This is a genomic window from Dongia deserti, from assembly GCF_003574735.1.
GTDB lineage: Bacteria > Pseudomonadota > Alphaproteobacteria > Dongiales > Dongiaceae > Dongia_A > Dongia_A deserti.
Genome location: NZ_QORW01000032.1, coordinates 1 through 40,984, shown reverse-complemented (window position 1 = coordinate 40,984; position 40,984 = coordinate 1). Strand labels below are relative to the sequence as shown.

At 59.9% G+C, this 40,984-nt stretch carries 39 protein-coding genes and 1 pseudogene; 15 read left to right on the top strand and 25 right to left on the bottom strand.

Annotated elements, in window-relative coordinates; all coding sequences use genetic code 11:
* The 3 genes from DTX69_RS29030 to DTX69_RS31165 form a co-directional block, all read right to left on the bottom strand.
* On the bottom strand, nucleotides 1-5,830 hold a 5,830-nt coding region (locus tag DTX69_RS29030), incomplete at its 3' end, for a calcium-binding protein (RefSeq protein ID WP_284736141.1).
* 5 nt (nucleotides 5,831-5,835) lie between these two features.
* Nucleotides 5,836-6,624 (bottom strand): hypothetical protein, encoded by a 789-nt coding sequence (locus DTX69_RS29025; protein WP_119305088.1) that lies wholly within the window; start codon nucleotides 6,622-6,624, stop codon nucleotides 5,836-5,838.
* A gap of 456 nt (nucleotides 6,625-7,080) precedes the next feature.
* Nucleotides 7,081-7,332, bottom strand: coding sequence for a lytic transglycosylase domain-containing protein (locus DTX69_RS31165; protein WP_119305091.1), 252 nt, complete (start codon nucleotides 7,330-7,332; stop codon nucleotides 7,081-7,083).
* On the opposite strand from DTX69_RS31165, the gene DTX69_RS31160 reads away from it, so the two are divergent.
* Nucleotides 7,239-7,859, top strand: coding sequence for a PAS domain-containing protein (locus DTX69_RS31160; protein ID WP_119305087.1), 621 nt, complete (start codon nucleotides 7,239-7,241; stop codon nucleotides 7,857-7,859). The genes DTX69_RS31165 and DTX69_RS31160 overlap by 94 nt on opposite strands.
* A 394-nt stretch (nucleotides 7,860-8,253) precedes the next feature.
* Here DTX69_RS31160 and DTX69_RS29010 read toward each other — a convergent pair whose 3' ends face one another.
* The 3 genes from DTX69_RS29010 to DTX69_RS29000 all read right to left on the bottom strand — a co-directional run bounded on the left by DTX69_RS29010 (nucleotide 8,254) and on the right by DTX69_RS29000 (nucleotide 10,538).
* Nucleotides 8,254-8,628: a hypothetical protein gene (locus DTX69_RS29010; RefSeq protein ID WP_119305086.1), complete on the bottom strand. Its 375-nt coding sequence runs from the start codon at nucleotides 8,626-8,628 to the stop codon at nucleotides 8,254-8,256.
* A 281-nt stretch (nucleotides 8,629-8,909) separates the two neighbouring features.
* Entirely contained in the window at nucleotides 8,910-9,869 is a 960-nt protein-coding gene (locus tag DTX69_RS29005; RefSeq protein WP_162917669.1) for a hypothetical protein, read from the bottom strand.
* 48 nt (nucleotides 9,870-9,917) lie between these two features.
* The gene (locus tag DTX69_RS29000; RefSeq protein ID WP_284736140.1) at nucleotides 9,918-10,538 is read right to left on the bottom strand and encodes a thermonuclease family protein; all 621 of its coding nucleotides are present in this window, start codon (nucleotides 10,536-10,538) and stop codon (nucleotides 9,918-9,920) included.
* A gap of 318 nt (nucleotides 10,539-10,856) precedes the next feature.
* Here DTX69_RS29000 and DTX69_RS28995 point away from each other — a divergent pair, with 318 nt between their 5' ends.
* The 3 genes from DTX69_RS28995 (at nucleotide 10,857) to DTX69_RS28985 (ending at nucleotide 12,614) form a co-directional block, all read left to right on the top strand.
* On the top strand, nucleotides 10,857-11,213 hold the full coding sequence (locus DTX69_RS28995) for a hypothetical protein (RefSeq protein WP_162917668.1): 357 nt from the start codon (nucleotides 10,857-10,859) through the stop codon (nucleotides 11,211-11,213).
* A gap of 23 nt (nucleotides 11,214-11,236) precedes the next feature.
* A complete protein-coding gene (locus DTX69_RS28990) occupies nucleotides 11,237-11,809 on the top strand; it encodes an SOS response-associated peptidase family protein (protein WP_119305082.1) in 573 nt (190 codons plus the stop codon).
* A 574-nt stretch (nucleotides 11,810-12,383) separates the two neighbouring features.
* On the top strand, nucleotides 12,384-12,614 hold the full coding sequence (locus tag DTX69_RS28985; protein WP_119305090.1) for a helix-turn-helix domain-containing protein: 231 nt from the start codon (nucleotides 12,384-12,386) through the stop codon (nucleotides 12,612-12,614).
* A 438-nt stretch (nucleotides 12,615-13,052) separates the two neighbouring features.
* Here DTX69_RS28985 and DTX69_RS31155 read toward each other — a convergent pair whose 3' ends face one another.
* Nucleotides 13,053-13,346, bottom strand: coding sequence for an MBL fold metallo-hydrolase (locus tag DTX69_RS31155; protein ID WP_407644005.1), 294 nt, complete (start codon nucleotides 13,344-13,346; stop codon nucleotides 13,053-13,055).
* Here DTX69_RS31155 and DTX69_RS28975 point away from each other — a divergent pair.
* A complete protein-coding gene (locus DTX69_RS28975; RefSeq protein ID WP_119305080.1) occupies nucleotides 13,323-13,526 on the top strand; it encodes a M20/M25/M40 family metallo-hydrolase in 204 nt (67 codons plus the stop codon). The genes DTX69_RS31155 and DTX69_RS28975 overlap by 24 nt on opposite strands.
* A 344-nt stretch (nucleotides 13,527-13,870) precedes the next feature.
* Here the strand turns inward: DTX69_RS28975 and tcuA are convergent, their stop codons facing one another.
* From tcuA to DTX69_RS28955, 4 genes are read right to left on the bottom strand one after another with little or no spacing between them, the layout of a single operon-like run.
* Nucleotides 13,871-15,346 carry an FAD-dependent tricarballylate dehydrogenase TcuA gene (tcuA, locus tag DTX69_RS28970; RefSeq protein ID WP_119305079.1) on the bottom strand — a complete coding sequence of 492 codons (1,476 nt, stop codon included), beginning with the start codon at nucleotides 15,344-15,346 and terminating at the stop codon, nucleotides 13,871-13,873.
* A gap of 26 nt (nucleotides 15,347-15,372) precedes the next feature.
* On the bottom strand, nucleotides 15,373-15,987 hold the full coding sequence (locus tag DTX69_RS28965; RefSeq protein ID WP_162917666.1) for a glutathione S-transferase family protein: 615 nt from the start codon (nucleotides 15,985-15,987) through the stop codon (nucleotides 15,373-15,375).
* A gap of 37 nt (nucleotides 15,988-16,024) precedes the next feature.
* Nucleotides 16,025-16,723, bottom strand: a complete 699-nt coding sequence (locus DTX69_RS28960) for a GntR family transcriptional regulator (RefSeq protein ID WP_119305077.1) — start codon at nucleotides 16,721-16,723, stop codon at nucleotides 16,025-16,027.
* A 26-nt stretch (nucleotides 16,724-16,749) separates the two neighbouring features.
* Complete coding sequence (locus DTX69_RS28955; protein ID WP_119305076.1) at nucleotides 16,750-17,676, bottom strand: NAD(P)-dependent oxidoreductase; 927 nt, start codon at nucleotides 17,674-17,676, stop codon at nucleotides 16,750-16,752.
* Nucleotides 17,677-17,851: 175 nt separating this feature from the next.
* On the opposite strand from DTX69_RS28955, the gene DTX69_RS28950 reads away from it, so the two are divergent.
* Complete coding sequence (locus tag DTX69_RS28950) at nucleotides 17,852-19,003, top strand: M24 family metallopeptidase (RefSeq protein WP_119305075.1); 1,152 nt, start codon at nucleotides 17,852-17,854, stop codon at nucleotides 19,001-19,003.
* A gap of 39 nt (nucleotides 19,004-19,042) precedes the next feature.
* On the opposite strand, the gene DTX69_RS28945 is transcribed toward DTX69_RS28950, so the two are convergent.
* The 12 genes from DTX69_RS28945 to DTX69_RS28890 all read right to left on the bottom strand — a co-directional run bounded on the left by DTX69_RS28945 (nucleotide 19,043) and on the right by DTX69_RS28890 (nucleotide 29,324).
* Nucleotides 19,043-19,843, bottom strand: coding sequence for a transporter substrate-binding domain-containing protein (locus DTX69_RS28945; RefSeq protein ID WP_284736139.1), 801 nt, complete (start codon nucleotides 19,841-19,843; stop codon nucleotides 19,043-19,045).
* 23 nt (nucleotides 19,844-19,866) lie between these two features.
* The gene (locus DTX69_RS28940) at nucleotides 19,867-20,511 is read right to left on the bottom strand and encodes an amino acid ABC transporter permease (RefSeq protein ID WP_119305089.1); all 645 of its coding nucleotides are present in this window, start codon (nucleotides 20,509-20,511) and stop codon (nucleotides 19,867-19,869) included.
* A 4-nt stretch (nucleotides 20,512-20,515) separates the two neighbouring features.
* Nucleotides 20,516-21,352, bottom strand: coding sequence for an amino acid ABC transporter ATP-binding protein (locus tag DTX69_RS28935; protein WP_119305073.1), 837 nt, complete (start codon nucleotides 21,350-21,352; stop codon nucleotides 20,516-20,518).
* 2 nt (nucleotides 21,353-21,354) lie between these two features.
* The gene (locus DTX69_RS28930; RefSeq protein ID WP_119305072.1) at nucleotides 21,355-21,963 is read right to left on the bottom strand and encodes a DUF1989 domain-containing protein; all 609 of its coding nucleotides are present in this window, start codon (nucleotides 21,961-21,963) and stop codon (nucleotides 21,355-21,357) included.
* A gap of 10 nt (nucleotides 21,964-21,973) precedes the next feature.
* Complete coding sequence (ehuB, locus tag DTX69_RS28925; protein ID WP_119305071.1) at nucleotides 21,974-22,858, bottom strand: ectoine/hydroxyectoine ABC transporter substrate-binding protein EhuB; 885 nt, start codon at nucleotides 22,856-22,858, stop codon at nucleotides 21,974-21,976.
* A gap of 151 nt (nucleotides 22,859-23,009) precedes the next feature.
* A complete protein-coding gene (locus DTX69_RS28920; protein WP_119305070.1) occupies nucleotides 23,010-24,437 on the bottom strand; it encodes an aldehyde dehydrogenase family protein in 1,428 nt (475 codons plus the stop codon).
* A gap of 23 nt (nucleotides 24,438-24,460) precedes the next feature.
* Nucleotides 24,461-25,072 carry a thiamine pyrophosphate-dependent enzyme gene (locus DTX69_RS28915; protein ID WP_119305069.1) on the bottom strand — a complete coding sequence of 204 codons (612 nt, stop codon included), beginning with the start codon at nucleotides 25,070-25,072 and terminating at the stop codon, nucleotides 24,461-24,463.
* A gap of 1 nt (nucleotide 25,073) precedes the next feature.
* Nucleotides 25,074-25,589 (bottom strand): thiamine pyrophosphate-binding protein, encoded by a 516-nt coding sequence (locus DTX69_RS28910; protein WP_284736138.1) that lies wholly within the window; start codon nucleotides 25,587-25,589, stop codon nucleotides 25,074-25,076.
* Between the two features lie 24 nt (nucleotides 25,590-25,613).
* Entirely contained in the window at nucleotides 25,614-26,321 is a 708-nt protein-coding gene (locus DTX69_RS28905) for a 4-carboxy-4-hydroxy-2-oxoadipate aldolase/oxaloacetate decarboxylase (RefSeq protein WP_119305067.1), read from the bottom strand.
* Nucleotides 26,318-27,034, bottom strand: a complete 717-nt coding sequence (locus tag DTX69_RS28900) for a PIG-L deacetylase family protein (RefSeq protein ID WP_119305066.1) — start codon at nucleotides 27,032-27,034, stop codon at nucleotides 26,318-26,320. Before DTX69_RS28900 ends, DTX69_RS28905 begins: the two co-directional genes overlap by 4 nt.
* Nucleotides 27,035-27,067: 33 nt before the next feature.
* Nucleotides 27,068-28,165 carry a 4-oxalomesaconate tautomerase gene (locus tag DTX69_RS28895; protein ID WP_119305065.1) on the bottom strand — a complete coding sequence of 366 codons (1,098 nt, stop codon included), beginning with the start codon at nucleotides 28,163-28,165 and terminating at the stop codon, nucleotides 27,068-27,070.
* Nucleotides 28,166-28,172: 7 nt separating this feature from the next.
* On the bottom strand, nucleotides 28,173-29,324 hold the full coding sequence (locus tag DTX69_RS28890; protein WP_162917665.1) for a pyridoxal phosphate-dependent aminotransferase: 1,152 nt from the start codon (nucleotides 29,322-29,324) through the stop codon (nucleotides 28,173-28,175).
* Nucleotides 29,325-29,635: 311 nt separating this feature from the next.
* Between DTX69_RS28890 and ehuB (DTX69_RS28885) the strand changes: the two genes are divergently transcribed.
* From ehuB (DTX69_RS28885) to DTX69_RS28860, 6 genes are all read left to right on the top strand, one after another.
* Nucleotides 29,636-30,490, top strand: a complete 855-nt coding sequence (ehuB, locus tag DTX69_RS28885; protein ID WP_162917664.1) for an ectoine/hydroxyectoine ABC transporter substrate-binding protein EhuB — start codon at nucleotides 29,636-29,638, stop codon at nucleotides 30,488-30,490.
* Between the two features lie 141 nt (nucleotides 30,491-30,631).
* Nucleotides 30,632-31,294, top strand: a complete 663-nt coding sequence (gene ehuC, locus DTX69_RS28880) for an ectoine/hydroxyectoine ABC transporter permease subunit EhuC (RefSeq protein ID WP_119305062.1) — start codon at nucleotides 30,632-30,634, stop codon at nucleotides 31,292-31,294.
* Nucleotides 31,294-31,944: an ectoine/hydroxyectoine ABC transporter permease subunit EhuD gene (gene ehuD / locus DTX69_RS28875; protein WP_119305061.1), complete on the top strand. Its 651-nt coding sequence runs from the start codon at nucleotides 31,294-31,296 to the stop codon at nucleotides 31,942-31,944. Before ehuC ends, ehuD begins: the two co-directional genes overlap by 1 nt.
* Nucleotides 31,941-32,711, top strand: coding sequence for an ectoine/hydroxyectoine ABC transporter ATP-binding protein EhuA (ehuA, locus tag DTX69_RS28870; RefSeq protein WP_119305060.1), 771 nt, complete (start codon nucleotides 31,941-31,943; stop codon nucleotides 32,709-32,711). Before ehuD ends, ehuA begins: the two co-directional genes overlap by 4 nt.
* Nucleotides 32,712-32,735: 24 nt before the next feature.
* Nucleotides 32,736-32,951 (top strand): hypothetical protein, encoded by a 216-nt coding sequence (locus tag DTX69_RS28865; protein WP_119305059.1) that lies wholly within the window; start codon nucleotides 32,736-32,738, stop codon nucleotides 32,949-32,951.
* A complete protein-coding gene (locus tag DTX69_RS28860) occupies nucleotides 32,932-34,335 on the top strand; it encodes an amidase (protein ID WP_119305058.1) in 1,404 nt (467 codons plus the stop codon). The genes DTX69_RS28865 and DTX69_RS28860 overlap by 20 nt, the downstream gene beginning before the upstream one ends.
* Before the next feature lie 9 nt (nucleotides 34,336-34,344).
* Here DTX69_RS28860 and DTX69_RS28855 read toward each other — a convergent pair whose 3' ends face one another.
* A complete protein-coding gene (locus tag DTX69_RS28855; protein ID WP_119305057.1) occupies nucleotides 34,345-35,226 on the bottom strand; it encodes a LysR substrate-binding domain-containing protein in 882 nt (293 codons plus the stop codon).
* 127 nt (nucleotides 35,227-35,353) lie between these two features.
* On the opposite strand from DTX69_RS28855, the gene DTX69_RS28850 reads away from it, so the two are divergent.
* From DTX69_RS28850 to DTX69_RS28840, 3 genes are all read left to right on the top strand, one after another.
* A complete protein-coding gene (locus DTX69_RS28850) occupies nucleotides 35,354-37,015 on the top strand; it encodes a hydantoinase B/oxoprolinase family protein (RefSeq protein ID WP_119305056.1) in 1,662 nt (553 codons plus the stop codon).
* Complete coding sequence (locus DTX69_RS28845) at nucleotides 37,015-39,120, top strand: hydantoinase/oxoprolinase family protein (protein ID WP_119305055.1); 2,106 nt, start codon at nucleotides 37,015-37,017, stop codon at nucleotides 39,118-39,120. The genes DTX69_RS28850 and DTX69_RS28845 overlap by 1 nt, the downstream gene beginning before the upstream one ends.
* Before the next feature lie 320 nt (nucleotides 39,121-39,440).
* Nucleotides 39,441-40,313 carry a PhzF family phenazine biosynthesis protein gene (locus DTX69_RS28840; protein ID WP_119305054.1) on the top strand — a complete coding sequence of 291 codons (873 nt, stop codon included), beginning with the start codon at nucleotides 39,441-39,443 and terminating at the stop codon, nucleotides 40,311-40,313.
* Between the two features lie 455 nt (nucleotides 40,314-40,768).
* Here the strand turns inward: DTX69_RS28840 and DTX69_RS30880 are convergent.
* Nucleotides 40,769-40,984 (bottom strand): annotated as a pseudogene (locus DTX69_RS30880) (transposase); the annotation flags it as partial.

The window sequence follows — 40,984 nt, the reverse complement described above, 5'->3', positions numbered from 1 at the left end:
AGGACTGGACCGTGTCGGTGCCCTCCCCTTCGCTTTCGGTCGTCACGTCGCCGACATTGTCGACCACATAGGTGTCGTTGCCGGTCCCGCCGATCAGAGTGTCCGACCCGGTCCCGCCGTTCAGCGTGTCGGTTCCGTCGCCACCCGAAAGCTGGTTGGCACCTGTGTTGCCCGTGAGAACGTTGTCCAGTTCATTACCGGTGCCGTTGATTGCCCCACTACCGGTCAGGGTCAAATTCTCGACATTTGCCGACAACCCATACGTCACAGACGACTGGACGGTGTCGGCCCCCTCGCCTTCGTTCTCCGTCGTTACGTCGCCGGCGTTGTCGACCACATAGGTGTCGTTGCCGGTCCCGCCGATCAGGGTGTCCGCCCCGGCCCCGCCGTTCAGCGTATCGTTTCCGGAACCACCGATGAGTATGTTTGTGACGGAATTGCCCGTGAGTACATTGTTTAGCGAATTACCTGTGCCATTGATGTCCAGCGTACCGGTCAGCGTCAGGTTCTCAATGTTTGCTCCCAACGTCCAGGTGACCGTGGTCGCGATGGTATCGGTGCCCTCGTTGCTATTCTCTGTTACGAGATCATCGATGCTATCGACTATGTAAGTGTCGTTTCCCGTACCGCCGATTAGGGTGTCGGCGCCCGCCCCGCCGTCGAGCGTGTCATTACCCGCTCCGCCACTCAGCTGGTTTGCCCCACTGTTACCGGTAAGCACATTGCTGGCTGTATTTCCGCTGCCATTGATGTCAGCAGATCCCGTTAATACGAGGTTCTCGGTTCCAGCGGTGAGCGTCCAACTTAGACTGGCTTCAACGGTGTCCTCTCTATCAAAAGGGTTATCTTCAATGATGACATCATCCGGATTGTCTACGACATAAAGGTCGTCTCCACGACCGCCGACAAGTGTATCGACCCCCACGCCGCCGTCGAGCGTGTCTTTGCCATTGCCACCGCCAAGATAATCATCTCCCTCGAGGCCCATGCTGATACCGGAATAGCCGTCTTCTCTGGTAATCGTGTTGTTCAGAGCGTTTCCTATGCCAGTACCAAACCGGGTCAGGACTAGATTTTCAAGATTGGCACCGAGCGTCCATGACAACGAATGTACTGCCGACGAAGTTCGGACAGTGTCTATTCCGTCGTTTTCATTCTCAACAACAACGTCATTGACACTGTCGACCACGTATATGTCGTTGCCGGCTCCCCCGATCAGCGTGTCCGCACCAGTCCAACCATCCAGCCAGTCATTGCCCGCACCACCGTCCAGAACATCGTCTGAGCCATACCCCGCAAGCGTGTCGTCTCCCGGACTCCCGATCAGCAGAGAACTCTTTAGCTGCTCAAATGTGATCACCGCCCCGTCCGCGAACCGAAATTCCTCGATCCCGTACATCCCATACCCATTCATAAATTGATTCTGGATTACGAGGGACTCGCTGGTACCGGTGAGCTTGATTACGAGATCGTTGTAGTTAGTGCCGGCGCGGGAAAACGAGACGTTGGAGATTGAAACGTCCGCTGCAAACTGGACAACATCCTGATCGCCAGACGCAGACGCTTGAGGGGCATAGTCCAGAACAATGTCCTGTCCGTACCCATAACCGAAGACATAAGTATCGGAACCACTCTTTCCCTCAAGGTAATCATTTCCAGCACCGCCATCTAGCGTGTCGTCGAGATCGTAAAAGCCTACCAGCGTGTCCGCCCCGGCAGTACTCTTCAAGAAGCTTTGGGTTATATCGGAAATGCTCAGAACAGTTCCGTCTGTGAACTCAAATTCCTCTACAGGACGTCGTGGATACTGCCCGAACTGCCCTGAGATCATCAGCTGATCCGAGGTACCCGCCACCTTTACAATGAGATCCTCAAGCGAAGAGCCGCCAAGGGACCATTCTAGATCGATCGTCGCAATACCAGGTCCAAATTGAACGCGATCAACATCTTCAACACCGGTGTACACCCACCAGGAAAATTCCACGATATTGTCGACGCCGTAACCGCGATCAAAGACGTAAGTATCGGCGCCTGTGCCCCCTTCAAGCTTGTCATTACCCGCTCCGCCATCGAGTGTGTCATCGCGATCGTTCGCACCGACCACGTAATCATCGCCGGTCGATACGGGAAAGAATTGCATTTGGATGTCGCCCCAAGGGACGATCGTTCCATCAGCGAAGACGAAAAGTTCAATGGCAGGTGCCGCGTAGACGAACTGGTCCAGAATCCGAAGCTGTTCGCCTGTCCCGTTGATCGTGACGAGTAGATTGTTCGTACCTGCTTCTCGACTGAAGGTTACATCCTGAAGCGATAGCTCCGATGTAAAACGCACAGTGTTTGTGCCACCCCAACCTTCGTAGTCTGTTTCAAGACCTACCGCCTCTCCTACCTCTCTAATCTCGTCGGAACCACAGCCTGTACCAAAGACGTAGGTATCTCCTTCATAACCGCCTACGAGGATGTCGGCTCCAGCCCCCCCTACAATAAGCGTCTCGCCGTCAAAGGCCCCACGATTGCCGCCGTTATCAAGTAGGTAATCATCTCCGGATCCCCCGATCATTGCACTCAGCAGGTCATCGTGAGTGAATTGTATGCCACTAGAAGACAGGACGGAATTGATGGCTGCTTCAAATGTGGCCGGCGTCATTCCAAATTCCGCCCGAAGGACCTGCAGCACTGAGCACATCGCATTCCAGTACTGGAGCTTGGCGATTTCCCCAGTTGGCGCATGACTAACAAGAGAGTCCAAAACTGACGATAAGCTTATATTATCAGGCAAAGATAAGAATGCGCCGAGCTTAAGCTCAAGCCCTGGAAACAGTTCTTGCCCGACGGGTATTTGTGCCACCAACTGCGTGAGAACAACGGCGCGTTCTCTGAGGTATTCCGCTGAGAGGGGCCAACCATTGACATAGTCCTGTCCCCTGTCATTCTCTAAAGCAGCAGTCCACTGAGCGTTATGAATGCCACCGCCTGCGAGTGGATCAACAGCGGCCGCCCCCCACCACCGCAAAAGTATTGAGTCAACCTGCTGCATGAGGAGCGGAAGCTCGGCAGTAGTAAATGCAGCGAGATCAGAAACGAGCGACTGGAGAACAGGATCTCCTGCCATCGCTACACGAAGATCCCTTACCTCTCCCCTGCCGTTCAGGTCCGGCAAGCTCAACAATACCGGATCGGTGATCGGTGCTGAATCGTCCCACGTTAGCCTGGGATCATAGCGGAACCAGGCTTCTCCCATCTGAGAAGATGATCCATCCGCCATGGTGAAGATGGCTGTCTTAGCGATGTAGGAATCGCCAAAGTACTGATATCCCGATTTTGTTGCAGTTCCGAGGCTCGTGATACCGAGCTCTGCAAGAGTTCGGAGCTCGCCTTGATCGGTGAAGCCGTCGGAATCACCGTCTACCCATAGCCGGAAGGAGGTAAATCCCGCGTCTTGGCTGTCGATAATTCCGTCTTGATTGCTGTCAAACAACTTAAGTTCGGCTAGACCAGCGTTCGCGGTTTCATTTTCCTTTCCAATGAACCAACCAGCACCGACGAGTTCAGTTGCATCATCAATTATGCCATTCGCGTTCTTATCTATGACAAGGAGCGCATCGTCCGGCTTCACCCACCCCGTAAGCTCCTTAAACCCGTCGACGTCCATATCAAAGTAGGCACCTGAATCACGCCCACCTGTAATGACCTTGTTATTGAGGTCCACGAATCGCGTCAGCTGATAGAGCTCGAAACCATCACCATCAAGGTCGAAAACAATCGGATCGAAGTAGTTCGGTACGCCGGGGCCTAGGTTGATACCTGCGTCGCCAGGCGACCAGTTCTTAAGCGTGACTTTACCGCCGTCCGGAAGTTCTATTACCAAGCCGCCGCCTGATTCTCTATAGATCTCTCCGTTGGCGCCCTTGTAATCACCAGTCGGAAATCCGTCTTCATCGAGCAGCTCTTCGCCGCCTGTGTAGAACTTTCCGCCGATTTTGACGCGATCGTATCGGTCGGGATCTGTAATGATAGTGCCGGCATAAGCTATGAAAGTGTCGCCACCAGCCCCACCGGTAAGAGTGTCCTTTCCACCACAGCCGTCCAGGACATCATCGCCGGCGTTACCGACGAGTTCGTTGTCGTTGTGATCGCCTCTAATCTGGTCGTTCTCTTTTGAGCCACTCGCGTTTTCGATGTTTAGAATTTCCTGTACGGTGCCATCGTCATTGGACATCACCGCGGTGCCGGCGCCAAGGTCGACAAGCACTGGACCGTTTACGCCAGACCAGTCGATAGTGTCCCTGCCGCCCCCACCATCGATACGGTGGAAACCTTGTGTCGCTCTAAATTCATCATCACCGGTTGTACCGATAACTCCCTCGATGGAAATTAGCTTGTCCGTGCCGCCTAGGCCGTCTGACGCGGTCCCTGCTATCAAATCGACCTTTACGGGATTCGTGGATGTTGAGTAATCAGCAGTGTCAAATCCATCCGCGAGTCCGGTCTGCAGACCTGCACCCCCGCCGTGAAGTAGGTCGTCGCCCTCGCCGCCTACAAAGATATCGTCCTGAGACCCCCCATAAAGCTGATCATTTCCTTGCCCACCTGACAGTACGTCCTTTCCCTCCTTGCTTTCATCTCTATCTGATGCACTAAAATCCCCGAAGATCACATCATTGCCTGAAGCGCCCGTCAGGGTATCTGCTCCACCTTCGCCGATTATTAGTACTGTGGTGCTCGCCGGGAGCTTTGATATCTTTGAGGCATCATAGGTACCGCTCTGGTTTCGCAAGGGATCGACTACGACTTCTGTACTCTCAGGGTAAGCGCCATCAATTTGATACGCGGCGAAGACTTGCTCAAAAGCGAGCTGAAAAGCTTCACGGCGTGTCGGAATCTCCATGCCATAGATGTTCGTTGCTTGGTTGATCCGTGAGGCATTGGCCTGGTCGAATTCCAGTATAGTTTGGCCATGCTTATTAGCACCCGATTCGAGTGCATGTTTGCCGAACATCGCGAAGACAGCTTTTGCCGCATCGAGATCAGGACCGCTGTCACCGTACAGGCCGAACATAGTGCTCTCGGCCAGTCTGCGATTGACGATTCCGCCTAAGTTGTACGTGTTGAGATTATATCGGATCACATACCAGGTCTCTGCGCGGGCCGCATCCGGGTCGGCCAGCAGCAGAGCCGCCCCCAGTTCTGGGTGATTCGTATTGGATAGTTGACCGTTGTAAGAGAGTGAAACAAATGCCGCGCGTTCACTAGATTGCGGCATATCCGGGAGACCAAGAGATGTTAGGTAGTTCGTTAGACGCGCCTCATAAATCGTGTCGAGCGTGTACTGGAGCATCGCATCTGCCTGCGGCTCCGTTAGATAAACCGCTTGGAGATCTGAAAGGTGGTACGTTGCTCCAGGAAAGGAAAACGTGTCTTGCAGAGGGTCAAGATTGTCGTTCCAGCCGCTTCCACTAAATATGTCGGCTGTTGTAAGCGGCCTTGTCGTTCCATCTTCGAATGTGACTGGCGTATCTTCCTTCCAAAAGTAAATGATATCGAGTGCCTTCTGTACGTCAGCGGGGATCGACCCGCCAAACGCAGCTGAAATCGAATTCTGAATTGTTGTGAACGAAGTGCTTTGTAAGTTGAGGCCATAACCCAGTGTTGGGATGCCTGCACTATCATCATGAATGCGGTGAAAGTCAGCTGCAGGGTGATTTACTCCGTCGATTACCGCTCCTGTTCCGTTGAGCAGGTAGCTATTTTCCGCAACCTTGATCAGCCGTGAACGATCCGCAGTATAACTGCCCCAGAGCCAGTTAGTGCTGTAATTGGAGAGTGCCATTTGACCTACTCCTTGTAGATATCACGGGGGTTGGTAGGGATGTGAACTTGTGGATCAAGAACACAGTCCAGCGAGAAGGACCCGTCTGGACGACCGGAGAAAACAAACAGGAAGTCGTCTGGCGCAAACTCGTACGCGTTGCCCTCGACTACATAGGTCCTGCCCTGCACGCTAAAAATCTCATGCCTCGGATAACCTGAGCCAAGTTTCGTCAACCCAAGACCTTCTAGAATTCGAGAGAAGCGCTCACGATCCTTCGTGCGAGGAACAACCAAACGGTCGTCAAGCTCACCTGCAGCTAGCGCGCGCCATGCCGCCGATTGAGAGGGATCCTTCAGATTGCTGCTAGGGTCGAACGGACCATCCGCTGCAAGGACCGTAGAATCTCTGCCTGCTGACATACTATGCGCCCGAAACACAGGCCTATTAGAGCCATTGTTGAACAAGTCAACTTGAGCAATCTCGGCAAGTCCGGCGAGAAAGCCCGTCGAGCGGCGAAGTGGTGTCCAATGTGCTTGATCTGACGAGTGCGAAAGGATCTCAAAATAATCGAGCGCTTTACCCTTCGGATCGAATGGCTTCTCGAATTCCGTAAGTATTGCCTCACACTGATCGTCTGTCGCACCGTAAGCGAGAGCGAATAGGTTCGCAGGGCGACCATGGGCCACAATTTGCTCAACAGTGACGGCGTCTTGGGCGAGAGATCCTTCGTCGGCTTTTGGCTCTCGAAGTGCCGTAATGGTGGCGAGAATGGCGGCCACCCATAGGAGTCGATAAGAAACAACACCGGACATGACAGCTTCGTAGCCTCCGTCTCCTTGAAGAAGCGATCGTTGTCACAACGTGAAGTTCGCCCCTAACTCATTTGGAGAAACGTGCTACCTTCCCATGTAACAAACTCCCGACGATTGTCTTTGCTAGCCTATCAATCGACGACAACTGTCAGAAGTGGCGCCACTGCTGATGTCGGCGCAAACGCGCAACACCACTCATTCGATGCGCAGTTGAGCGGACGAGTTCGCCACGCCCTTGAGCATCGGCACGAATAGCGGCCAAATTGCGTTTGATCTGCGAAGCTCGCTCTGCCCAACGAGCGAGAAAGAGCCCCCTGTCAATTCCCATCCAACAGTACTTCAATCTATGGTCGTCTGCAACATTGATGCGACCTTAGGCTGTATTTTTCTTTTCAGTGTCACGTACGTTAATCGACGGTCAGTTCGTTCATCTGGCATTCATCTTCGGATGACGGCTTACTTATTAAGGCGCTTCCACATGGCAAAGACTTTGCTTCCATGTAATCGCGCCTGTATTGGCGTTTTGAAATTATAGCGGCCGATCGCCTTCCAAGTCGCGCCATGCTGGTTGATCTCCTGTCGCAAGATCCACACCCCCACTGAAATGTTGGTGCATGGATCGAATAGATGATCGCGGCTGCACGAGGTCAAACACGACGGGCAAGCGGCAAGGCCGGTTCGCACCAAGCCGGTCCGATATAGAGCCATTGGATCTCGTTCCAATCCTGCCGCGCATCATGCTTGCAGATGTGATTCCTGATCCATTGGACTTCCGATATCGTCTCAGTGGGACAGCAATCGCCGACGTGCACGGTACCGAGCTTACTGGCCTGGCGCCGCGCGATTTGAAGCCCAGTGAATATGGCCGCCTCATTGATGGGCATTACCGACAATGTGTGATGGAGCGCCGGCCTCTCATGCATTTGATCATGCTTGACTCGGCCAGGCTCGGCGACGCTGGCGCGGTTGAGATCCGTTCGGCGTCGACAGGCCTCGAAGGCATGGATTGGCTCAGCAAGGCCGGCACGGCTCCGCATAGACCGTTACGGCTCTGCATCGAAGGCGGAGCATGGCCCTGCAACGCAGGCGTGGTCTCGCGTGTCGGAGAGAAGCTGCGCCTGGGCGAGTGGTGGAAAGGACGAGCACGGCAGGCTGGGTTGAGAGCGGATCATCTCAGCACGGCATTTCATGTGAAGTGCTCGGCAAGGCTTGGAGAGGCCGGCATGGCGTGGTGATGACCGGGACCGCCATCGGCGGCAAGGCGTGGTGTAGACCCGCATCGGTGGCGAGGCGCGGACGGGATAGGCACGCAAGGCGAAGTGCGAACCGGCCTGGGATGGTGCAGCAGGCTGGGTCGAGCCCGGACTCGGTCGGAATGGATTGGCGATCGACGGCGAGGTGCGTCCGGGAGAGGCAAGGCCGGCGATGCGAGGCCCGTCATCGACTGTCGATGCGAGGTGAGCGATGTGCGGAGCTGCATCATTAGGCCTGTCAAGGCGTGGCCGGCGAGGCGATCGGTGGCGAAGCACAGCCTGGTGCGGAGCATCGAGGTCGTGCTCGGCAGGCTTCGATTGGATCGGCAGCATTGGGCCTGAGATGGCTAGGGCTGATTGGCGAGGTACGGCAGGCTCAGCAAGGCTTCTTTCGGAATGGCTCGTTTCGGCTCGTTTCGGGCAGGCGTGTTTGTGCAAGGACCGTCCTGGTGTAGCAGGCGCGGCAAGGATACCGGCGCATGCCCATCATATCGTGACCCATCATCGACCTCGCGCCCATCATGCCGTGCTGCATCATCATGTCCTGACCCATCATGCCGGGTTGACCGGGCTGTGCTCCCTGACCTTGTTCCGCCGCGTCTTCGGGCTCGGAAGGCGGCGTCGCCTGTGCGATCATGGCATCGGGATGGTGCGGATCGGCCGCGTTCGTTTGCGGGGCGGCTGCAAAGGTCACGCCGGCGGCGACAATCGCGGCGAACGCGGCCGCGCGTAGTAGTTCAGTGAAAGTCATAGGGTGCTCCTTGCCTTTTTTAGGGCTCTGCAGAGCCCATTCCTTCGCGGCTCTGCGCCTTTAACAAAGAGGCAATAGCAGTCGTGCCTTTCAAACCGGTCCCAATGTCCGCTGGGGCGACATCCGAACGCCGCTCTTCTGAGGCCATGTCCCTTGAGGGGAGGCGGTCTGAAGCGCCGAACCAACCATCCGTTCTGTTGCGGGTCTGACACCGCGCACGGTCGGTGGTATCGGTGTGAGCCCCCGCCACGCGCGGGGTCTCGCTCGTAAGCGCCTGATCCTCAAACGATTCTCAGCGACTGCAGTCGCAGGTCGCATGGAACTCGAGGTGAAGGAACCAGCCCATCTGCAACCGCCGCCTTTCCAACGACCGCGCAGATGGATCTGGCGGCCCAGTGGGCATTACAGGCTTGATCAAAGGATGAGGGCACGTCTCCGTACCTTACCTTCGCGTCGCAGTTAGCATCCCGAACATGCTTTTTGACGATCCCGGTCAGACCGTGCCCGGTGACCAGATCCGAAAGCTTCACGATATCATGAGTATTCGTGAAGGAAATCCGCTTGAGCTTGCAATAAGCCTTTATGATCTTCTCAGTGGCGTGGAGTGAGTGCCAGCGGGATAGTCCGTACTCACGCAGGTAGCTGGGGCTCTGCCCCACAATGCATTCAACACTTGTAAACAAATCGCCGCGCGCTTCGGGGCCAAATCGAGCTTTGAAGAGAACCTCTATTGCCACGAATTGATGTGTCGCCTTGACCACCTCACTCGTAATCTGGAAGAGCTCATGAGGCGATAGAACGGCGCAAAGCCCTCGCTGAAGCCCGTCAACACAATCGAGAACGTTTAATACGTTGTTTGGGAGGGAGTTCGGTTGGCCGTGCTTACTGCGATCGCAAATCGCGTGGACAGTTCCCGACACACGGGGCAGCACTAGCCGATATGCGTCCCCTCGAATGACGATGACTGAATTGCCGGGCCCCCAATCCGCCTTCAGCCTGTCACCGCACCTGGTATCAAACCAGTCGAAAATCCGAATAGCCAGGTCGTCCCCCTCGTAGGAGTCGTCGACCGGCTTTGCCCCGCTCGGGGGCATTCTCAGTCCCAGACCGTATCGGCTCGAGATCAAGAACCAACCCTTGATCGGCCGATGGTGGATTGGAATGTCTTGTCGCTGTAGTTCGGCGTTGACGCCCTCCATCAACTTGAGAAACTCCGCCTCTGACGCGATCTGCAGCCCCACCCGCAACTCCCCTAACGCCCACGCATGCCCCCTCAGACGCGGTGCCGCCTACCGCTTTGACCGGCGCCAGCCCGCCGCTCGCGCTTCAGTCTCGCTGCAAAACCATCGCTCGCCTTTGCTCTCGGAAATCTTGGTTTCGTCGTACCATTGCCCACCGGGCACGTGATAGATGCGCTCGCCCTTGGAATTGATGTTGCCCTTGATCAAGCAGCTCCCGGCATCCTGCGTGTCTGCTGGTGCTAGAACGGGTGTTTGAGGCTGGGCTTGGGCTCGCTGGTGTTCGCGTTCTTGCGTGCGCCAATCCCAAGGCGGCACGAATGTGCCGGCCCATATGCCTCGCCCAGCCGCACGGGCGGCATTCTCTTGCCCGATATAGGCCGTGCTGTATCGCCGATAGGCGAGCGCAAGGCCCTCGCTGACCAGCCAAGCGCCCAGATCCTCGCCGCCGGCTCGGCAGACCGCCAGCAGCCGTTCATAGCCGTCGAGCTCGTCACCCTCGCACCGCACGGTCGCCGAGCCGATCCTGTCGGCCAGCGCCAACGCCGCTCGTTGGCCGCAGCGCCAAGTTTGCCCCGCCGCGTCCAGGCAGGTCTGCTCGCTCTCCGGCGCGTCGATGCCGACGAGGCGCACGCGCTCACCACGAATCTCTAGCGTGTCGCCATCGATCACGGAAGCGCGCCCAACTGAAGCCCCCGCGGGGGTGGCGGCAGCAACCGGGGTTGATGATCTCTCCGAGTTCGCAGCAAACCAGGCTGTCACTGCTATGACGGCGACAACGCACGCCAAGGCCAATTCCATTGGCGTCGGCAGCCACGCGTGTTTGCGAGTAGCACGGTGGCCTGCGCTCAACGACCGCTGGCGCCGCTGCCACTGTGCAAAGTCTTGTAGGTCCCCCAACTGGCCCTCCCGTCGTGATCCTCGCGCCGCGGTTGCGGACCGTCAAGGGCTGTGGCAGCCTGTTCCTGAGGGACGAGTAGCGATAACTAGATGAGCGACTGCCCGCTCGCCAGGATCCAAGGGAGCCTGCCAAAAATGACCCTTTCTCCATGGCAACGCATTAAGCGGCGGTTGAGCCTCATGGGCGGGAGCTACGAGCATCCCGACGGTTTTCTTGAGCTGGATTTCGAAGCGGACGCTGGCATTGAGCGCGGTGATAGCGAGGCGGTCAAAGAACGCAAATTGGCAATACACGCTGCCCGGCAACGAACATGGCAGAAGGTATACGGAGGTATCCTCGTTGGGGTCGCCGCGTGCTACTTAGCCGTGAAGATGGGCGTTCCTACAGTGGACGCCATCGCGATAGGCGGCCTGGTTAGCTGGGGCCTGATGCTGATTGCTCGGTAGTCGCTCTCCGTGCAGCTTTACAGATGCCTTGTACTTCGCCTGCGCTCTGGCGGGCGTTTTTCATCCACGTTTACGTAGGCGACGACGGCCAGGATGATCGCGAAGAGGATGATGGCGCGAAGCCCGCGGCCCTTAGTCGCGTCAGTGGTGGCGCGCTGATTGATTCGGTTGCGCGCGCCTGGCCGGGTCTGTGGCCCATCCGGCACCGCGCTGTACCTTCAGGCCGAGCCGATGCCGATTGGCCGCCGAACTACAACGTCGCGCCGACGCATATCATGCCGGTGGTCCGGCCGGTCGATAGCGGCCGCGAACTGGCGATGATGGAATGGGGCCTGATCCCGTTCTTCAGCAAGGACGGCGCTCGCAGCTTCACCACCTTCAATGCGCGCGCCGAAGAGCTGCGCAATAAGATGGCAATGTTGGCTGCGGGGAGAGGATTTGAACCTCTGAGCCGTCGGGTTAGCAGACCCTCTGTCGTGAATAACCCAGAACGGGTCATTTGGCTGACGCCCGTCCTGCGCACGCGCCCCATTCCAATCAATGGACCGCGAGTGCTCTCGACAAGCACCCAGGACTATCCCGCTCGTGCGGCATAGTCTTCCAAGTTCAAGACCTCTTAGAAAGCGTGTTCGCGTCATCATCGCTGGATTCTGATGGGCGATGCCGCGCGGATCCAAACAGCCATTTTTCGAACGACGCGAATTTGACCAGTATGTTTCTGCTGTATCCGCGCTCAAGGATTTAAAAAACTCAACGCGAATACGATTTCGAGTGATGACCATGTGCCTGCTGGGGACTTGCTACGATCGGGCCACGAAAGTCCATGAAAGAACTCTGAGACTTTTTGAGTGCCTTAGGTGGTGGACGCAGCATAACTTAGAGCTGGGATTAGGGAGCGGTGCTGCACTTTCGATACTGATGAGACTCGCTGTCAGGCAGATCAAGTCGAGGCGCGGTGACCTCGCAGAATGCGGCAGGCCCGACGCAGCGGCATCGTCGACGACCTATCATTTCCGCAGCAGTGTGCAGCACGAAATGCGACCACGTGCACCATAGCTTCCCATTTAGATGCGCTCTCGTTGATCAGTTATCTCTGCAAGGCCATTTCTAGAACAGCTGCTGCGCAACGTTCCGAGCGCTCGATAGGTGACGGCCGAGATGGTGAGTTCGATGGACAAGACCAAGTATCTAACGGCGGAGGAGGTTTCGGAACGTTATCGGGGAGGCATCTCCGTAGGCACGTTGAGAAACTGGCGAGCCATGAGGGTCGGACCAGACTTTGTCAAAATCGGCAAGGCAGTATTGTATCCAATCGAGGCACTCGACGCCTGGGATCGAAAGAATACAGTGACATGCGGTGCGTCAAACCGACTCGCCATGGGCTCCAGTGAAGAAGAATGATGGTCACCGCCTGAGCATCCAAAACCGATCCCATAGCCGTCACCATTGCCCTGCCCAGATGTTCGCTTTTGTGTTTTCATTCAATCTCTAGGCCGCACAAATGGCCTCGCGCACAAGGATCCCGCTTGCTACCCCACGGGTACTCTCGATCACTATGTGTCACGCTTCGCTTTTGAATTCTCCTTGCACGAGCGACCTCAAATTTTATACAGCCCTCAAACCTCCGCCTGAGCAAGAACGGCATGTAAATGCGGCGGTCACAAGTTGCCAACCGGTGGCACTGACCACTCCGTCTGATGTCGTGGAGGAACTGCACTAGGCGCCCTCACCTCGAGGAATGCGGCCATGAGAGGCGGAATCCCCATTACAGGCTTCGACAAGAGTTTTGCGGGATTTAGCGAGAAAAATTGCCGGCCTAACTCGTCGTACGGGCCCGCCCTAGCTGTTCAGCGGGCAGGCGGAGATTCGCTGGCGGGCGATGAACTCGCGCAATATTTCTCTAAATCTACCCCTCCCAAAACTTCCGAAATGACCGGCATGAACGATCTTGACAGGCCAATCGTAAAGGCGCTCCACACTCGCCAGAAATAAATCCATGTCCGAGTGATACAGGCGCAACGTACCGATCCCGTTCGGGCCATCGTGCACAACGTCGCCTGAGAACAACGATCCATGTTTCGCGTCCCAGAATGCTACGGATCCGGGTGAATGGCCGGGTATCCCTATATCCATATCCCTTCCGGCGCCGGGCACGATGCCCGCTACATTGCTGAAATTGCCCCCACTGGAATGATTTTCATTCCGTGTTGGCGGGGCCTCAGCCACAACGAGGCGGAGAACGCGACCTCGCATGACGTCGCCGCTGGAGCTCAGGTTCTCACCAATACTCTCATCGTGTTGGCCAATCGCTGAGCGATATCCGTCGCGCGACATTTGGCCATGGAGATCCGCAACGAGTGACTTCGAATTTCGCACCGCCCTTAGCTTCCGCCTAGGCAACCACGGCATGTAAGTGGAGCAGACATAAGCCGCCAACCGGCGGCGCTGGCCACTGCGTCTGATCTCGTGCAGGAGATGGACGGGGCGCCCTCACCTGCCAGGAATGCCGCCATAGCGGCACGTCTTCAGCTTCGCCCAGTTCCCCATGGGGAGGTTTTATCGCTCCTGTTCCGGAGCGCGGCGAGTAGCCTCGCGCTCAGAACTTGTCAGTCTCATCCAACTGCATGACGCACAGTCGGCGAACTTACTTTCGGTGTCTAATGACGCGTTGCCGTTTCTCCTGCGATCCGGCCAAAGACAGCGCCAGACGTCAGGCCTGTTCCACCCGGATAATTGAAGTAGAACAGCCCCCCAACCATTTCGCCCGCGGCATACAGGCCCGGGATCGGCGCGCGATTGATGTCGAGTACGCGCGCGGACTCGTCGATCGACAGTCCGCCGAATGTAAAGGTGATGCCGCAGGTGACCGAGTACGCCTCGAACGGTGGTTCATCGATCCGGTTGGCCCAGTTCGATTTGGGAACGTCGAGTCCCGGCGCCGATCGGCCGTCCTTGACGTTCGGATTGAAAGGCGTGTCGGTATCCACTGCCTCGTTAAACGCCCGAATTTCCGCTAGCGCCGCGTCGGCATCCACATCTTCGAGCCTCCGTATGAGTTCTTCGATCGTCGCCGCGGTCACTTTCGTGACCTGCCGGATACGATACTCGTCACGCAGCAAATGGGTGACCTTGCGATCGAAGATCTGCCAGGCGAACTGTCCCGGCTGCTCCAGGATGACCCGGCCGTATTTCGCGTATGTGTAATTTCTGAAGTCAGCCCCTTCGTCGACAAACCGCCGGCCCTTCGCATTAAGCATGATACCGAAGGGATAGCTGTGCTTCTGAAATCCGTCGCCTACGTCGAGGTCCCCGAACTCGGGCGCGTTTCGTTCCCAGCCAACTGCGTGGCATCCCGACCAATGGCCGCATGACGCCGCCCCGGCTTCGAGCGCCATGCGTATGCCGTCGCCCTGGTTGAACCGACTGCCGCGCACTTTCGCGAGATCCCATCCGGGACCCAAGTAGCGCGTGCGCCACTCAGGATTGGCTTCGAAACCTCCGGCAGCGAGAATCACCGAGCGCGCGGCGATGCGGGTCACCTGGCCACGGTGACGCGCCACCAGTCCAACCACGGCATCGTTCTTGCGCACCAATCGTTCTGCGCGGCACTCGTAGAGAACGTCAATGCCGGCCTTTCCGCAGGCCTGGGTGAGCGCGGTAACCAGGCCCGGCCCACCGCCCCACGCCTCTACGGTAAGTCCGCCCCAGAACTTGAAACGACCATCGACCTTGAATGCCTGCCGGCCATAGATGGGAGCGAACCGCACGCCTTTGCTCTGCATCCAAAGCAACGTTGGGAGGCTACGATTGACTAACAACTCGGCCAACTCCGGGTTGGTGCGATAGTGAGTGACGCGCCCCATGTCGTCCAGAAAGTCGCCAGCGCTATAGTGGCCGAAATCCGTACGCGCCTTCTCATCCTCTGTGAGATCGGGCATCAGCGTCGCCAGATCATCCACGCCGTCATAAACTACGCGCATGGCACCGGCGGTGAAACGGCTATTGCCGCCACTCTGCTCGATCGGCGCAGCCTCAAGAAGCAGCACCTGCTTGCCGCTTTCCCGGGCGGCAAGCGCTGCACACAACGCAGCGTTTCCCGCTCCGACGACGACGACGTCGTATCTCCCATCCATCTGTCTACCTCACCGGTTGTGCGCGGCTATGCCGCCGGCAGCGCGGTCTGTTGCATCGAATCGCGGCTGCTAAATGCTTCATGGAACCGGCCCAGCTGCGGACGTGACCGACGCCACGTCCAATCCGGGAACCGATAGTCGAGATAACTCAGTACCACCGCGACAGTGATCGAGCCGACTGTCACCTTGGCAAGCTCCGGTTGCCAGCGACCTTCCAGCGTGTCGAGGGCAGTAACCACTCTCAATTTCATCCGCTCAAGCCACGCATGCCAGTGCAGCTCTGGTGGCCGTTGCGCGACTTCATTGCGGTATCCGACCGCCGCATCGGCAATACCGTGACCAACCGCCTGAAGAGTCAGCACGCGCGTGCGGACGAGCCCGCGGCGGGCAAGTAAATCCTCCTTGCCTGCGATGTCGCAAAGATAGTCGATGATCACCCGCGAATCGTGCACGGCATCATCGGCTTGCGTGACGAGTACCGGGATCTGGCCGATTGGCGAGAGCGCGACGAGGTCGGCATTGGCCGTCGCGACTGTGACGCCGGTCGCGACAAGAGAGACATCACCGCCGATTCCAGCTTCATGCGCGGTGACAAAGCACATGCGCACATAGGGGGAAATCATATCGCCATAGATCTTCATGGAACTGCCTGACGCTGCTAGCACATCGACGTGGTGGTCAGACCGCGTGCCGCGCCAGGGCAGCGAGGCTCTTCTCCAGCGTCTCCGTGACATGGGCAAGGTGATCGCGCGTTGCTTTCTCGGCACGATCCGCGTCTCCCGCGCAGATTGCCTCGACGATCTCCGTATGCTCGCTGATCGACTGGTGAATGCGGCCAGGATAGAGAATCGTCCGGAACTGAAATCTGACAATCTGCGAATTGAGGTTCGACAGCACCCGGCTGGCGGTCGCATGCCCAGAAATCCGGCGAACCTCGGCGTGCAGCACGCCATTCTGGCCGGAATAGGTCATGAAGTCTTCCTTGTCGATCGCATCCCGCAGGCTCTGCAGGATTTCACGCAGGCGCTTGCGATCCGCCGGCGTCGCACGCTGGGCTGCCTGACGCGCGATCAACGATTCGAGCGCAGTGCGGACCTGCAAGATTTCCAGAGCTTCCTGCTCGCTGATGACACGCACACGCGCGCCGCGATTCGGTTCCGAAACAACCAAACCCTCCTGTTCCAGCTTGCCAAGCGCGAGTTTCACCTTGGCGCGGTTCACACCGAGCCAGGCCGCCAACTCGGCCTCGACCAGCCGCTGGCTCGGCATGAAATGGCCGGTCTCGATCGCCCTCCGCAGCTCGGCCGTCGGGTCAACCCTCTCCTTGGCAGTCTTCTCCTTTGCCCCGCGCGCCGAGCGCCCCTCGTAGCTTTTCATTCGGTTTCCCGTTTCTTTGATGACGTTCATTGTAGTTTGTCGCGGCCAGGCATGCCGTCGCCATGAGCGGATGCCGCCAGAATGAGATCAAGCGTGCGAAGCCAGTCTTCGTCGCTTCTCTTCTTGAGCTCTGGATGCGCGTCAGAAAGGTCCGCAGCCCAGTCCTGCCGATGCGCGGTTGCATGCGCCATGGATGGCTCTAATCCGGTCTCCTGGATCGTGCGCGCCACTTCGCGCATCTCCGCCGCCCGGCGGCGCCCATGCACGAGCGAACGGCCAATCTGATAGGCGGCAAACCTGTTCCAGTCGGTTCCGGGAAACGTGTCGTGGAGCGAGGATAACACCCGTTCTTCCACGCCGTGCGCACGCGCCGACAGGAATGCCTCCGCGCACAATGCCTCGATGCCCTTGATAATGACGCTCCGGCACATCTTGGTCGCCGATGCGAGTCCGATTCGCTCCGAAACGATCTCAAGGTTCATCGGAAATCGGGCGAGCGAATCGATGACCGCCTTCGACTGTGCGCCAGCGAGGAGAATTGGAACACCAAGTCCGCGAGGCGGCACCGGCGCCATGATCGCGCCATCGACGTAGGCAGCTCCGCCGCGCTCGACCAACGCCGCACTTCTCGATTTGGTGCCAGGTGAAACTGAGTTGAGGTCGACAAGAATCTGCCCTGGCCGTAGGTAGGTGCCGGCCTCGCGCGCCACATCGAGGGAGGCGGCCGCGGTCACCAGTGACAGCACTAGCTTCGCGCCGGTCGAAGCCTCGGCGGCAGAACCCGCCAAGCAGATGCCTGCATCGCCGGTCCAGGCTGTTCGCTTTCTGAATTCGTCACTCTGCCACGCGCTGTCATAGGCGCGGACCGCCGCCTTTTCAGACATCGCTCTCGCGAAGATGGATCCTGCCTCTCCAAGGCCGATCAGGCAGACTGTATTGTCTCGGTTGACCATGATTCTGATAGGGATGGATTGACAAACAGATTGTTATCAATTTGGAGCACAAAGTCAAATCTTCCATTGAACAAGCCGGGTCTTTTTGCCTCTAAGCTTTGAGATTCTTCGCAATAAATTGTTGACAATTTTGCCAACTAAAGTTTGGATAGCGTCTTGAACTGAGGAGGTTCGGATGCCGCTCCACTTTACGGCTACGGAATTCGCCGCCCGCAAGGCGGAGACGCTTCGTCGAATGGCAGCAGATGGTCTGGATGGACTGCTGATGTTCCGTCAGGAGAGCATGTACTACCTGACGGGCTACGACACGTTCGGTTACGTGTTCTTCCAATGCCTGTTCCTCAAGTCAGACGGCCGCATGACGCTCCTGACGCGTGCACCCGATGCTCGTGTCGCCCGCTACACGTCCAATATCGAAGACATTCGCATCTGGGTGGACCGGGTGGATGCCAATCCGACAGGTGAGCTGCGTGAAATCCTGCGCGCACAGGGCTGCTCGGGGAAGCGACTGGGCGTCGAGTGGGACGCCTATGGCCTCACCGCGCATAACGGCCGCTTGTTGACCGCGGCCCTCGAAGGCTTCTGCCACCTAGAGGATGCATCGCTTCTGGTCACCCGGCAGCGGGTCGTCAAGCGACCCGAAGAAATCGTCTATGTCCGCAAGGCGGCCGTGCTGGCTGACCGGGCGCTTGACCAGGCACTAGCGCTGGCGCGGCCCGGTGTCTTCGAAGGCGATATTCTCGCCGCGCTGCAGGGATCGATTTTCCGCGATGACGGGGACTATCCCGGTAACGAGTTCATCATCGTGTCCGGACCCGCGGCGCATCTCGGGCGCTACTTCGCGGGGCGGCGGCATGTCGCGGCCGGAGAGCAGTTGACGCTGGAGTTCGCCGGTGTCTTCCGTCACTACCACTCATGTCTGATGCGGGTGATCACCATCGGCAAGGCGACCGCCCGGCAGAACGAGATCCATCACAGGGCCATGGACGCGCTGGAAGCCAGCTCGAATGCCCTGCGTCCCGGAGAGCCCGTTGGCAATGTCTACAATGCCTATATCGGGACGCTTGAACGGGCGGGTTTCACAAAGAACAACCTCAACGCCTGCGGTTACAGTCTCGGCACGACCTTCTCGCCCAACTGGATGGATTGGCCGATGCTCTATCGCGACAATCCGGTGATCGCCGAGCCAGGCATGGTGTTCTTCATGTTTCTCGCGATCACCGACGACAAAGGCGTCACCGCTGTTCCCGGCGAGACATTCCTTGTGACGGAATCCGGATGCGAGCGACTTGGAAAGTCTGCAATCACCAACGCCACGGAGAGCTGAGCCGGCGGGGAGGACACGTCACCCTCCCCGCTCCCCATCTCACAGATTGCTTCTGATGGGATTCTTCGGCGCGGCATCGAAGCTCAGAAAGTCTGATGTCAACTTCGCATAGGTGCCATCTGCTATCATGTCGGCGATGGCTTGGTTGATCGCCTTGACGAGGCCTGGCTTTCCTTTCTTGATGGTCCACGCCTTCTGCAGCGTGCTCAACGGCGTTTCAACCAGCCGAAGAGGCGCGCTCGACTGCTTTATGTTGTAGGAGGCGGAGATTCCGTCGGTCACGATTGCGTCAATATTGCCATTGACCAGGTCCTGAAATGCATCCGACTCCGACTTGTAGGTCTTGAGTTCACCGGGATTGAGGGGCTTGGCAAGATCGCCCCACGTGGAAGCGGCGAGCACGCCGACCGTTTTTCCCGCGATGTCGCCTGGTGCCTTCACGGGAGAGTCGTTGGGCACCACCAATCGCGCGCCGGATTCGATCCATCCATCGGAGAAAGTCACGCGCTGCTTGCGCTCCTCCGTGATGTCGAGCGGAGATCCGATGACGTCGAACTGGTTCGCTTCCAGCCCGATCAGCAGCGAATCGAACTTGAGAAGGACGGGTTTGTATTCGAGGCCGAGACGTCGTGCGATCTCGCGCATGAGCCGAACGTCGATGCCGTCGAGCTGGCCTTGATCGTTTTGCATGCTGAAAGGCGGATAGGTGCCTTCGGTTGCGGCCGAAAGCTGGCCTGGCACCAGGAGTTCGAGATCGTCGGCGCGGGACTGACCTTGCGCTATGGCCAGAATTAAGCTCGACGCAATGACACAATGCTTCAGCATTCTTTGGAAACGCATGGTCTTCCTCCCTCTCATGAGTGTCAGCTTCTCACTGCGTTTCGTGCCTCCAAGAGTGCGGAAGCGCGGGTCAGCAAGGTGGTCAGCAGCAGATAGATGAGCGCCGCAAGGATGTAGAACTGGAACGGTTGGAACGTCTTGGCGATGACGATCTGAGCGTGAAACGTCAGCTCCACCACCGTGATTACTGACAGGAGCGACGTGTTCTTAAGTGTGGCGACCGCCTCGTTTGTAATGGCGGGCAGGATGATGCGGGCGACCTGCGGAAGGATGATCCGCCGGAAGGACTGCGCGTGGCTGAGGCCGAGAGCGATAGGCGATTCGTATTGCCCTTTTGGTATCGCCATCAGACCCCCGCGGATGATCTCCGCGACATAAGCGCCGCTGTTAAGGCTGAGAGTGATGACACCAGCCACGAAGGGCGACATCGAAATGCCGAACTGCGGAAGCCCGAAATAGACCGCGAAGATCTGGATCATCGCTGGCGTGCCGCGTACGAACCAGATGTAGAGGTCGCAAGGTACCCGCAGGATTGCGATACGAGACCGCTTACCCAACGCGGCCACCAATCCGAACCCCCAGCTGAGCAGAATAACCAGAACGGCGATCTCGATCGTGAGCCAGGTCGCATACAGGAATCCAGGGAGCGAGGCGAATACTGACTGCACCGACCTACGCTCCCGCACTTAGATCTTGAGCGACGCGAGCTTGCCCTGACTGTATCTCGGCAACCGTGACCGCCGGCCCAATAACGGGCAGTGTCCGACTGAGGAACCGTTGTGTGCGCGCCTGCCGCGGGTGGTTGAGGACGACGTGCGAGGGTCCCTCCTCGGCGATCACCCCGCCGTCAAAGAAGATGGTGCGGGTGCTGACCGACCGGGCAAAAGACATCTCGTGCGTCACCGCCAGCATTGTCATGCCTTCCGCGGCGAGACTCGCCATCAGGTTCAGAACTTCCCCGACGAGTTGGGGATCCAGGGAAGATGTCACCTCGTCAAACAGCATCAGCTTCGGCTTCATGGCGAGGGATCGGATGATTGCGACCCGCTGCTGCTGGCCACCAGAGAGGCGCGAGGGAAAGGCGTCCCGCTTTTCCGCGAGACCAATCCGCCGCAGGAGGTCCTCGGCCTCAGCAACGGCCTCGTAGCGCGGAACGTTCTTCACGATCATCGGTGCTTCGATAATGTTCTCGATGACCGTCTTGTGGGGCCAGAGATTAAAGCTCTGGAACACCATGCCGATCTGGGAGCGCAGCCATTGTAATTGCTTCTCGCGTCGCCAGCCCCAGCCCTCCTCGCCGTACTCGACTGGCTTTCCGTCGAAACAGAGTTCTCCGCTTGTCGGCGTTTCCAGCAGGTTGAGGCAGCGCAGGAAAGTGCTCTTGCCCGAACCGCTGGCACCGATGATCGCGACTACTTCACCCGGCGCGATATCGATCGAGATGCCGTGCAGGACCTCGAGAGAGCCGTAAGACTTCCGCAGATTGCGGACCTGTAGGAGCGGCTGCATCGCTATGCGCCCGCGAGAACCCGGTAATGGGCATCGCTTGGCGTCAGTGTGGGTCCGTTGATCGGTGTGATGTCCTGCGGGCAGCTGGAGAACACCATCAACAGGTCCATTTCGGCGGCAAGCTGGACGGAATCCTTTGGCCTGGACACCGGCGCGCTGCGGAGAACCTCGCCGTCGGGACCGACCCGCACGTTCATAAACAGGTTAAGTGGGCTCGGCACGCCGGATGGAACCGCACCATGCTCCTTCAGCGCTTCCAACAGATTGTCCTGGCAATTCCGGTGATAGCTTGTGCAGCCAAGTTCGGTGTAGACCGCCTGGTTGCAGGCGCAGAGCAGGATATCGTGGCGGCCGGGCGAGGTGTCCTTGAGGAACCGCAGGATCGGTCGCCGCTGGCTGCTATACAGCCGGTCACCGGCCTTTACATAGATGCGGCTATTCACCGAGCGCGTGTGCTCCATGGACATGGCTTCGGAGATGTCGTCGGCATTGAAGGCCCAGGTGTCGAGCACCTGGTTGCCGTGGGTGTTGATCACCTCGATCACTTCGCCCCGGCGAAGCGGTACGGCCTTGCCATGGCGTGCGGGAATGAGCCCTGACAGATCAGTCATCGGTCCCACCTCATCCAGCGCAGATCTTGGAGGTGGTCACCCCTTCGGGAATCATGTCGTCCTTCGAGAACCCGTATTTGGACATGATCGCCGTGAACTCGGGCGAAGCCCGAAATACGCTGAGGTGCTGGTTGATTTCCTGGAGCAAGTCCTGGTCCTCCAGCCTGACCGCAAAGCTTGCAAAGCCATAGCGGGGCTTTCCGTTCTCGACCGGCTGCTCGAACGGAGAGGCGCGCTCCAGACCAGAATTAGCGCCCAGTGCTTGGAGCTCGCTTTCCAGGATCGAGGCCGGGTTGGCGAAGCCGTCGACGCGGCCAGCCTGGACCGCCGCATAGCCGCTCCGGTCGTCGGGTACCGGAACGAGCTGCTCCGGTCTGACGCCAAGCGCTTGGGCATTCTCGGTGATGCCGGTTCCGCCAACCGTGTAGGCGAGCTTGATTGACTGGTCTTTGGCCACGTCGGCGTAGCTGTGGATGTTGCGCGGGTTTCCGACTTTGACCGCAACTCCGTCACCAAGAATGTACAGCGGCTCCGCGAAAGCAACCTGGGTGCACCGGTCCGGCTTGATGTAGATGGACGACGTGACGAGATCGAAGCGCTTGGCCTTCAGACCGGGAATGAGGCCGCCGAACGTCGTCAATCCGCCATCAAAATCCTTGACCCCCATCTGGTCGAAGATGTGATGGAGCACTTCGATCACGACGCCCGTCAGCTGGCCGTCGGGCGTGGCATATGCAAACGGTGCCTCGTTTGTGAAGCCGAGGCGGATGACGCCTTGTGCCTTAATCTTCTCCAGAGTGGTTTCGGCGTTCGCTGCGCGATCCATTGCGCCAGTGCAAAGGATCGCGATGCACGCCACCGCGGCACCGCACTGCAGGCGAAACTTGGCAGTCATGGGTCCTCCCGACCGTTGTGTCCGGCCCTTAGTCCGGGTCCGGAGCGTCGTCGCATTCACGGCGCTCTTTGTTATCAATTATGATATCTAGATTGTTAGCAATATTGTTGGCCGAGTCAAGGCTGTTTGAACGTTTGGCGGCAGGGCGAGTTCAGCAGGTGACGGTAATGAGGCGCTCTTCGGTGTATTCGCGGATCGCGTATGCCGGCCCTTCCCGGCCGAAACCGCTGTCCTTCACTCCGCCGAACGGCATGGCATCGGCGCGGGCGCTGGAGGTTTCGTTGATATGGACCGCCCCGAACCGGAGCGTCCGGGCTGCCTTCAGCGCATGTCCGATATCTCTGGTGAAGACGCCGACAGAAAGGCCATAGGGGGTGTCGTTGGCACCGTGGACCGCTTCTTCGAGCACTGTGAACGGAATGACCGACAGGACTGGACCGAATATCTCTTCGTCCATCACCCGCATTCCCGCCACGGTCCCTACCAAGATGGTCGGAGCATGAACCGCGCCAGACCTTTGCCCGCCGCACCGAATCTCAGCCCCGGCTAGCGCGGCTTGCCGTACCACGCTTTCGACCCGGACAGCGGCGTCCTCTGAAATCATCGGACCGACCCGCGTTTTTGCATCGCGCGGGTCGCCAGCCGGCATCGCGGCTGCGATCGCGATGATCCGCTCCAGGACATCCTCATAAATTGGCGCCTGGACGTAGAGGCGCTGCACCGATGTGCAAACTTGGCCGGCCTTCCGAAATGCGGCGTTCGCGATTTTGGGAAGGGCCAGATCGAGATCTGCATCGCCGCAGACGATGGTGCTTGCGATGCTACCGAGCTCGAGCTGAGTGCGCCGCAGACCTGCCGCGTTCTGAATGAGCCGTCCGACCCTGGTGCTTCCGGTGAACGTATAGAAACCAATATCCTGCTCGGCCAGCAGCGCCTGCGCGGCTTCGCCATTCTGGTCGTGCAGCACGCCGATGAGTCCCGGCGGCAATCCCGCATCGATCAGCAGGCGAGCCAGCAGCACCGCGGTTTTCGGCGTGTGGCCGGATGGCTTCACGATGACGGCGTTTCCGGCCGCGAGCGCGGGCGCGATCTTGTGCAGCACGACATTCAGCGGCGAATTGAACGGCGTGATGGCGCACACGATGCCGATCGGCGTCCTCATCGTAAAGGCGATCCGTTTCTCCTGGCCGGGCGAGGCATCGAGGGCAACCATGTCGCCATGCAGCTGGCGCGCCTGCTCGGCGCAAAGACCAAGGGTCAAGATCGCCCGGTCGATCTCGCTTGCCGCATCCGAAAGGGTAAAGCCCGCTTCCGCGACCAGCGTGTCGGAAAACAGCGGACGGCGTGCCTCCAGCAGGCGCGCTGCATCTGACAGAATGGCAAATCGCCGATGCGGCGGCGGCACCGTGCCGGCGAAAGCGCGCCTGGCAGCGGCGACCGCTTGAGTGACATTGTGGGCATTCGCCGTTTCGACCTCGGCGAGCTCGGTGCCCAGATATTTGTCGCGGAGCGTGAAAACGCTGCCGCCCGGCTCGTCCTGGCCATCAATGAGAGATCGGATCCGGGATTCTATTGCCATCGCCCGTCCAACTGCATGAGAGATCAGGAACGGGTGCCAAGTCCCCGCATGAAGGTGTCGCGGATCCAGGCGGGATCGCGGTCAGTAGTTGCCCGTCCTGGCGCTTCGTCGATCTTCGCCGCGATAAGATGCGGCCGGTCTCCGATCAGGGCGTTGTCCAGGAGCTCCTCGAAGTGGGCGGTGTTCTCCGCCCAGCGGCTTTCGTTAAGGCCACAACCACGGGCGATCGTCACCAGATCTGCGCCGTGATGCGTTGCGGCCTTCTGTCCGCCGGTAATTTGATAAGAACCGTTGTCCATCACTAGCAGCGTCAGGTTAGCAGGGCGCCGCTCCGCGATGGTCGCAAGGCAGCCGAGCTGCATCAGCAGCGATCCATCACCCTCGATCGCGACGACGCGACGCCGAGGCTGGGTCAGTGCCAGGCCGAGGGCGATGGGGAAGCAGAGACCCATGCTTCCCAGCATGTAGAAATTCTGTGGACGGCGCCCGGTAGCCCACAGATCGAAATTGTTGTTACCGATGCCGCCGACCACAGCCTCGTCGCTTCGCAGCCTGGCAACCAGCCGTGAAGTCAGATCGAAGCGGCTCATGAGTACTTCCTGCGCGCCACTCGCGGCGGTCTGGCGTGCCGTCATCTCAGGCCTCCTGGCGTTTGGCGTGTGTCAGCAGCGGAGAGAGAATGAAGGCTGCGGGTTCCTGCGTCGCAATTGCCTGATTGACCGTGCGATCGACGATGAAGTCGATCTCATCGCGACGAGAAAGCGTATGGTGCTCGATGCCGAGGGCAGTCAACATTGGCCGCATGCTGCGGCATACCATGGCCTGGCCCACATTGAACTCACCCAGCGTTCCCCGCTCCGAAATCATCATGAGCAAGGGGATTCTGTAGGGCAGCGCCAGCGAGGCGAGCACGTTGGCGAGGGTCGCGAACCCGCTGGTCTGCATGAGCACGATGCCGCGCATCCCACCCATCCATCCGCCGCACACGATGCCGGCGGCCTCTTCCTCGCGGGTGGGGCAGAAGGTCGTGAAATAGCTGTCCGCCTCCAGCGCGCGGATCAGCGGCGCGAGGACCTTGTCCGGCACGTAAGTCACGAGCCGGACCTCGTTGCGTTTCAGGACGGCGGCGACGGTGTCAAACCAGCGGGCCACGCTTGCTCTCCTGATGTTTCCAATCTACTGCGGCATGTCGCCAAGCTCGCCCGCATCGTCGAGGTAGACGAGACCCGCCTTGGCGAGCGCATCCCGCATGCCGTAGATGTCGAGCCCGAGTTCCCCGGCGGCAAGGCGCCGCCGGACCCCCTTCTCCTTGGCGATGCGCGCGTCGCACTTGCCGGCGACATCCGCCGCCATGGCGCGGGAAACAAAGACGACTCCGTCATCGTCGGCAACAACCGCGTCACCCGGACTGACAGCGACCCCGGCAACCACCACGGGCACGTTCACGGCCCCGAGCGTCGCTTTCACGGTGCCCTGTCCGCTGATGCAGCGCGACCAGACGGGAAAGCCAAGTTCCTTCAGCGCGGCCACGTCGCGGCAGCCCGCATCGATAATGAGGCCCCGAACACCACGCGCCCGCAACGACGTCGCAAGCAGCTCACCGAACATGCCGTCGTAATTGTCCGAACTGACAGCGACCACCAGCATGTCGCCGGGCTGACACAACTCGACTGCGACGTGGATCATCCAGTTGTCACCGGGCCGTGCCAGGACCGTCACGGCACTCCCATGCGCGGATGCGCCGGACCAGGCCGGACGAAGATAGGTCTTGGCGAGGCCCGTCCGGCCCTGGGCCTCATGGACGGTCGAGACGCCGGCAGCACCGAGGCGCGCGAGCACTGCGGCATCGGCCCTCTCAATGTTCCTGATTGCGACCGGCCTCATCCCAGCTGCTCCACCAGATCAGGGAAGACGCGCTGATAGGCTTCGCCGTAGGTCACCTTGCGGCCGGTGTTGCGGGCGGCCTGGTTGCCGCGCTGCAGGGCAACGCGCGTATAGTATTCCCAAAGATGCTCCTGCGCCGACATGCACTCGAATGCCGCGCGCTTCTTCTCCCAGACCGACCCGATGTCGAGAAAGACTTCCGGACGCCACTTGCACTGTTCCGGCTGATGAGGCTCGAACAGATAGACAGGCGGCGCCCCCAAGACTTTTTCACCGGGCTTGTGGCCATGCGCCTGCGCAACGATACGCGCCTCCTGCGCGATATGCGATGCGAGCGGATGGTCAAAATTGTAAGGATCTTCCAGCGAGTGCGAGAGCACGAAGGTTGGCTGCAGTTCGCGGAAATGGTCGACTAGCGTGAAAACCACCTCTCGGCCGGCAGTCAGCGGATAGTCGCCGCAATCAAGGAATACGGCTTCGCAACCCAGAATCTCCGCGGCCATCTGCGCTTCCTTGCGACGCGATGACTTGACCCGGTCCTCCGTCATACCCTGCTCACGCCAAAGCTTGGCGGATTCACCACGCTCGCCGTAGGAAAGGCAAACGACACGGACGTGGTACCCCATGGCCGCATGCAGTGCGATCGCACCACCCGCGCGCCAGACGAAGTCCGCTGAATGGGCGCTCACGACAATTCCAGTCTTTGCCGCCATGCGGCCTCTCCTTTCAAGCTTTGATGTTCTGTTTCATCTGTGCCGCTGGGGCCAGGCCGATCCCGGAACGGCGACCGTTCCGGCGAAAAGCCGCCGCGCGGTCCGAAGCAGGGCGGCTTTGAGAACTTCGGGGCCGCTTTCCGTCATGTGGATATCGAGCTCTACAGTGAATTCGCCGCTGGGATGTTCGATCGACAGCCTGCCGTTCGCAGGCACCACTGCCATGCCGTCGGCGATCGAGCCCTTCAGCGCGCAGGCGGTGGCGACGGTGACCGCTCCGAGAACGCCGATGCTGGCGTGACAAACATGCGGGATAAAGGTGCGTGTGGAGATGGCGCCGCCGTGGCGCGCCGGCGCTATCAGCGTCATTTTTGGCACCGGCTTGGAAGAGACGTCTCCCAAATTCATCTTCGGTCCCGCTGCGAGGCGGATGCGCTCCAGCCTGGCAGCGAGGACGAGATCGGCATTCAGTTCGTCCCTCGTCTCATAACCCGAGATGCCCAGCGCATCGGCGCGGAGGACCACCACCGGCATTCCGTTGTCGATGAGCGTGCAAGGAATGCCGTCGACGACATCCACTGATCTGCCGCTCGGCAGGAGCGACCCGCACACGGAGCCGGCGGTATCGCGGAAGGAAATCAGGATTGGAGCGTACGCACCGGGGACGCCGTCAATCCGGGCCGTTCCATTGTAAGTTAGTTCGCCGGCCGGTGTCTCCACAGTGATGTCGGCAATCGTCCCGGTATTGATGGTGAGGACCCGCGCCTTCGTTGTGCCGGACGCCGGAGCGATGAGACCTCGCTCGATCGCGAAGGGGACGACTGCCGCCAGCAAGTTGCCGCAGTTGGGTGTGGTGTCGACCAGCGCCTTGTCGATGCTGACCTGAGCGAACTGGAACTCGAGATCCACGTCATCGCGCTTCGATTGCGTGACGATTCCGACCTTGCTGGTAAGCGGATCGGCGCCGCCGACGCCGTCGATCTGACGGATGTCCGGCGAACCAAGTGCCGCGAGCAGCACCGCGTCCCGGGTTGGAACGTGGGATGGAAGGTCTGACGCGACGAAGAACGGGCCCTTCGAGGTTCCGCCTCGCATCAAAGTGCATGGAATTTCGATCAGGCCTGCAGTCATGAAAGCCTCAGCGCACGCCCATGGTTTCGATTCGACGAAGCGCTTCGTCGATCTCGGCATCCGGAGCCGTCACGGTGAGGCGCAGATGCCCGCTCCCTGCCTTGCCGAAGGCGGATCCCGGCACCGTTGCGATGTCGTGTTCATCGAGCCACCGGGCAGCGAGAGCGCGGTCGTCCGCATCGACATGCGGGAAGAGATAGAAGGATGCTCCTGGCGCCTTGCATTCAATGCCAGGAACGGCGTTCAGACGCGCTGCGGCTTCCTGCTGGCGACGCCGAAACACGGCGCGGTAGCCCGGAATCACGTCGTCGTAGATCTGCAGTGCCTTTAGCCCGGCGGCCTGCACCGCGCCGGGGACACAATAGATTGAATGTTGGATGAAGCGGCTGACCGGCTTGGCCAGTTGAGGTGGGACGGCGAGATATCCGAGACGCCATCCGGTCATCCCGAATGTCTTGGAGAAGCTGTCGACCACAAACGTAATCGGGCGGCCCTTGGCCGTCGCCTGCGGCGTGGGGAAGGCGCCAGCATGGACCAGATCGGAATAGACCTGGTCGAACACGATCCAGAGATTATGACGTTCTGCGAGCGCGACTAATCCATCAATCTCGCTCCGCTGCAGGACGCGGCCGGTCGGATTGACGGGCGAATTCACGATGACGGCAACGGTGCGATCCGTGAGCGCCGTCTCCATGGCCGCCAGGTCGAGTTGGTCCAGCATGGGCAGAAGGACGGGCGTCCCGCCGCAAAGCTGGACGCATGGACCGTAGCTGACCCAGCCCGGTTCCGGAACCAACACCTCGCACTCCGGTCCAACGATACTCATGAGCGCGGTGAGAAGGGCGAACTTGCCTCCCGGCGTCACAATGATGTCCGCGTCCTCGTAACTGGCGCCGGAACGCCTGTTTTCGTGCAAGGCGAGAGCCTGCCGCAGGTGCGCGTCACCGAGCACCGGGCCGTAGCGGGTGTTTCCGGCTTTCAGCGCACCATGGGCAGCCTCGATGATCCGAGGATCCGTTGGAATGCCCGGATCGCCACTGGCCAGGGAGAGAATACGCCGGCCCGCAGCCCGTGCCGCCCGCACCTTCTCTGTCATTTCGACGGTCGCGGACGGGCGCAACGAGGACACGCGATGCGCAATCGAGCGTTCTCGGGCCATTCGATCCTCCGTGCCTGCGCTTCGTATGGGCATGGTTTGAAGTCAGTCATCATTTTTGTCAACAATTTTTTGCATCACGGTCAAATGACGCCGGCAGTGGACAGCAATCCATAAGCAGAGATATCATGTTATATATCAAGTATATAAGCAGAGATCGCGGTTCAGATTTGTGACGTGGCTTGACAAAGGTGACAACATTGTTATCAATATTGCACCACAAGTCGTCGAACGATCCGCGCAGAGAACCAGCGGACGCGACGCCAACAGGAAAGGGGAGGTTGATGTCTAAAACATTCTTCACGAAAGCCGGAATGGTCGCCGCAGCGATGAGCGCAACGCTGGCCCTTGCGTCTGTCTCAGGTTCGGCACTGGCGGATGACACCTTGGCTAAAGCGAAAGAGACCGGCACGCTGCGGGTCGGATTCGCCAACGAAACTCCGTTCGCCTACGCGACGCCAGACGGAGAGCTCACCGGGTTCGATATCGAAGTACTCCGGCACATCCTCGGCGACATGGGTATCAAAGATCTGGACGGAGGCCTGACCACTTTTGGCGGGCTCATTCCAGGCCTGGTCGCCAAGCGCTTCGATCTCGTCACCTCGGCCATCTACATCCGACCGGATCGTTGTAAGCAGGTGGCGTTCGGCGAACCGCTCTATGTGCTAGGCGACGCGATTGCGGTGAAAGCCGGGAATCCGAAGAAGCTACACAGCTACGCCGATATCGCGGCTGATCCGTCGATCAAGCTCGCGAATACCGCCGGCGGCACCGGTCTCCGGGACAACGCCAAGGCGCTCGGCGTCAAGGATGAGCAGATCGTCATTATTCCCGATGACACCAGCGGTTACACCGCCGTCAAGACCGGCCGCGCCGACGCCTATGTCAACGTCGCAATCATTCTCGAGACCCAGCTGCGAAATCTGAACGACCAGAGCCTGGAACGCGCCACACCATTCGAGCAGCCTATGGTCGACGGCAAGCCGCGTTATGGCGTTGCCAGCTTTGCCGTGCGCCGCGAGGACGTCAACCTTCTCGCCGAGTTGAACAAGCGTCTTGTGGCGTTCCGTGACACGCCGGCATATGCCCGACTCATGGACAAATACGCGCTCACCCCGGACGACGCAGTGAAGCCCGGCATGACCACCGAGAAGGCGTGCGCCGAATAGCCCATTGAACCTGCGGGCGCTCGGAAGGCTGAAACATCGCTTCGCCTTTCGAGTGCCGGTTCATTCGTATAGAGGTGACCGCCAATAGCGAGAGTGCCCTATACTGGAGCCGCCCTGTATGGACGGCGGGAGGCCTGCCCAATGTCACTGATTTATGAAGCGCGCTGGGTCCTCCTCGAAGGCGCCTTGAATACGATCATCATCACGCTGGCGGCAAGCCTGCTCGCGGGTGCAATGGCATTTTCAGCGGGGCTGGCGCGCCTCTCCAGCATCGCAGCCGTCCGGTGTATCGCCCTTGTTTACATCGAGGTGTTCAGAGGCGTCGCCTTGCTGGTTCAGTTGTTCTGGATGTTCTTCGTGCTGCCGTTCTTCGATATCCATCTGGAGCCGATCACAACCGCGATCCTCGCCATTGGTCTGTGCAATGGAGCCTACGGCGCCGAAATCGTGCGAAGCGCGATCTCCGCAGTGCCACGTGGCCAACGGGAAGCGGCGTGCGCGCTCAATTACACGCGGCTGCAGACGCTTTGGCGGATCGTCGTGCCGCAGGCCATTCCGATGATGTTGCCGCCCTTCGGCAACCTGATGATTGAGTTGCTCAAGGTGACTGCCCTAGTGTCGCTGATCACCGTTCATGACCTGTCGTTCCAAGCCCTTACCCTACAGCAGACCACCATGCAGACGGCGGCACCCTTTACCGCTGTCCTGGTCGGCTATTTCCTGATCGCCCTCGTCATAACCGGCATCTTCCGTCTTGCTGAGCGGCGTGCAGGAGTCGGGCTCGATCGGGGAGGCTTGCGCTGATGCCGTTCGATTTCGAGTTCGCGAAATCCATCCTGCCGCACCTGCTCGAAGCTTCGGTGATCACGATCGCAGCAACCTTCGTGTCCTTTGCAATCGCGCTGGTGATTGGCCTCTTCCTTGCCCTAGGGTTGCGCTCCAGGTTCGCGCTCGTGCGCCGGGGCATCTGGGGCGCCACGCAGTTCATCCGTTCGACCCCGCTCCTGGTCCAACTCTATTTCCTTTTCTTTGTACTGCCCGAGATCGGCATCACCATGCCGCCGTTCCTGACGGGGGTGATCGGCCTTGGCGCGCACTACAGCTGCTACATCGCCGAAGTCTATCGTGCGGGGCTCGAATCGGTTCCCAAGGGACAGTGGGAAGCCGCCGTCGCCCTGAACTACGGCAGGTCCCGAGCGATGACCGAGATCATCCTTCCGCAGGCGATTCCCCCGATGATTCCCGTGCTCGCCAACTACATGATCACGATGTTCAAGGATACCCCCGTCATGGCTTCCATTACCGTCATCGAACTCATGCAAACGGCGAACATCATCGCATCGGAGCGATTCCTGTATGTCGAGCCGATGACCCTCGTCGGCCTCATCTTCCTCGCGCTGAGCCTCGTTGCGTCCTTCGGTGTGCGTCTGATCGAGGGGAGATTGGTGCGATGAGCCCGATCATAACGCTCCGGGATGTACGGAAGACCTTCGGCCCGCTGGTTGTCCTGGACGGCCTCAACATGGAGGTCCAGCGCGGAGAGAAGGTGGCGCTGATCGGGCCTAGCGGCTCCGGCAAGTCGACCGTGCTCCGGACGATCATGACGCTGGAGACGATCGATGGCGGTGAGATCGAGATCGACGGCGAGTCGCTCTGGCACATGAAGCGGGGGAGCCGAGTCGTACCGGCCAACGAGGCGCACCTCCGACGGATGCGCTCGAAGGTCGGCATGGTTTTTCAGCAGTTCAATCTGTTTCCGCACTGGACCGTGCTCAAGAATGTCATGAATCCCGTGCGGACGGTGCTTGGCCTGCCGGAGCCGGAGGCGCGGGCGCGCGCCGAGGAACTGATCGCACTCGTCGGCCTGCAGGATAAGGTCAATCAGTATCCTGGGCGGCTCTCAGGTGGACAGCAGCAGCGAGTCGCGATCGCGCGTGCGCTGGCGTTCAGGCCAAAAGTAATGCTGTTCGACGAAGTGACGTCGGCGCTCGATCCTGAACTGGTCGGCGAGGTGCTGAATGTTCTGCGCATGCTGGCCCATGAACATGACCTGACCATGATCATGGTAACGCACCAGATGGGATTCGCCCGCGAAATCTCGGACCGTATTCTGTTCTTCGAGCATGGCCGGATTGCGGAGGAAGGGACGCCCGAGAAGGTGTTCAACTGCCCGACCAACGATCGCACGCGCGCGTTCCTGACCGCCGTGCGTCAGGCATGACCGGCCATGGAAAGTGCGCCTGATATGCAAAATGACCTTCACGCCATCGCCAGGCTGCAGGGGCTGACGCAGGATCAGTGGCTTACCGATCGCGTTGCGACACTCGCCCGGGACACGAACGACCTGGTGCGCGCGATCGCGGCGCGGGAACTTGAGCTCGGCCAAGCGCCCGGCGACTTCGCCGGCTTGCTGTTGGAAGCGGCGCAGAGGGCGCAGTCCGATGCAGATTCTGGATCTTGAGCTCGGCGAGCTGGCGGCTCGCATCTCCGCCGGAGACATAAGCGCGCGCGCTGCGACGCTGGCCTCCCTCGAGGCGCTCGACCGGGCCGGCCGTGCGCTCAACTGCACCGTGGAGATTTATGCCGAAGAAGCGATCGCCGCCGCGGAAGCCGCCGACCAGGATCTGGTGCGTGGTCGAAACCACGGCCGCCTCCATGGCGTGCCGATGGCCCACAAGGATCTGTTCGACGTCGCCGGCCGCGTTGTTGCTGCCGGTTCGAAGATTCGAAAGAGCTATCGGGCGGGAAGCACGGCAAGCGCGATCCGCAGCCTTGCGGAAGCTGGCGCGATCAACGTGGGCGCGCTGCACATGTCGGAACTGGCGCTCAGCCCGACCGGATACAATCAGCATCTCGGTCCCTGCCGGAATCCCTGGAACCCGGATTTCGTCACCGGGGGATCATCGAGCGGATCGGCCGCGGCCGTTGCAGCGCGGCTCATTCCAGCCTCCCTTGGTTCCGATACCGGAGGATCGGCCCGGATACCAGCGGCCGCGTGCGGGGTCACGGGCCTGAAGCCGACCTATTCCCTGGTTGCGAAGGACGGCGTGACGCCCCTCGCCCCTTCGCTCGATTGCGTCAGTCCGATCGCCCGCTCGGCAGCAGATTGTGCGCTGCTGCTCGATGTGATTGCCGGCCCGCGTGCCGCCGATCCCGCAACCACGAACGCTCCGCGCGTCAACTATTCGAAGGCGATTGGGATGGCCCGCAAGGCCTACCGGATCGGGGTCTTGCCGTCGCGCCTGCTGCGTGGGGTGGATAGCGAGGTGGTGCAAGCCCTCGACCAGACGCTGGCTGTCTTTCGCCGCCTCGGTATGCGTATTGAAGAAATCGACATCGATGGCTTCGATACTCTCAACGTCCTCAACCGCACGGTACTGGTGATTGAAGCCGCGACATTGCACCGGCGCGACCTCGCGGAGCGGCCGAACGATTTCTCGGGTCATGTACGGAGTCGGCTCCAGACTGGCTTGTTCCTGCCAGCGACCCGATATCTGGAAGCGATCACGTTGCGCGGAAAGCTGGCGCGGCAATTCGTCGAGCGGGCGTTTGCGACAGTCGACCTAGTGTTCATGCCGTGCCTGCCAATCCCGGTTCCCGCGATTGCATCTGATCCGGAAGGTGTCAGCGGGACAGGCAGCGCTGACATCATGGACTTTACCAGAGCTATGAATTACCTGGGCGTTCCAGCCATCAGCATTCCCGCAGGCTTCACGTCGAGCGGCTTGCCGGCGAGTTTCCAGCTGGTCGCGCGTCATTTCGAGGAAGCGCGCCTTCTTGCTGCCGCGCACTGGTATCAACAGGAGACCGACTGGCATCGCCGTCAGCCGCCGGCGAGCACTTAGCGCTTGCCGCTAGAGCAAGTCGAGAAAAGCCTTGACCAGCTTGGTGGGTTTGGGCGCCCGGGTCAACACCGCAACGGCCACGGTGGCCTTGCACCGCGCGAGCGCGCGTACGCGGACATCGGCATGCACCAGACGACCCAGCGCGTTGGGAACGATGGCGATGCCAAGCCCCGCCGCAACGAGTCCGATCATGGTGGTGTTTGCGTTCGCCAGCTGTCCGATACGGGGCTCGAAACCTGCCTTGTTGCAAAGCTCCACGACCAGGCGTGGCAGGGTCGTGCCCATCCTGTCCCCATAGAATACGAATTGCTCTTCCGCCAACGCCTGGATCGGAAGTGGGCCCTTGACGCGATTCAATCGGTGGTCATGCCTTAGCGCGACGACCAAGGGCTCGTTCACCAAAACGCGCGACATCAGGCCGGTAGGAACGACAGGGCTCGCCATGCTCCGGACGAGGGCGATGTCCTCGCGTTCCTCCAGCAGGGCCACCGGCTGCTCGCTGCTTTCGACCTCGTTCAAGACAAGCTGCACGCCCGGATAGGTTTCACGAAACGCGCGGATGGCCCGGGATACTTCCGGCACCAGCGGGGCCGATGGAAAGAAGCCAATTCGCAGCTCGCCAAGCTCGCCCCGGTGGGCTTTCCGCGCGACCTCTCCTGCCCGCTCCGCCTGGCGTATCACTGCCCGTGCCTCCGGAAGGAACAGCCGTCCTGCCTGCGTCAGGGTCACGCGCCTATTGGTCCGCTCGAACAATGTGGTGCCAAGCTCAAGCTCCAGCAACCTGATCTGCTGGCTGAGCGGTGGCTGCGAGATATTCAGGCGCTCAGCCGCGCGTCGGAAATGCAGCTCTTCCGCGACGGCGATGAAATATCTGAGGTGACGAAGGTCCATTCGTCAATCATATCAAATCTGACATAATAAGTATTATACAATATCAATCGGGAGCAGCAATCTCACCGTAGGGGTTGGGATAAGCCATATCGCGCCACAGCCCAACCCGCGATCCGCGGAGCGCTGCATGACCGACCATTCCATCGAAAACTTCGACCCGATCTCCCTGGAGATTTACTGGAGCCGGCTGATTTCCATTGCCGATGAGGCGGCCACCAGCCTGGTGCGGACCGCCTTCTCGACCATTGTCCGGGAATCGAACGACTATGGCACGGTCGTCATGGACCGGAACGGCGACAGCATCAGCGAGAACACCGGCGGCATCGCGTCCTTCTCGTGCATTCTGCCGCGCACGACCAAGGCGTTCCTCGCGAAGTTTCCGGCGGAGACCTGGCGTCCGGGCGATGCCGTGATCACCAACGACCCTTGGCTGGCGACCGGTCATCTGCCGGATTTCACGATCGTGTCTCCCATCTTCCACGACGACCGCCTTGTAGGTTTCGCCGGGTCGATCTCCCACTCCCCCGATGTCGGAGGGTCGCTGTGGTCGGCGGATTGCCAGGAGATTTTCGAGGAAGGCATTCGCATCCGGCCTGCCCATCTGTTGCGTGGCGGCGCGTGGAACGAGGAATTTCTCGACCTGTTGCTGGGGAATGTGCGGCTACCCGAACAGGTGTTCGGCGATCTGGGCGCACAGGTCGTCGCGAACGACGTAGCGGCGCGGCGCGTCGGTGATTTCCTCAGCGACACCAAGCTGCGCGACCTGCAGACGCTGTCAAACGCGTTTCACAGCCGCTCCGACGACGCGATGCGGCGCGCGATCGCTGGAGTTCCCGATGGCGTCTATAGCGCCATTTTGGAAGCAGACGGCTTCGATGACCAGACCACCAGGATCGTATGCTCAGTCGCCATCAACGGTGACCGCATGCATATCGACTACGAAGGAACCTCGCCGCAGGTTAACCGCGGCATCAATTGCGTTCTCAACTACACCCACGCCTACTCTGTCTATCCCATCAAGTGCGCGCTCGACCCGTTGTCGCCGAGGAACGAAGGCTCGTACCGCGCCATCACGGTCAGCGCACCGGGACGGTCGATCCTAAATCCGGTATTTCCGGCACCCTGCAACGCGCGGCAACTGACGGGGCACCTCCTTGCCGGGGTCATCTACAGGGCGCTGGCTGAGGTGCTGCCGGAGAAGGTCATCGCCGATTCTGGCGGCGCCCCGAGCATGCGTGCCGTGTTCAGCGGCCTCAATCGGGAGCGTCAGGCTTTCTCGCAAGTCCTGTTCGCGAGCGGTGGCATGGGCGCGGCGCCGCATAAAGACGGCCTCTCGACGACGGCTTTTCCAACCAACGTCGGGGCGGGCAGCATCGAGGCATATGAGAACGTCGCTCCCCTCCTGGTGTGGAAAAAGCTGCTGCGGACCGACAGTGGCGGCGCCGGAAAATTTCGTGGAGGTCTCGGCCAAGAGATCGAGGTGGAATTGCGCACCGACACCCCCGTCCGAATGTCGCTGCTGGCGGACAGGACCAAGTATCCGGCCAGCGGATTGCTGGGTGGTCAATGCGGCGGCCCATCCGAAATCCTGTTCGAAGATGGCACGAAACCGCATCCGAAGTCGCGAACCACGGTTGCCGCCGGTCGCAAGGTGACGCTGCGCTACGCCGGTGGTGGTGGATACGGTGATCCCCGGTCCCGCGATCGGGCCGCCGTTCTCGCCGATCTGGAGAACGGCTACATCTCGGTCGATGCCGCACGGCAGATTTACGGACAGGAGATCGCGTGATGGCGACGACGAGGCAGCGCTCCGCCCGCATCGGCGTTGATGTCGGCGGCACCTTTACCGACCTGGTGCTGCACGACCCTGTTCGCAAGCTTGCGCGCACGGGCAAGCTCCTGACGACGCCGGAAGATCCTAGTATCGCCATCGTCGCCGGCATTTCCAGGATTCTCACAGAGGCAGGATTGCAACCTGCCGATCTCCACAGCATCGTCCACGGCACAACGCTTGTCACCAACACCATCATCGAGCGGACTGGCGCAACGGTCGGCCTCATCACGACCGCCGGATTTCGAGATACAATCGAGATCGGGCGCGAAACCCGCTACGATCTCTACGACCTGTTCCTCGAACTGCCGCCCGTGATCGTTCCACGGTCTCGGCGTTTGGAGGTGGCCGAGCGCGTGACCGCCGATGGCGACACGCTTGTTGAACTCGACGAACGCGGATTGGTGGAGGCATCGCGCCGGCTGGTCGAGGAGAGCGGTGCCGAGGCCTTGGCGGTTTCGTTCATGCACGCCTATCGGGCTCCGAACCACGAGCGCCGGGCCGCGCAGATCATTCGGGAGCTCTATCCGACGTTGCCTCTTAGTCTGTCATGCGAGGTCGCGCCCGAGATCCGGGAGTTCGAGCGGACGACAACGACCTGCGCGAATGCCTACGTACAGCCGTTAATGCACAAATACCTCGATAAGCTCGAGGCAAAGCTGGAACAGCTCGGTTTCAGGGGACGCCTCTACATCATGCTGTCGAGCGGCGGCATCACGACGCCCCAGGAAGCGAAGGCCTATCCAATTCGCCTCATCGAATCTGGCCCGGCAGCGGGCGCGATGGCGGCTTCGTTCATATCCAAGGTTGCTGGCCTCAATCGCGTGATCTCCTACGATATGGGCGGAACGACTGCGAAGATCTGCCTGATCGAGAATTGCATGCCTGATCACAAGTTCGATTTTGAGGCAGGACGCGTACGCCGGTTCCAGAAGGGGTCGGGCATGCCGTTAAAGGTTTCAGTGGTCGACATGATCGAGATTGGAGCAGGCGGTGGCTCCTTGGCGCGGGTGGATCCCGCATCGAAGCTGCTCAAAGTGGGGCCCCGCAGTGCCGGGTCAGTTCCCGGGCCGGTCTGCTACGGGCGCGGCGGCGAGGAGCCTACGGTGACCGACTCGGATCTCGTCCTTGGCCGTCTTGATCCCGGCTATTTCCTTGGCGGCGAGATGAAACTTGACCTCGATCACGTTCGCCGCGCTTTCGCGGATAAGATCGCCCCTTCGGTCGGGCTTGGAGATCAGGAGGCGGCCCTGGGCGTCCAACGCATCGTCGACGAGATGATGGCGGCTGCCACCCGCATGCATCTTGCTGAAAAGGGCAAGGATCCCCGCGACTACACAATGATCGCGTTCGGCGGCGCAGGTCCGGTGCATGCTTTCAACCTCGCCCGTCTGCTCAAGGTCAAGAGGATCGTGGTGCCCCTCGGAGCAGGCGTGGCGTCGGCCCTCGGCTTCTTGGTTGCGCCCCCGGCCACGGACATGGTGCGCACGCAAATCTCTGCTCTCGATAAGGTCAACTGGTCCGAAATCAATTCCCTGTTCGCGGACATGAGAGCCGCGGGGCTGCGGCTGCTGTCTGACGCCGGCGCCGATCCCGACCAAGTTGCCTACCGGCCGACCGCCGACATGCGACACCGGGGCCAGGGCTTCGAGATCTCGGTCAGCCTGCCGAGCCTGGTTCTTTCAGACAGCGACCTCGATACGATCCGCGCAAAATTCTTCGAGGTCTACAAGGCACAATTCGGCCGAGCCCTCGAAGGCAGTCCGATCGAGGTGGTGAATTGGCGTTTGGCGTGCACAGCGCCGAGCGTGAACATCGATATCGGCGAGGGCAGAGAACGGACCGAACAGAGCCTTGAACTCGCTCGGCGCGGCGAGCGCGACGTGCTGTTCGAGGAGAAGGGCTGGTTGGCGTGCGCGGTTTATGACCGATACAAGCTTCCAACTGGATGCGTCTTCATCGGCCCGGCGCTGGTGGAGGAACGGGAATCGACCTGCGTTATCGGTCCTGGCTCAAAGGCTCACATCGACAAATCCGCCAATCTCATCATTGAGATCGAATGATGAGCGACTCCGCTGCATACTGGCCGGGCTAGCACGGCTCTCTCAACGATGGTCTGAAGTTCGTGGATATTGAGGTAAGGGCACCAAACTCTTGATCGGTGGTACATCTTGGCTTGCCTGGATGAATGCAGCCTTTGGGCTTGATGGAGCACAAGTCCTCAAGTTGTTTGCGCCGCGGTATCATTGGCGCCGCAGTGTTCGCCATCGTCCTGCTGCGCAACGTCGAGCATCACGACGATCGCATAGCCGACCAAATTGAGACGCGCGTTCCTAGTCCCGTCACGTAGGCAGAGTTACACTCGAAGAAGGAGAAAAGGCGAATGTTGGAGTTGGTGGCCGGCCTGATCGACGTATTTGCGGATGAACCCCTGACCGGCAATCCACTTGCCGTTGTAGAGGATGCTGATGATCTCTCCGAGACTCAGATGCGGCGGATCGCCGGCGAGTTCAATCAGGCAGAAACGACCTTTATCATGCGCAGCCACAGAGCCGATCGAAAACTACGTTCCTTCACCACTAGCGGCGCGGAGGTAGTCGGGGCTGGCCATAATGCTCTCGGCGCTTGGCTCTGGCTCGCCGAGCAGGGCAAGCTCGGCACATTGCACTCTCCGAGCACATTCCGGCAGGAGATCGGCGCCGATGTCTTGCCCATCGCAATGATGACCGTCGGCGGACGCATCGTTGGCGTAATGCGGCAGGCGCCCCTCACACTATTGCCAGCGCTGAATGACGTCGTGCCCCTCGCTCAAGCGCTCAGCCTTCCGGTGAGCGACATACTGACATCGCCGCCACCACGCCCGGCAGACACGGGAGTTGCCCACTTGCTGGTGCGGGTACGCGATATCACCTCGGTGGACAGTGCTAAACCGGCGGCCGACGCACTTCTGAGCATTCTCCGCGCCGCAGGCGCCGAAGGCTGCTACATTTATTCTCACGATCCCGCCTCGCCAGAAGAAGCATATGCGCGGTTCTTCAATCCGACCGTTGGCCTTTGGGAAGACGCAGCCACTGGGACTGCTGCGGGGCCGCTTGCGGCTTACCTCGCGCAGGAGGGCGTGCTCCCAAAAGGCAAACTCGCGATTGAGCAAGGCACGAAAATGGGCCGCAAGAGCATCCTGAAGATCCAACTTACGCCCGATCCCGAACTGTCAGGTACCGGCGTTGTCGTGATGCGCGGAACCATCCGGCTCTAGCCGCAGGCGCCTTGATGCGGACGAAAGGGTGCCTTTCTGCCAAGGTTGGGGTCAAGGTTTCGAATCCCTTCGCCCGCTCCATTAAAGATCGTCGACTTGCTTCCCCCGCCCTGGCCTGGACAGCGCGGCGAAGCCATCGCGGTTATGATCCGCGCACTCGACGGCGGTCCGGATTTTCCGCCCCAGTCAATTTCCTTGCCGGTTGAAATCTATCCGCCCGAAAATCTCTGATTCGAATTCCGACTCAACTGCGATTCTAAGCTGGGCCGAAAAGACTCGATCGGACTGTCATCTATGGGTCTTGGTCGTGTGGAAACGCTGCCGCAAGGTCTCAGGCGGTCGTGGTTATCAGAGGATTTGGGGATTTTCGGCGCGAACAGCCGCCATTGGCGTGTGAGAGCCACTGTAAGGCATCTGGGCCGTCCAGTCGGCCAGAGGGTGGCGTAGAGAGCCAGCTATGCCACGATCGTTGCGATGAGCGGTTTGACGCCGACGATGTTCATCACCCGCGTCAGATTGTAGGCGAGCACGGAGAGTGCCATCTCGGTGGCGACTTCGGCAGGGTCTTCATCAAGAAGTGGGTGGCTCCCATCCGGGCCTTGATCGTGCCGAATGGATGTTCGACGGTTTCGCGCCGCTGACGCATCTTCTCCGGGTGCTCATCGAGCCGG

Bases quoted from the DNA above. Each gene is read 5' to 3' on its own strand.
- DTX69_RS28930 (WP_119305072.1), bottom strand. From the start codon at position 21,963: ATGACTGATCTGTCAGGGCTCATTCCCGCACGCCATGGCAAGGCCGTA.
- DTX69_RS28900 (WP_119305066.1), bottom strand. From the start codon at position 27,034: ATGGCGGCAAAGACTGGAATTGTCGTGAGCGCCCATTCAGCGGACTTC.
- DTX69_RS28950 (WP_119305075.1), top strand. From the start codon at position 17,852: ATGCCGCTCCACTTTACGGCTACGGAATTCGCCGCCCGCAAGGCGGAG.
- DTX69_RS28895 (WP_119305065.1), bottom strand. From the start codon at position 28,165: ATGACTGCAGGCCTGATCGAAATTCCATGCACTTTGATGCGAGGCGGA.
- DTX69_RS28990 (WP_119305082.1), top strand. From the start codon at position 11,237: ATGCCTTGTACTTCGCCTGCGCTCTGGCGGGCGTTTTTCATCCACGTT.
- DTX69_RS28965 (WP_162917666.1), bottom strand. From the start codon at position 15,987: ATGAAGATCTATGGCGATATGATTTCCCCCTATGTGCGCATGTGCTTT.
- ehuD (WP_119305061.1), top strand. From the start codon at position 31,294: ATGCCGTTCGATTTCGAGTTCGCGAAATCCATCCTGCCGCACCTGCTC.
- DTX69_RS28975 (WP_119305080.1), top strand. From the start codon at position 13,323: ATGGCCGGGTATCCCTATATCCATATCCCTTCCGGCGCCGGGCACGAT.
- DTX69_RS28985 (WP_119305090.1), top strand. From the start codon at position 12,384: ATGGACAAGACCAAGTATCTAACGGCGGAGGAGGTTTCGGAACGTTAT.
- ehuC (WP_119305062.1), top strand. From the start codon at position 30,632: ATGTCACTGATTTATGAAGCGCGCTGGGTCCTCCTCGAAGGCGCCTTG.
- DTX69_RS28855 (WP_119305057.1), bottom strand. From the start codon at position 35,226: ATGGACCTTCGTCACCTCAGATATTTCATCGCCGTCGCGGAAGAGCTG.
- DTX69_RS28845 (WP_119305055.1), top strand. From the start codon at position 37,015: ATGGCGACGACGAGGCAGCGCTCCGCCCGCATCGGCGTTGATGTCGGC.
- DTX69_RS31155 (WP_407644005.1), bottom strand. From the start codon at position 13,346: ATGGATATAGGGATACCCGGCCATTCACCCGGATCCGTAGCATTCTGG.
- DTX69_RS29025 (WP_119305088.1), bottom strand. From the start codon at position 6,624: ATGTCCGGTGTTGTTTCTTATCGACTCCTATGGGTGGCCGCCATTCTC.
- DTX69_RS28865 (WP_119305059.1), top strand. From the start codon at position 32,736: ATGCAAAATGACCTTCACGCCATCGCCAGGCTGCAGGGGCTGACGCAG.
- DTX69_RS28920 (WP_119305070.1), bottom strand. From the start codon at position 24,437: ATGGCAATAGAATCCCGGATCCGATCTCTCATTGATGGCCAGGACGAG.
- DTX69_RS28860 (WP_119305058.1), top strand. From the start codon at position 32,932: ATGCAGATTCTGGATCTTGAGCTCGGCGAGCTGGCGGCTCGCATCTCC.
- ehuB (WP_162917664.1), top strand. From the start codon at position 29,636: ATGGTCGCCGCAGCGATGAGCGCAACGCTGGCCCTTGCGTCTGTCTCA.
- DTX69_RS28915 (WP_119305069.1), bottom strand. From the start codon at position 25,072: ATGACGGCACGCCAGACCGCCGCGAGTGGCGCGCAGGAAGTACTCATG.
- DTX69_RS28850 (WP_119305056.1), top strand. From the start codon at position 35,354: ATGACCGACCATTCCATCGAAAACTTCGACCCGATCTCCCTGGAGATT.
- DTX69_RS29010 (WP_119305086.1), bottom strand. From the start codon at position 8,628: ATGACTTTCACTGAACTACTACGCGCGGCCGCGTTCGCCGCGATTGTC.
- ehuB (WP_119305071.1), bottom strand. From the start codon at position 22,858: ATGACTGCCAAGTTTCGCCTGCAGTGCGGTGCCGCGGTGGCGTGCATC.
- DTX69_RS28995 (WP_162917668.1), top strand. From the start codon at position 10,857: ATGAGCGACTGCCCGCTCGCCAGGATCCAAGGGAGCCTGCCAAAAATG.
- DTX69_RS28935 (WP_119305073.1), bottom strand. From the start codon at position 21,352: ATGCAGCCGCTCCTACAGGTCCGCAATCTGCGGAAGTCTTACGGCTCT.
- DTX69_RS28960 (WP_119305077.1), bottom strand. From the start codon at position 16,723: ATGAAAAGCTACGAGGGGCGCTCGGCGCGCGGGGCAAAGGAGAAGACT.
- DTX69_RS28945 (WP_284736139.1), bottom strand. From the start codon at position 19,843: ATGCGTTTCCAAAGAATGCTGAAGCATTGTGTCATTGCGTCGAGCTTA.
- DTX69_RS28905 (WP_119305067.1), bottom strand. From the start codon at position 26,321: ATGAGGCCGGTCGCAATCAGGAACATTGAGAGGGCCGATGCCGCAGTG.
- DTX69_RS31165 (WP_119305091.1), bottom strand. From the start codon at position 7,332: ATGGCTCTATATCGGACCGGCTTGGTGCGAACCGGCCTTGCCGCTTGC.
- DTX69_RS28955 (WP_119305076.1), bottom strand. From the start codon at position 17,676: ATGGTCAACCGAGACAATACAGTCTGCCTGATCGGCCTTGGAGAGGCA.
- ehuA (WP_119305060.1), top strand. From the start codon at position 31,941: ATGAGCCCGATCATAACGCTCCGGGATGTACGGAAGACCTTCGGCCCG.
- DTX69_RS28840 (WP_119305054.1), top strand. From the start codon at position 39,441: ATGTTGGAGTTGGTGGCCGGCCTGATCGACGTATTTGCGGATGAACCC.
- tcuA (WP_119305079.1), bottom strand. From the start codon at position 15,346: ATGGATGGGAGATACGACGTCGTCGTCGTCGGAGCGGGAAACGCTGCG.
- DTX69_RS28890 (WP_162917665.1), bottom strand. From the start codon at position 29,324: ATGGCCCGAGAACGCTCGATTGCGCATCGCGTGTCCTCGTTGCGCCCG.
- DTX69_RS31160 (WP_119305087.1), top strand. From the start codon at position 7,239: ATGGATCGAATAGATGATCGCGGCTGCACGAGGTCAAACACGACGGGC.